Annotated in this window: 42 protein-coding genes (2 of these 42 only partly in view); 27 read left to right on the top strand and 15 right to left on the bottom strand. The window is 65.2% G+C overall.

Going from position 1 to position 57671, the window contains the following annotated elements; genetic code table 11:
• Both QNO00_RS03485 and QNO00_RS03480 read left to right on the top strand, forming a co-directional pair.
• A protein-coding gene (locus QNO00_RS03485) for an NAD(P)H-dependent glycerol-3-phosphate dehydrogenase (RefSeq protein WP_284023641.1) crosses the window boundary here: on the top strand, window positions 1-49 show its 3' end. The gene continues 995 nt to the left of window position 1, outside the view; 49 of the gene's 1044 nt are visible here — the last part of the coding sequence; its start codon lies off the left edge, out of view; its stop codon occupies window positions 47-49.
• Between the two features lie 11 nt (window positions 50-60).
• Window positions 61-1245, top strand: a complete 1185-nt coding sequence (locus QNO00_RS03480; protein ID WP_502863052.1) for a D-alanine--D-alanine ligase family protein — start codon at window positions 61-63, stop codon at window positions 1243-1245.
• Between the two features lie 36 nt (window positions 1246-1281).
• Here QNO00_RS03480 and QNO00_RS03475 read toward each other — a convergent pair whose 3' ends face one another.
• Window positions 1282-1758: a DUF3515 domain-containing protein gene (locus QNO00_RS03475; protein ID WP_284023640.1), complete on the bottom strand. Its 477-nt coding sequence runs from the start codon at window positions 1756-1758 to the stop codon at window positions 1282-1284.
• A 96-nt stretch (window positions 1759-1854) separates the two neighbouring features.
• Here QNO00_RS03475 and QNO00_RS03470 point away from each other — a divergent pair, with 96 nt between their 5' ends.
• Window positions 1855-2859 carry an LCP family protein gene (locus QNO00_RS03470; RefSeq protein WP_229965308.1) on the top strand — a complete coding sequence of 335 codons (1005 nt, stop codon included), beginning with the start codon at window positions 1855-1857 and terminating at the stop codon, window positions 2857-2859.
• A 432-nt stretch (window positions 2860-3291) separates the two neighbouring features.
• Here the strand turns inward: QNO00_RS03470 and QNO00_RS03465 are convergent, their stop codons facing one another.
• Window positions 3292-3543 (bottom strand): hypothetical protein, encoded by a 252-nt coding sequence (locus QNO00_RS03465; protein WP_284023639.1) that lies wholly within the window; start codon window positions 3541-3543, stop codon window positions 3292-3294.
• A 150-nt stretch (window positions 3544-3693) separates the two neighbouring features.
• Between QNO00_RS03465 and QNO00_RS03460 the strand changes: the two genes are divergently transcribed.
• The 11 genes from QNO00_RS03460 (at window position 3694) to QNO00_RS03410 (ending at window position 25250) form a co-directional block, all read left to right on the top strand.
• On the top strand, window positions 3694-4896 hold the full coding sequence (locus QNO00_RS03460; protein WP_284023638.1) for a glycosyltransferase family 4 protein: 1203 nt from the start codon (window positions 3694-3696) through the stop codon (window positions 4894-4896).
• Window positions 4893-6662, top strand: coding sequence for a glycosyltransferase family 4 protein (locus tag QNO00_RS03455; protein WP_284023637.1), 1770 nt, complete (start codon window positions 4893-4895; stop codon window positions 6660-6662). Before QNO00_RS03460 ends, QNO00_RS03455 begins: the two co-directional genes overlap by 4 nt.
• Complete coding sequence (locus QNO00_RS03450) at window positions 6662-7549, top strand: ABC transporter permease (protein ID WP_284023636.1); 888 nt, start codon at window positions 6662-6664, stop codon at window positions 7547-7549. Before QNO00_RS03455 ends, QNO00_RS03450 begins: the two co-directional genes overlap by 1 nt.
• On the top strand, window positions 7536-8435 hold the full coding sequence (locus QNO00_RS03445) for an ABC transporter ATP-binding protein (protein WP_284023635.1): 900 nt from the start codon (window positions 7536-7538) through the stop codon (window positions 8433-8435). The genes QNO00_RS03450 and QNO00_RS03445 overlap by 14 nt, the downstream gene beginning before the upstream one ends.
• Complete coding sequence (locus QNO00_RS03440; RefSeq protein WP_284023634.1) at window positions 8436-10343, top strand: glycosyltransferase family protein; 1908 nt, start codon at window positions 8436-8438, stop codon at window positions 10341-10343.
• A complete protein-coding gene (gene wecC, locus QNO00_RS03435) occupies window positions 10324-11616 on the top strand; it encodes a UDP-N-acetyl-D-mannosamine dehydrogenase (RefSeq protein WP_284023633.1) in 1293 nt (430 codons plus the stop codon). The genes QNO00_RS03440 and wecC overlap by 20 nt, the downstream gene beginning before the upstream one ends.
• The gene (locus QNO00_RS03430) at window positions 11613-14738 is read left to right on the top strand and encodes a bifunctional glycosyltransferase/CDP-glycerol:glycerophosphate glycerophosphotransferase (RefSeq protein WP_284023632.1); all 3126 of its coding nucleotides are present in this window, start codon (window positions 11613-11615) and stop codon (window positions 14736-14738) included. The genes wecC and QNO00_RS03430 overlap by 4 nt, the downstream gene beginning before the upstream one ends.
• A complete protein-coding gene (locus tag QNO00_RS03425; RefSeq protein WP_284023631.1) occupies window positions 14731-17484 on the top strand; it encodes a bifunctional glycosyltransferase/CDP-glycerol:glycerophosphate glycerophosphotransferase in 2754 nt (917 codons plus the stop codon). The genes QNO00_RS03430 and QNO00_RS03425 overlap by 8 nt, the downstream gene beginning before the upstream one ends.
• Window positions 17481-20468 carry a CDP-glycerol glycerophosphotransferase family protein gene (locus QNO00_RS03420; RefSeq protein WP_284023630.1) on the top strand — a complete coding sequence of 996 codons (2988 nt, stop codon included), beginning with the start codon at window positions 17481-17483 and terminating at the stop codon, window positions 20466-20468. The genes QNO00_RS03425 and QNO00_RS03420 overlap by 4 nt, the downstream gene beginning before the upstream one ends.
• Before the next feature lie 255 nt (window positions 20469-20723).
• Window positions 20724-21440: a phosphocholine cytidylyltransferase family protein gene (locus QNO00_RS03415; RefSeq protein ID WP_229965319.1), complete on the top strand. Its 717-nt coding sequence runs from the start codon at window positions 20724-20726 to the stop codon at window positions 21438-21440.
• 138 nt (window positions 21441-21578) lie between these two features.
• The gene (locus QNO00_RS03410; RefSeq protein ID WP_284023629.1) at window positions 21579-25250 is read left to right on the top strand and encodes a CDP-glycerol glycerophosphotransferase family protein; all 3672 of its coding nucleotides are present in this window, start codon (window positions 21579-21581) and stop codon (window positions 25248-25250) included.
• Between the two features lie 370 nt (window positions 25251-25620).
• Here QNO00_RS03410 and QNO00_RS03405 read toward each other — a convergent pair whose 3' ends face one another.
• Window positions 25621-27147, bottom strand: coding sequence for a glycosyltransferase (locus QNO00_RS03405; protein WP_284023628.1), 1527 nt, complete (start codon window positions 27145-27147; stop codon window positions 25621-25623).
• Between the two features lie 76 nt (window positions 27148-27223).
• On the opposite strand from QNO00_RS03405, the gene QNO00_RS03400 reads away from it, so the two are divergent.
• Together QNO00_RS03400 and QNO00_RS03395 are read left to right on the top strand one after the other, a co-directional pair.
• Window positions 27224-28021: an acyltransferase gene (locus QNO00_RS03400; protein ID WP_284023627.1), complete on the top strand. Its 798-nt coding sequence runs from the start codon at window positions 27224-27226 to the stop codon at window positions 28019-28021.
• Window positions 28022-28192: 171 nt separating this feature from the next.
• The gene (locus QNO00_RS03395) at window positions 28193-29707 is read left to right on the top strand and encodes a glycosyltransferase (RefSeq protein ID WP_284023626.1); all 1515 of its coding nucleotides are present in this window, start codon (window positions 28193-28195) and stop codon (window positions 29705-29707) included.
• A gap of 54 nt (window positions 29708-29761) precedes the next feature.
• Here QNO00_RS03395 and wecB read toward each other — a convergent pair whose 3' ends face one another.
• Window positions 29762-30874 (bottom strand): non-hydrolyzing UDP-N-acetylglucosamine 2-epimerase, encoded by a 1113-nt coding sequence (wecB, locus tag QNO00_RS03390; protein ID WP_269439150.1) that lies wholly within the window; start codon window positions 30872-30874, stop codon window positions 29762-29764.
• Between the two features lie 605 nt (window positions 30875-31479).
• Between wecB and QNO00_RS03385 the strand changes: the two genes are divergently transcribed.
• Window positions 31480-32457: a DAK2 domain-containing protein gene (locus QNO00_RS03385; protein ID WP_229965365.1), complete on the top strand. Its 978-nt coding sequence runs from the start codon at window positions 31480-31482 to the stop codon at window positions 32455-32457.
• A complete protein-coding gene (gene recG / locus QNO00_RS03380) occupies window positions 32447-34660 on the top strand; it encodes an ATP-dependent DNA helicase RecG (RefSeq protein WP_229965325.1) in 2214 nt (737 codons plus the stop codon). Before QNO00_RS03385 ends, recG begins: the two co-directional genes overlap by 11 nt.
• Before the next feature lie 76 nt (window positions 34661-34736).
• Here recG and QNO00_RS03375 read toward each other — a convergent pair whose 3' ends face one another.
• Window positions 34737-35510 carry a CatB-related O-acetyltransferase gene (locus QNO00_RS03375; RefSeq protein ID WP_284023625.1) on the bottom strand — a complete coding sequence of 258 codons (774 nt, stop codon included), beginning with the start codon at window positions 35508-35510 and terminating at the stop codon, window positions 34737-34739.
• A 276-nt stretch (window positions 35511-35786) separates the two neighbouring features.
• On the opposite strand from QNO00_RS03375, the gene rsmD reads away from it, so the two are divergent.
• Window positions 35787-36386 carry a 16S rRNA (guanine(966)-N(2))-methyltransferase RsmD gene (rsmD, locus tag QNO00_RS03370; RefSeq protein ID WP_229965326.1) on the top strand — a complete coding sequence of 200 codons (600 nt, stop codon included), beginning with the start codon at window positions 35787-35789 and terminating at the stop codon, window positions 36384-36386.
• Window positions 36387-36422: 36 nt separating this feature from the next.
• On the opposite strand, the gene QNO00_RS03365 is transcribed toward rsmD, so the two are convergent.
• On the bottom strand, window positions 36423-37253 hold the full coding sequence (locus tag QNO00_RS03365) for a spermidine synthase (RefSeq protein ID WP_284023624.1): 831 nt from the start codon (window positions 37251-37253) through the stop codon (window positions 36423-36425).
• A complete protein-coding gene (locus tag QNO00_RS03360; protein ID WP_284023623.1) occupies window positions 37253-38497 on the bottom strand; it encodes an aminotransferase class I/II-fold pyridoxal phosphate-dependent enzyme in 1245 nt (414 codons plus the stop codon). The genes QNO00_RS03365 and QNO00_RS03360 overlap by 1 nt, the downstream gene beginning before the upstream one ends.
• A 41-nt stretch (window positions 38498-38538) precedes the next feature.
• Between QNO00_RS03360 and coaD the strand changes: the two genes are divergently transcribed.
• Window positions 38539-39018: a pantetheine-phosphate adenylyltransferase gene (gene coaD / locus QNO00_RS03355; protein ID WP_229965329.1), complete on the top strand. Its 480-nt coding sequence runs from the start codon at window positions 38539-38541 to the stop codon at window positions 39016-39018.
• 3 nt (window positions 39019-39021) lie between these two features.
• Window positions 39022-40233: a polysaccharide pyruvyl transferase family protein gene (locus tag QNO00_RS03350; RefSeq protein WP_284023622.1), complete on the top strand. Its 1212-nt coding sequence runs from the start codon at window positions 39022-39024 to the stop codon at window positions 40231-40233.
• Window positions 40234-40251: 18 nt separating this feature from the next.
• Here the strand turns inward: QNO00_RS03350 and QNO00_RS03345 are convergent, their stop codons facing one another.
• Window positions 40252-40887: a YdcF family protein gene (locus tag QNO00_RS03345; RefSeq protein ID WP_284023621.1), complete on the bottom strand. Its 636-nt coding sequence runs from the start codon at window positions 40885-40887 to the stop codon at window positions 40252-40254.
• Window positions 40888-41103: 216 nt separating this feature from the next.
• Here QNO00_RS03345 and QNO00_RS03340 point away from each other — a divergent pair, with 216 nt between their 5' ends.
• The 4 genes from QNO00_RS03340 (at window position 41104) to mutM (ending at window position 43679) form a co-directional block, all read left to right on the top strand.
• Window positions 41104-41670, top strand: a complete 567-nt coding sequence (locus QNO00_RS03340) for a YceD family protein (protein ID WP_229965332.1) — start codon at window positions 41104-41106, stop codon at window positions 41668-41670.
• Between the two features lie 2 nt (window positions 41671-41672).
• Window positions 41673-41876, top strand: a complete 204-nt coding sequence (rpmF, locus tag QNO00_RS03335; RefSeq protein ID WP_055240805.1) for a 50S ribosomal protein L32 — start codon at window positions 41673-41675, stop codon at window positions 41874-41876.
• A 71-nt stretch (window positions 41877-41947) separates the two neighbouring features.
• Window positions 41948-42652, top strand: a complete 705-nt coding sequence (gene rnc / locus QNO00_RS03330; protein WP_229965333.1) for a ribonuclease III — start codon at window positions 41948-41950, stop codon at window positions 42650-42652.
• Between the two features lie 4 nt (window positions 42653-42656).
• Window positions 42657-43679 carry a bifunctional DNA-formamidopyrimidine glycosylase/DNA-(apurinic or apyrimidinic site) lyase gene (gene mutM / locus QNO00_RS03325; protein WP_284023620.1) on the top strand — a complete coding sequence of 341 codons (1023 nt, stop codon included), beginning with the start codon at window positions 42657-42659 and terminating at the stop codon, window positions 43677-43679.
• A gap of 267 nt (window positions 43680-43946) precedes the next feature.
• Here the strand turns inward: mutM and QNO00_RS03320 are convergent, their stop codons facing one another.
• The 4 genes from QNO00_RS03320 to QNO00_RS03305 all read right to left on the bottom strand — a co-directional run bounded on the left by QNO00_RS03320 (window position 43947) and on the right by QNO00_RS03305 (window position 49558).
• On the bottom strand, window positions 43947-44765 hold the full coding sequence (locus QNO00_RS03320) for a serine hydrolase domain-containing protein (RefSeq protein ID WP_284023619.1): 819 nt from the start codon (window positions 44763-44765) through the stop codon (window positions 43947-43949).
• A gap of 85 nt (window positions 44766-44850) precedes the next feature.
• Window positions 44851-45891, bottom strand: a complete 1041-nt coding sequence (locus QNO00_RS03315; protein ID WP_284023618.1) for an NAD-dependent epimerase/dehydratase family protein — start codon at window positions 45889-45891, stop codon at window positions 44851-44853.
• Window positions 45888-48539: an alpha/beta fold hydrolase gene (locus QNO00_RS03310; RefSeq protein WP_284023651.1), complete on the bottom strand. Its 2652-nt coding sequence runs from the start codon at window positions 48537-48539 to the stop codon at window positions 45888-45890. Before QNO00_RS03310 ends, QNO00_RS03315 begins: the two co-directional genes overlap by 4 nt.
• Window positions 48533-49558, bottom strand: a complete 1026-nt coding sequence (locus tag QNO00_RS03305) for a 3-oxoacyl-ACP synthase III (RefSeq protein WP_229965337.1) — start codon at window positions 49556-49558, stop codon at window positions 48533-48535. Before QNO00_RS03305 ends, QNO00_RS03310 begins: the two co-directional genes overlap by 7 nt.
• A 216-nt stretch (window positions 49559-49774) precedes the next feature.
• Here QNO00_RS03305 and smc point away from each other — a divergent pair, with 216 nt between their 5' ends.
• Window positions 49775-53392 (top strand): chromosome segregation protein SMC, encoded by a 3618-nt coding sequence (gene smc, locus QNO00_RS03300; protein ID WP_284023617.1) that lies wholly within the window; start codon window positions 49775-49777, stop codon window positions 53390-53392.
• A 26-nt stretch (window positions 53393-53418) separates the two neighbouring features.
• On the opposite strand, the gene QNO00_RS03295 is transcribed toward smc, so the two are convergent.
• Together QNO00_RS03295 and QNO00_RS03290 are read right to left on the bottom strand one after the other, a co-directional pair.
• On the bottom strand, window positions 53419-54150 hold the full coding sequence (locus QNO00_RS03295; protein ID WP_284023616.1) for a glutamine amidotransferase: 732 nt from the start codon (window positions 54148-54150) through the stop codon (window positions 53419-53421).
• Complete coding sequence (locus QNO00_RS03290) at window positions 54147-55448, bottom strand: MFS transporter (RefSeq protein WP_284023615.1); 1302 nt, start codon at window positions 55446-55448, stop codon at window positions 54147-54149. Before QNO00_RS03290 ends, QNO00_RS03295 begins: the two co-directional genes overlap by 4 nt.
• Before the next feature lie 119 nt (window positions 55449-55567).
• On the opposite strand from QNO00_RS03290, the gene ftsY reads away from it, so the two are divergent.
• Entirely contained in the window at window positions 55568-56785 is a 1218-nt protein-coding gene (ftsY, locus tag QNO00_RS03285) for a signal recognition particle-docking protein FtsY (protein ID WP_284023614.1), read from the top strand.
• 89 nt (window positions 56786-56874) lie between these two features.
• Here the strand turns inward: ftsY and QNO00_RS03280 are convergent, their stop codons facing one another.
• On the bottom strand, window positions 56875-57671 hold the final stretch of the coding sequence (locus tag QNO00_RS03280) for a hypothetical protein (protein ID WP_229965342.1). Its footprint extends 910 nt past the window's final position; 797 of the gene's 1707 nt are visible here — the last part of the coding sequence; its start codon lies beyond the right edge, outside the window — the gene reads right to left on this strand; it ends in the stop codon at window positions 56875-56877.

The following is a 57671-nucleotide window of genomic DNA, read 5'->3' as shown; positions in this document are numbered from 1 at the left end:
GCGCCTGCTCTCCCGCGAACTGAAATCCGAAGGTGTGCACACCCCGTGACAAACGACCCACTGAGCCCCGACACGGTTACCGCCAGCGGCGGCGCCGCTGCAACCGCCGGCGAACACGGCGGCACCGACGCGGGCCGGACCCGGCCCCGCGTGGCCGTGCTGTTCGGCGGCCGGTCCAGCGAACACGCAGTGAGCTGCGTGACCGCCGCGGGCGTGCTGGAAGCCATTGACCGCAGCAAGTACGACGTCGTGCCGGTGGGGATCGCGCGGAACGGGCAGTGGACCCTGGTCTCGGCCGATCCGGCCGCCTGGTCGCTGCGCTCCGAGTCCCTGCCGGAGGTCACCCCCGGCACTGAAAGCATCGTCCTGTCCGCCGAAGGCGCCGGGTCGGACCTGGTGGCGCACGCCGAGGGAGCGCTGCCGCGCAGCCTCGGCCGGATCGACGTCGTCTTCCCCGTCCTGCACGGCCCGTTCGGCGAGGACGGCACCCTGCAGGGAATGCTGGAGATGGCTGACATCCGGTACGTGGGCGCCGGCGTTCTTGCCTCCGCCGTCGGCATGGACAAGCACTACATGAAGGTGGTGTTTGAGGCAGCGGGCCTGCAGGTGGGCCCGTACGAGGTCATCACCGACCGGCAGTGGGAAAGGGATCCCGCGGCGTGCCTGGAGCGTGCCTCGAAGCTGCAGTTCCCGCTGTTCGTCAAACCGGCGCGGGCAGGCTCCTCCATGGGCATCACCCGGGTGACGGAACCGGCCGGGCTGGCCGCCGCCATTGAAGCCGCCCGTCTGCACGATCCGAAGGTAGTGGTGGAAGCCGGCATCACCGGCCGGGAAATCGAAGTGGCCGTCCTGCAGGGCCGCGGCACCGAGGATCCCCGCACCAGCCACCCCGGCGAAATCGCAGTGCAGAACGGCGACCACGACTGGTACGACTTCGACGCCAAGTACGTGGACGGAGCGGCAGCCGAGCTGAGCTGCCCCGCCGACCTGCCTGCCGGAACCGCCGAGCGGGTCCGCTCGCTGGCTGCCGTCGCCTTCGAGGCCGTCGGCGCCGAGGGCCTGTCCCGGGTGGACTTCTTCTACACCCCGGACGGGAACCTGATCATCAACGAGATCAACACCATGCCCGGCTTCACCCCGGTGAGCATGTATCCGCAGATGTGGGCCAAGTCAGGCCTGCAGTACACGGAACTGATCGATGAACTGATCGCGCTGGCGCTGGAGCGGAAGACCGGACTGCGCTAAGCGGCACTTCCGCCGCGCGAGGCCTGCTGCCCGGCGCTACTGCGCGGGGAGCACCAAGTCATTGCTGCTCACGCAGGCCCGGGTCGGCTCGATCCGGGACACGGCGTTCTCCAGCTGCACCAGCAGCGTCGATGACGAGACTTCCTCGGGGTCGAAGATCACTTCCACGGCCGGCTCCCGGCCGTACGTCGTCGCCGTCCACGTGGTCTCGTCCTCCTGCAGGATCCAGTCGATGCTGTTGACCGTGGCGCACTGCTCGGTGGTCGGTCCGGGAACCGGCACGCCGCAGCGCAGGATGATCTTTGACGGATCCCCCCAGGCGGCGGAGGACTGGCTGTCGGTTTCGCGCTGCTGCTGATCGGCCAGCTCGGACGGCAGGGCCACCATGATTTCGGCGCAGGCCGGGTTGGCGGCGTCCGGAGCCGGTTCGACGTCGGCCACGGGAGTGCAGGCGGTCAGTGCCGCTGCAAGGGTAAGGACCGCTGCCGGCAGGGCAGCGCGGGATAGCAACATGCCTTCAAGGTTATCGGTCCGCGGCGGCCGGATTTGAATCGAAGGACGACACCGGGGAGCGCTAGGCTTTTACCCGGGGGAGAACAGGGGAGTATCTTGACGCAGTACATGGACGAATATGAGCAGCCGGCCAGGCGCCGGCGGCATCCCATCCGCAACCTCTTGATCACCGTCCTGGTGCTGATCCTCGTGGCGGCGCTGGTGGCCGGCGGCTACCTGTGGTCCCTGGCCCGCAGCTTCGACAACGGCACCACGACCATCGAGAACGCGCTGCCGGCGGACAGCCCGGCGAAGGATCCCGGGGCCGGGAACTCGCAGAACATCCTGCTGATCGGCACCGACGAGCAGGACCCCGGATCCGAAGCGTCCCGCTCCGACACCATGATGCTGGTGCATCTGCCGGGGGACCGAAGCACCGCCTACGTGATGTCGATCATGCGCGACACCTGGACCGAGATTCCCGGCTACGGCGAGGGCAAGATCAACTCGGCAATGGCCCTGGGCGGCGTGCCGCTGACGGTCAGCGCAGTGCAGGCCATGGTCGACGCCCCGATCGACCACGTGGCGATTGTCGACTTTGAAGGCTTCAGCGGGCTGACGGATGCGCTCGGCGGCGTGGAGGTCAACAACCCGACGGCGTTTTCCTCCAGCATCGACGACGACCATTTTCCGGCCGGGGTCATTTCGCTGGACGGCGACTCCGCCCTGAACTTCGTCCGTGAGCGGCAATCCTTCGCCGAGGGCGACTACCAGCGGGTGCGCAACCAGCAGCTGTTCATCAGCGGGCTGATCTCCTCGGTGTTCTCCAAGGAGACGCTGCTGAACCCGGGGAAGGTCAGCGCTGCCGTCTCGGAAATTTCCCCGTATCTCAGCGTGGATGAGGAACTGGACGCCGTCGCTGCCGGCCGGCTGGCGTTCTCCCTGCGCAATGTGCGCGGCGGCAATTTGTCAATGTTTACGCTGCCGACACTGGGGGCGGGAACCTCAAGTGACGGACAGTCTATTGTGGTCAAGGATGAAACGGCCATCGCGGCTATCGCGGAGGCGATGGACAACGATGCCATGGCTGAGTATCTGGCCGCGAATAATGGGGGAATATAACGTGGATTTAGGGCTTTGGCGGCGCCGGGCGGGAACCGCAGCAGCGGTTGCCGTACTTCTCTCATCGGTGGCGGCCGGGCCGGCTCTTGCGGTGGAGACCCCGCCGCCCGGCACCGAGAGCCCCGCCCCGTCAGACCCGCCACCCGCGGAGCCGGCTCCAGTGCCCGCACCGCCGGCACCCGCACCTCCCGCCCCGGAGCCGGCACCAGTGCCAGCGCCAGCGCCAGCGCCAGCGCCGGCCCCGGCCCCAGCGCCGGCCCCGGAACCGGAACCAGCACCTACCCCGGCACCCGCGCCTGCTCCCGTCATTGATCCCGCCACCGGGTTCGTCGTTGACGGCGGCACCGGCTATCTGGTTCATCCGGGCACCGGCTGGCTGATCGAGGGCGGCAGCGGCTTTCTCATCGATCGCGGCAGCATGCTCTACACGGATTACCGCTGGGACCCGGCCACGGGACTGGTAACCCTGATAACGGAGGACGAGGAGTCCGACAGCCCCTCGGCGTCGCCCACCCCGGAGCCCTCGGCCACGCCAACAGCCACACCCTCGGCCACGCCGTCGCCCTCTCCGACCGCCACACAGACGGCGTCAGCAACGCCCTCGCCAAGCGCGCTTGCGGCAGCGCCCAGCAGCGATTCGGGCGAGTCCTCCGGCACCGGATGGCCGGTTCGCCTCCTGGTCATAGTGGGCCTCATAGCGGCGGGCGCCCTCTACTACGTCAAATTGCGCGGAACTTCGACAAGACCGCTTTGAACAGATAACGGAACCGAGCGGTAGACTGGCTCGGTCCTAATAAGATGTGCGGCTTGCCGCGCCATGCCGGGGGGAAGTTCTTGCGAGTTCTGTTGCTCATCCATTCCTACTCGCCTGAGCACAGCCCGCCGCAGCGGCGGTGGACGCAGATCATCCGTTCCTTCCGGCAGCAGGGCTGGAACGTCGACGTCGTCGCTCCCGTAGCCCACGCGCCGCACGGACGGCGCACCTTGCCAAAGTCCGACGCCGGCCGGGCCTTCCGCCGCGATACCGGCGTTTACGGAGAACAGATTCGGCGGGTGCCCTACCTGTGGCACCGCACCACCCGGCTGGGACGCCTCGCCGATCATCTGGTATCGGCAGCCTGCAGCATCCCGGCAGCGCTTCTGGGCCCGAAGCCGGACGCAGTGATTGTCACCGTCCCCAGCCTCCCCATTCTCGGCGCCGGATACGCGGCAGCCCGCCTGCTGCGGCGGCCCCTGGTGGTGGACATGCGGGATGCCTGGCCGGACATCGCACGGGATGCCCGCCTGGTTCCCGGCAGCGCCAAGGGCATTGCCGAGCGCATTATCATCGCCATCCAGGACCGCGCGGACCTGGTCGTCACCGTCACCTACGGCTTTGCGCAGACGCTGAGGGACCGGGGCCTGGGCAACGTGGCGACCGTCAGCAACGGAGTTGACGTTTCAGTCCGGGAGCTGCTCCAGCCGCCGCCGGAACACTCGGAGTTCCTCAACGTGCTCTACCTGGGCAACCACGGCGAGAGCCAGCGCCTGGACGTCGTGATCCGTGCCGCCGCACTGGCCAAAGACTGCGTCCGGCTGCACATGGTGGGACACGGCGTCCAGCGCCGGGACCTCATGGCCCTCGCGAAGGAACTGGAGGCGCCGGTGGTTTTCCACGATCCGGCGGTGGGCGCCGAGGTGATGGAGCACTACCGGCAGGCGGACACCTGCGTGGTGTCGCTGCGGGATGACTGGAAATCCTTTGAAACCACCATTCCATCCAAAACCTATGAAGTCCTCGCCGTGGGCCGGCACGTCACCGGGATTGTGCTCGGTGAAGCCCGCAAGATTATTGAAGAAGCAGGTGCCGGCGACGTCGTGTCGGCGCATCCCGAGAAGGTCGCCGAGCTGTGGCGGCAACTGGCGGCAGACCGGACGAAGCTCCTGACCGGAACCGCGGGACGGGACTGGGTGCATGACAATGCCAATGTGGACGCCCTGGCCAAGGCCTACGCCGAACTGCTGACCACGCTGGTGGACGGGGTCCCCACCCCGTGAAGCGCCCGCTGAACCACACTCGGAAGCACCCCGGTACGCTCCTGCGGAACCTTCGCCTTGCCGGCGGAACCGCCGTCGAGCACTTCGGCGACGATCCGGTGGTGCTGGCCCTGCAAATCTCCCGCCGCCTGCCGCCCCGCCTGCTCCGGCCGCTGCTGGACGCCGCCGCGCAGCTCCCGGGCCACGGGACCGTGGCTTCGCTCGAAGCGCTGCTCCGCGGCGACAAGGACCGGCTGGCAGCCAACCTGCGCACCTGCGCCTCGGGCAACGGCTCGACCGGCAGCCGGCTGCGGATGGCGGACCTGGCAACGGCCGCCGGCCTGCCGGAGCTGGCCGCCGAGCTGCTGGCAGGGATTCCGCCCGCAACCGGCGGACGCCGGGGAACGGCCGCCCGGCTGAACTGGTACAACGGCGACATGGACGGTGCCATCCGCGTCCTGGACGGCGGCTCGTCCCGGGAACGCGCGCAGCAGCGCAGGCTTGCCGCGGAAGCGCGGGTCTTCGCCGGCTGGCAGCCCCAGCTGGCACCGGTGCCCGGATACCGGGCCGAACCCCGCACCGTGCTCCACGTCCTGACAAATTCACTGCCGCACACCCAGAGCGGTTACGCGCAGCGCACGCACTCCATCCTGAAGGCCCAGCGGGATCTCGGCTGGAACGTACATGCGGTGACCCGGCTGGGCTACCCGGTGCAGGTGGGAAAGCTGGCGGCAGCGGACACCGACGTCATCGACGGCGTGGAATACCACCGGCTGCTTCCGGCCCGCATGCCGTTCGGCCTGGACCGCCGGCTGCAGCGCCAAGCCGAGGACATGCTGGACCTGGCCCTCACCGTGCGGCCCGCAGTGCTGCACACCACCACCCACTTCACCAACGGGCTGGTCACGGCCGCGGTGGCGGAAGCACTCGGAATTCCCTGGGTCTACGAGGTCCGCGGACAGCTGGCCGACACCTGGGCTTCCACCCGGTCCGACGACGCCCGCGGCAGCCAGCGCTACCTCAACTTCAAGGCCTCCGAAGCCCGCGTCATGAACCGCGCGTCGCTGGTGCCGACCCTGGGCACGGTCATGGCCGAGGAAATCACGGCTTCCGGGGTGGACCCCGCCAAGCTTGTCCTGCTGCCCAATGCGGTGGGGGAGTACTACCTCAACGAACCCCTGTCCCCGCGCGACGCGCGGCTGAAGCTGGGACTGCCCGGGGACGGGCAGATTATCGGAACCGTGAGCAGTCTGGTTAACTATGAAGGCTTGGATGACCTGCTGCGGGCCTTTGCGCTGCTCGCGCCGAAGCATCCGCAGCTGACCTGCCTCATCGCCGGCGACGGCTCGTCCGCACCCGGACTGAAGGCCCTCGCGGCCGAGCTGGGCATAAACGGCAGGGTCTTGTTCCCGGGCCGGGTATCCCGCGAGAGCGCACATTTGTATCATCAGGCACTCGATCTGTTCGTGGTGCCCCGGAAGGATCTGAACGTGACACGAGCGGTTACCCCGCTGAAACCCGTCGAGGCCATGGCCTGCTGCACCCCCGTGGTGGCCAGCAGCCTGCCGGCGCTTCGGGAATTGGTGAACGACGGCGTCAACGGCACCCTGGTGCCGGCGGAAAATCCGGAGGCCCTCGCGGACTCACTGGACCGGCTGCTGGCGGACCCGGACCTGCGGGCCCGGCTGGGCGCCAACGGGCGCGCGCATGTACTGGCCACCCGGACCTGGCAGGCCAATGCGGCGCTCTGCCTGGAAAAGTACGCCTCGCTGACGGTTGCCGCCTGATGGCCCCGGCGAAAGCGGCCGCCCGGGCCGACGTCCAGGTGAAACCCGTGTCCGTGGATGTCCGGGGACTGCAGCGCGTGGGTGCCCGCCCCGGCTTCGTGGACTACGCCATCTCGGTGTGGAACTACCGCGAGTTCGTGTTTTATGACGCCAAGGCCCGGGTGCAGAGCGGAAACCGCAGGGACCGGCTGGGCAGCATGTGGCTGATCCTCAACCCGGTGCTGAACGGGCTCACCTACTTCCTGATCTTCGGGCTGCTGCTCGGCACCGGCGGCGGGATTGAGAATTTCATCGGCTACCTGGTCATCGGGATCTTCCTGTTCCAGTACAGCTCCCGCGCCATCACCAACGGCGGCCGCTCCATCCAGCAGAACAGGGCCGTGATCCAGGCCTTCAGCTTTCCGAGGGCAACGCTGCCCATTGCGGTGAACCTGCGCGAGCTGCTGGCCAACATCCCGGTGTTCATCGTGATGGTGCTGATTGTCCTGGTGATCCCGCCCACCGAGGAAATCTCCTGGCTGGGGCTGCTGATCATTCCGGCCCTGGTGCTGCAGAGCATCTTCAACCTGGGCGTGGGCCTGATCCTGGCCCGCGTCATTTCCAAGGTCAACGACGTCGTCCATCTGCTGAGCTTCGCGCTGCGGGCCTGGATGTACGCCTCCGCCGTGTTCTATTCCTACGAAAGATTCATCGATCAGCCGGTCCTGCTGGAGATCGTCAAGCTGAATCCTCTGTTCAACGTGCTGGACATTGTCCGCGACGTCCTGCTCTACAACACGGTGCCGGACTGGCAGTCCTGGGCCATCCTCGGCTGCTGGTCCCTCGGCGCGCTGGCCGTCGGCGCCGTCTACTTCTGGCGGGCGGAGGAATCCTATGGACGCGGTTAAGGATATGGAATACCTCCAGGAGGATCCCTGCATCGTCATCGACGAAGTGAGCATGCGCTACCGTGTCCCGTCGAGCGAGGCACCGGCTGCCGACGACGGAACCAGCGGATCCGGGAGGCTCCTGCGCCGGGTGCTCGCCAAACCCAACCTGGTGACCGTGAACGCGCTGAACCCCATGTCGCTGGTGGCGGTCCGGGGCGAGTCGATCGGCATCGTGGGCCGCAACGGCTCCGGCAAGAGCACGCTCATGAAGCTCATCAGCGGACAGGTCAAGCCCACCAGGGGCGCCGTTTATGCCGTGAGCACTCCGGTCATGCTGGGCGTCAACGCCGCACTGGTTCCCGAACTCTCCGGCGACCACAACGTGGTGCTGGGCTGCCTGGCGATGGGCCTGACCCGCGCCCAGATCGCCGAAAAGTTCGATGAAATTGTTGAGCTCTCCGGTTTGGAAAAGGCCATCCACCTGCCGATGCGCTCCTACTCCTCGGGAATGGCCTCCCGGCTCCGGTTCGCCATCGCCGCCAGCATCGATCCGGAAATCCTTCTGATTGACGAGGCGCTCAACACCGGTGACGCCCAGTTCGCTGACCGCAGCAAGAAACGCATGGATGAACTGCGGGAAAAGGCAGGCTGCGTGTTCCTCGTGAGCCACAGCCTGGACACCATCCTGGAGATGTGCACCCGCGTGGTCTGGATGGACAAGGGGGACCTGCTCATGGACGGCGAGCCCAAGGCCGTCGTCAAGGCCTACAAGGACTTCACCCGGGAGCTCTCCAAGGGCAACAACATCACGGCAGCAAAGATGCGGGCCACCGCCATGGAAGCCCTCACCGTGACCCGGGTCATGGAACGGTCCAGCGGGCGCCGCAGCTCGAAGGCACAGTAAATGCGCGTGCTCAACGACCTCCGCACCGGCCTCTGGCACCTCCGGGCCGGCGGCCCCGCCCAGGTCCGGGACTGGAAGATCCGCAGCCGCGCCGAACGCGGATTCGCTGATCCCGCCAATGCCCGCGGCGTCGAGGCGGGATGGATCGGCCGGGGAGCCAACCGGCGGCTGTCCATTCCCGCGGCAACGCTGCCGCCGCCGTCCCCCCGCCGGAGCGACCTCACGGTCGGCGTGATTTTGGACGAGTTCTCCGCCATGGCCTTTGCCTATGAGTGGAACACCGTCGCCCTGGACCCCGCCGCCTGGCAGCGGCAACTGACGGACTCGGGGGCGGAGCTCGTCTTCATTGAATCCGCGTGGGCCGGCAACAACCGGCTTTGGCGCGGAAAGCTCGCCGGCCCCGCAGGTCCGGCCCCCGAACTGGTGCAGCTGCTGCAGTGGTGCCGCGAACAGGGCATTCCCACGGTCTTTTGGAACAAGGAAGACCCGCCCCATTACCAGGACTTCCTGCCCGCGGCGGCGCTCTTCGACCACGTCTTCACTTCCGACGTGCGCCGCGTGCCGTTCTACCGGCAGGACCTGGGCCACGAGAACGTCGCGGTCCTTCCCTTCGCGGCGCAGCCCGCCATCCACAATCCCGTTCGGCCGCGGCACGGCCGCCATTCCCGGGACATTGCCTTTGCCGGCATGTACTTTGCGCACAAGTATCCGGAGCGCCGGGAGCAGATGGACCTGCTGCTGGGCGGAGCCATGGACGCCTCGGCGAAACTCCCCACCGGGTTGGAAATCTTCTCCCGGAAGCTGGGCGGCGACTCGAACTACCAGTTCCCCGCACCGCTGGACTCCCGCGTGGTCGGCTCGCTGAGCTATCCGCAGATGCTCTCCGCGTACAAAGCGTACAAAGTGTTCCTGAACGTCAATTCGGTGGTGGACTCCCCGAGCATGTGCGCCCGGCGGATCTTTGAAATCAGTGCCGCCGGCACTCCCGTGGTCAGCACGCCCAGCGACGCCGTGGCACAGTTCTTCGCTCCGACGGAAGTTCCGGTGGCACGCACCCGGGAGGAAGCGGCGGCGCTGAGCCGCGGCCTGGCGAGCAACCCGGAGTACAACGACCGCACCGTCCACCGGGCCCAGCGCCGCATCTGGGAGCAGCACACCTACGCGCACCGGGCCGAAACGGTCCTCGCGGCCGCGCTTCCGGCCCGCACCCGGCCGCTGCAACGGCCCACCGTCTCGGCCCTGGTGCCGACCATCCGCCCGCACCAGCTGGAGAGCGTGTTCCGCACGCTCGCCCGCCAGGAGGGCGTCGACGTCGAGCTGGTGCTCCTCACCCACGGTTTCGACCTGGAACCGGGTCAGCTGGAGCGGCTCCAGGCCGCGCACGGACTGGCCAAGGTGCAGCTGCTGGCCGCCGGCCGCGACGTGTCCCTGGGGGAGTGCCTGAACCGGTGCGCCGCCGCCGCGACCGGAGACGTAGTGGCCAAAATGGACGACGACGACCACTACGGTCCTCACTACCTCAGCGACCAGCTCCACGCCCTCGCGTATTCGGGAGCCGACATTGTGGGCAAGCAGGCGCACTACATGCACCTGCGCAGCTCCAACGCGACGGTGCTGCGCTTCGGCCACCGGGAGCACCGGTACACGGACTTCGTCATGGGGCCCACCATTGTTGCCCGCCGGAGCCTGGTCCTGGAGCTGCCCTTCCCCGCACTGGGACTGGGCGAGGACACAGGCTTCCTGCGCCAGGCCGCCGCGGCGGGCAAGCGCATCTACTCCACAGACCGCTTCAACTATTTTCAGGTCCGGGAAGCAACCGGGCATACTTGGCAGATCGACGACGCCACCCTGGTGGCGTCCGGCGACCTGAGATTTTATGGGGGACCACGTGAACACACAGACCTATAGCGCCGGCGAAGCAGCAACGGACATCGCCACCGTCGCGGTCGTCGGACTCGGCTACATCGGCCTGCCCACCGCCGCCATCCTGGCCGGCAAGGGCCTGAAGGTGGTGGGTGTTGACGTCAATAACTACACGGTCGAAGCGGTCAACGAGGGCCGGGTGCCCTTCGTCGAACCCGATCTGGGGGTCCACGTGGCCGGCGCCGTGAGCCAGGGCTACCTGAGGGCGCAGACCGCCATGCCGGAAGCCGACGCCTACATTGTTGCGGTGCCGACGCCCTTCAGGGACGACAAGACAGCAGACCTGATGTACGTCGAGCAGGCGGCCCGGAGCATTGCCGCCCGGATCCGTCCCGGCAACCTGGTCATCCTGGAGTCCACCTCACCCCCCGGCACCACGCGGCGGATGGCCGACGTCATTCTGGAGCTGCGCCCTGACCTGGCTGCGAACGCCAACGGCGGCAGCGACGCCGTCCTGTTCGCCCACTGCCCGGAGCGGGTCTTGCCCGGCCGGATCATGATCGAACTGGTCACCAACGACCGCATCATCGGCGGACTGACGCCGCAGGCGGCGACTGCGGCCGCGGGCCTGTACAGCACCTTCTGCCAGGGCAGCATCCACCTCACCGACGCAGCCACCGCTGAGATGGCGAAACTGGTGGAGAACGCGTACCGCGACGTGAACATTGCGTTCGCCAATGAGCTGTCGGTCATCAGCGACAACCTCGGCATCGACGTGTGGAACCTGATCGAGCTGGCCAACCACCATCCGCGCGTGAACATCCTGCAGCCCGGCCCCGGCGTGGGCGGCCACTGCATCGCCGTCGACCCGTGGTTCATTGTGTCCGCCGACCCGGAGAATTCCCGCCTGATCCGCACGGCCCGGGAGGTCAACGACGCCAAGCCCGGCCACGTGATCGCCGAGGTGGAGGCCGCCGTGGCAGGCATCGAGTCGCCGGTCATCGCGACCCTCGGACTGGCCTTCAAGGCGAACATTGACGACACCCGGGAATCTCCCGCGGTGGAAATCGTCCGCCGGCTGGCCGTCGCAAACCCGAATGCCCGGATTCTGGTGGGACGCTCGTTCCTCGGATCCACGCTGCCCAAGGAACTCGACCCGCTGCCCAACGTCACCTCGGTGGTGACCGACGACGCCGTAGCTGCCGCCGACGCCGTCGTCCTCCTCGTGGACCACGACTCCTTCCGGGAAATCCGCCCCGAGCAGCTGGCCGGGAAGGCAGTCATCGACACGAGGGGATTCTGGCGCGCCTCGGCATGAACAGGATTGCCAAACGGATTGCCAGCGCCGGAGCGGACCTGCATCCGGCGCTGAAGGCACGAATCCGCCGCACAGTAGGCCGCACCCGCCAGCCCGGCGGCGAACTGCTGAGCGTCGTGGTGCCCATGTACAACGTGGCGCCGTACCTGGAGCGCTGCCTCACCAGTCTGGTGAACCAAAGCTACACGAACCTCGAAATCCTTATTGTTGACGACGGCTCCACCGACGGGTCAGTGGCAATGGCCGCCAAATACGCCCGGTACGATTCGCGGATCCGCCTCATCAAGCTGCCGCACGGCGGCAACGGGCTGGCCCGGAACACCGGCATCGCCGCAGCCCGCGGCGAGTTCCTCACCTTCGCCGACGCCGACGACGTCGTACCCGGCAACGCCTACGCGCTGATGATGGCGACGCTGGCCGAGACCGGATCCGATTTCTGCGTGGGATCGTACGGCAGGATCCGGGGCGGCAAAAAGACTCCGGTCCGCCAGGCGGAGCGCATCCACGCGAAGCCGCGCACCGGGATCACCGTATCCGATCATCGGACCGTCATCGACGACGTGTTCCTGTGGAACAAGGTCTTCCACCGGACGTTCTGGGACCGGCACGTGGGCGCCATGCCGGAGGGCATCCGCTACGAGGACCAGGAAACCACCGCCCGGGCCTACCTGCGCGCCGGAGCCTTCGACGTGCTGCCGGCAGTGGTCTATTGGTGGCGGATCCGCGAAGACGGCTCCTCGATCACCCAGGCGAAATACCTGCTCGAGGACCTGCAGGACCGGCTGTCCGTGGCCCGCGATGTCACGGCACTCTTTGAAACCGAAGCGCCGCCGGCGGTCCGGGAGCACTGGTACCGGCGGCTGCTGGGATCGGATCTGATCCCCTACATCGAGCAGGTGCCGGACGCCGCCGAAGACTTCTGGCAGCTGCTTCGCGACGGTGTCCGGAAGCTCTACGCCGCCGGACAGCAGCACCTTGGATCCATTGATCCGCAGGCGCGCGTCCTGCTGCAGCTGACCGCCGACGGCCGGCGGGAGGACATCCGGCGTGCCGTGGTGGACCGGATCAACAACGGCACGGCCAGCCCGCTCGTCTTCGACGGCGGCCGCATTTTCGCCGAACCGCCCCTTCTCCGCGTCCTCGGCGGCCCCGTGGACCGCGCGCTCCTGGAGGTTTCCCCGGAGGACCTGGACTTGGTGGCCGCGCTGGATCCGCCGGTGACGGTGAACGACGGCGGCGCCATCGTTCACGGATATGCCTACCTGCGCAACGTCGACCTGCGCCGCACCGCGGTGAGCCTCACCGCCGGCGTTCCCGGGCCGTCCGGCTTCCAGCCGCTGGACCTTCAGCGCCGGACCGATCCGGAACTCGATGTCATCTCCGGTGACCGGAACTGCAGCTACGCCCACTCCGGGTTCAGCCTCCGCCTCGAAACGTCGCTGCCGCCCGAGCTGATCCTGCGCGCGGAGGTGGACGGTCACCGCGTGGAACGGACGGTTCCTGTGCCCGCACCCGAACCTGCCCGCAGCGGCCCGGCACCCCGCGTCTCGTCCGCCGGACCGGCCGTCACGGCGTTCGCGGCCGTGCCGGGGGCCGATGTCCTGGAGCTGGAACTGGCTGCTGCCCCGGCGGCAGCGGGCTACGCCCTGGTCACCGCACGCTTCCGCATCCCTGCCAGCGACATCACCCCGCTGCCCGACGGCTGGCTCCGGCTGCGGTTCCCGCTGGCCGCCTCGCGGTGGGGGAGGGAACGGCCGGCGCCTCCGTCGGGCTCCTACACGTTGCGCTGGCGCGCCGGCGGAGGAGAAGCCGGGCCGCAGGACCCTGCCGTTTCCGTGGCCGAAGGTACGGCCGGGCACTTCACCGGCACCCTGCTGCCCTCGGCGCGCGTGCGTGCACTGCGGACGGCCGCCGGTGCCATGGCCGTCAGCATCGCGGCCCCGCTGGCCGACACCGAGACCGGCACCTTCCACCAGTACCGGCTGCGACGCGAGGTGTTCGGCGCCGATGCAGCGCCTCCGGCGCTCACCCCCGGCATCTTCTTTGAGAGTTTTGGCGGGAAGAGCTGCACCGACAGTCCCCGGGCCATCTCCGACTACCTTGCCGCCACCGGTTTCGACGAACCGCTGTACTGGTCGGTGGCGGATCTCTCCGTCGCCGTGCCGGACTATGCGGTGCCGCTGCTGCAGGGGTCTGCGCTCTGGTACGAGAAACTCGCGTCCACCCGGCTGCTGGTGAACAACAACAATTTCCCCTGGTACTTCCGCAAGTCCCCGGGCCAGTTCTACCTGCAGACCTGGCACGGAACGCCGCTGAAGAAGATCGGCCTGGACGTACCGCAGCGGGCACTGTCCCTGTCCTACCGGGACCTGATGGCACGGGAGGCGCAATGGTGGGACCTGCTCCTGGCGCAGAATGACTTCTCCGCCGCCACGTTGCCGGCAGCCCTGGGCTACACCGGAGAGGTGCTCACCGCGGGGTATCCGCGCAACGATGCCCTGCACCGGCCCGGCACCCGCGACCGGGTGCGCGGCCTGCTCGGCATTCCGGCGGACCAGAAGGTGCTGCTGTACGCGCCCACCTGGCGCGACGCGGTGCGGGATGACGCCGGCCGCTCGGACTGGGTCGGGTTCCTGGATGTTGCCGAAGCTGCCCGGCTGCTGGGGCCGGGCTGGACCTTCCTGATCCGCGGCCATCACAATGTCGCCGGCCAGCGGCGGGTCGAGGAGCATCCCGCCGCTATTGACGTGACGGACTATCCGGAGGTCAACGACCTCTACCTGGCCTCGGATGCCCTGGTGACTGACTATTCCTCGGCGATGTTCGACTACGCGGTGCTGAAGCAGCCAATCCTTCTGCTGGCGCCCGACATGGATGAGTACAAACGGTCGCGGGGGCTGTATCTGGACCTGGCCGAGGTTCTGCCCGGTGCGCCGAGGGCCTCGAACACCGCTGAGCTTACTGACGCGCTGAGTCGCCGGTTGACGGGACCCGACCCCGGGGCTGCCGACTTTGCGCACCGTTTTGCCTCCGCCGATCTGGGCACTTCGTCGGGGGCAGCGGCCGCTGCACTGCTGACCGCCGCTCCTCAACTAAACGCAACTGGAGACCACCGTGGCTAAGGGCCAATTTTCCCTTGTAGTGGCGCTGTACAACGTGGCTGACTACGTGCCGACGTTCCTGAAGTCCCTCGAGATCCAAAGCTACCCGGTGAACGACTTGGACATCGTTGTCATCGATGACGGGTCCACCGACGAGTCGGCAGGGCTGGTTGCGCAATGGGCAGAACGGCGACCCAACGTCCGGCTGGTCCGCAAAACCAACGGAGGCCCCGGCTCCGCCCGCAACGCCGCGCTGGATCTGGTCCGAAACTCTTGGGTAACGTTCTGCGACCCCGACGACGCTTTCCATCCGCACTATTTCGAGCGGATTGCGGACTTCTTAGCCCGCGACACCCAGCAGTCGGCGCAGATGCTCACGGGACGGCTCGTCCAGTTCAACGACTCGTCGCTGCAGACATCGCAGGGCCACCTGCTGAACCGGAAGTTCCGAAGCGGTGACCTGCTGGTGGACCTTGACCTGAACCCGGAATACATCCACATGCACGGGCCCACAACCTTCCTCCGCAGGGAAGTCCTGGAAGCCCATCATCTGCGCTTCGACGAACGCATCCGCCCCAAGTTCGAGGACGCGAACCTCATCGGCCGCTATCTGGCAGTGGTGGACCGTCCGGTTGTCGGGCTCGTGGCATCGGCCAGCTACTATTACCGCCGGCAGCGCCAGGGCGGCACATCGCTGGTGCAGGGGGCGTGGAGCGATCCCCGAGCCTACAGCGACCTACCCGAACACGGCTGGCTGGGAATGCTGCAGGCTGTGCGCGAAAGCGCAGGCCGGGTTCCGCATTGGGCCCAATACCTGGTCCTCTACGACCTGGTTTGGTTCTACATCGACGACAAGCGGATGCACAGCGACACCGGCTCCGCCACACCGGAACAGCAGGCCACCATGCACCGCCTGCTGGAGCACATCATCGCGCTGATCGACCAGGAGGTCATCGACACCTTCAGCGTGGTCAGCCAGGGCTGGCTCTTCCACAACATTCTTCGCTCCCACTACAAGGGCCTCCGCGATGCTGACCCGATGGTCGTGGAAGGGACCACCGATCCGACGCAGCAGGTCACCACTTACCACTACCTTTACCAGGATGGCCTGCCGCAGGAAGAGTTCGTGGTGAACGGTGCCCCTCAGGCTCCGGTGTCAGCGAAGGTGATGGAGCACCGGGTGCTGGGCCGGGTTCTGATCCGCGAACGGATCCTTGTGCTCCCGTCCGGAGAGGAAACCCGGATCCTGATCAATGGCGCGGCAGCGACCATCACGACCGGCCGCGGAGCTCCGCTGCAGGCCGGACGCAAGCCCCTGCCCGCTTCCTACCTGCAGCTGGCATCCGGACAGGCAACACATCGCAGCACCTCCACGTCAGCGGCCGGCAGGGCTACCCGCCAGCTGGCCCGGGCCCGGGCGAGCTTCACCGTCCGGCGGGTGTTGACCGGGAGCTCGCCTTCCCGCACGGCAGCCACGGCAGCCCAACGGATCCTCCACCGGCAGCTCACAGCCGCCAAAGCGAAACAGCGTTCAGCGGCAGACCGGGCCCTGATCCGGCAGGCGCACACGGAGCAGGTCCGCGCGCGGTACAAAGACGCTTGGCTGCTCATGGACCGGATCGACCGTGCCGACGACAACGCCGAGCACCTTTACCGGTACCTCCTGAAGCACCGGCCGGACATCAACGCTTTTTTTGTGATCGAGGAGGACTGCCCGGACTGGCACCGGCTGCAGGCGGAAGGGTTCCGGCTGGTTCCCTACGGCTCGGACGAGTCGGTGCTCCTGGTCCTGAACGCTTCCTACAAGCTGTCGTCGCATGCCAACTGGAACGTCGAGTTCCCGGTGAGCCGCGAACGATTCGGCGACGGCGAGGCCAAGTTTGTCTACCTCCAGCACGGTGTCATCAAGGACGACATGTCCCGCTGGATCAACGGCAAGAACATCGCGGTGATGGTCACTACCACCCAGGGCGAACACGAATCCATCGCCGGAGACAACAGCGTGTACCGGCTTTCGGGCCACGAGGCCAAGCTCGTCGGGCTGCCCCGCTACGATGCCCTGCGCGCTGCCGCGCTCGCCGCTCCGGCGGAAGAACGCCGCAATATCCTGATCGCACCGACCTGGCGTCAATACGTAAAAAAGGTCATCGAAGTCTGCGAAACACCCGCAGAGGCGGCGGTGGCTTTCGAAGCGACCGACTTCGGCGCTAACTGGATGGCGTTGCTGCGCTCAGCGGAATTGAAGGAGCTGAGCGTCAACTCCGGGCTGAGCGTGGTCTTCATGCCCCACCCGGAGTTTGAGTTCGTGGTGCCGTACCTGGATCTGCCGGAATATGTGCAGCCCGCCAGGTACCGCGATGTCAGCGTGCAGGAAGAACTGACCAAGGCTCACACGATGATCACCGATCATTCCTCCATCGCCTTCGACGCCGCCTACTCTGGCAGCAACGTCATTTACATGCAGTTTGACGGCGACGAGATCTTCCGAGGCAAGCATGTGTACCGCAAGGGATACTTCGACTACGAGCTGCACGGTTTCGGCCCCGTGACGCCGGATGGGGACGGCGCGTTGCAGGAACTGAAAAGGATTGTGGCCGGTGGCTCGGTCCGTGAGCAGCTGTACGAGGAGCGGGTGCGGGGGACGTTCCCGTTCTGGGATTCGCGGTCCTGTGAGCGGATTACTGTGGCCGTGGAGAATCTGGGGCGCCCGTGGAACCAGCAGTATTCCCTCGAAGCGCTGCCGGACGAAACTGGTCACACCAAGTGAAGAGCGCAGGATGGCTCAAGCGGGGCGTCAAGGGACTGCAGCAGTTGACGGGGCCGGTGCCCCGGAAGTCAGCGACACCCGGGAAGCCTGCACCGGCAGTGTGGGTGGCGCCCGAAGTGGAGCCCGTGCCGCTTCCGGATCCGGATCCCGGGGTGCTGCGCCGCTGGCTGGAGGGGGTGGCGGCTGCCGCTGCCGCCGTGCAGGCTGAAGCTCCGGAAGCTGATGCCCGGCAGTGGTACGGGCAGCGTCTCGCAGACCTGGGATCCCAGGTGGAATACGTCCAGCACAGCGGCCAGGACCAGTTTGATGATCTGCAGAAGTTTGTTTCAGGAGTGCTGCAAGGCGCCACCGGGCAGGAGATCCTTCGGACACTCGGCGTCCATCAGCGGGTCCTGCTTTCGCTGATTGCGGAAGGTCGGCGCAGCGACGTTCTCCTGGTGCTCGCGGATCTGCAGGACAACGGGCGAAGCTATCCCACCGAAGGAGCACCGCGGTCAGCTGGCCGCCGAGTTGCCGTGCCGCCGTATCTGGCGCGGCTAAGCGAACCAGTTGACCCTGGAGTGCTCAGTTTGTCCGCGGTTGATTGGCCGCTGTCCGCGCGGGTGACACGCTTCGTCTGGACCGATGACGGCCTCCTCAAAATTGAAGGCTGGGCCTATCTCTCCGGGATGGATCCCGCGGACTGCGTCCTGGAGGTAGGGCTGCGGCACTCCGGTTCAGATGCCGCAGCAGCGCTCGCCGTCCGCAGGGGCCAGGACCCCCGCATCGATATCGCTGCGGCGGACCGTTGGCGGTCCTACGCCGGGGCGGCGTTCACCGCAGCGGTTGATCCGCGTGCCTTGCCTGGTCTGCAACCCGCTTCCGGCGGGGCCACTGAATGGGCGGTGCAGGTGACCCTTCAATCCGGGGATATCTCCGTATCCGATGTGATCCGGGTCCGGGACTCGGATACGCTTCCGCGGCGGTTACCGGTCGGGCCGCTCTTCGGTGAGCGCAGGCGCATCATCGGGCTGATGGACGGCACCGAAGGCCTGCGGCTTAAGGCCGTCCGCTACTCGTGCGTGGCAGCCTCCGTCGAGGTAGCGGGAAGCATGGTGACGGTCGGCTTCGAGGGGTCGGGAGGGGCGGTGCCGGCTGCGCTCTTCCTGGACGTCCCGGGCGAGCCGCAGGTGGAGTTCCGCCCCACTGATGCCGCCGGGGCCTTGTTTGCCGTGGATCTGGCGTCCGTCTGCAGCACTGTGAGAGGTGCTGCGGAGAAACGCTGGACCATCAAGGCATTTCTGCCCAACGGCAGGACGGAGCCGGTGGGTTGGGCCGGGGCGGGAGCCGATCTTGTCGCGGTGTCAGAAGCGGCTGCCGCGCTGCGCGCCGAATGCACCGGCTACGGGTACCTGCAGTTGTCGCTGCGCCCGGAGCGTGTGACGTTGAGCCGGGCCGAGATGCACCGCGACGGCACCACGCTAAGCCTGGAAGGACATCTGGCCCGCATCCCTGGATGCCCGGATCCGGTGCTTCCGGAATTCTTGCTGACGACTGCGCGCAACGAAGTCCGCCCGACCTCCACCCGCTGGCTGGATGAGACGGGCCTTTTCCGCATCGAGTTCCCCCTGATTCAGGACAAATGGGGGCACGGCGAGTCTGCGCTGGAGTCGGGGCACTACCGGGTGCTTCGCGTTTTGACCGGGGAAAGCGGAGGTTTTCAGACGGCCCGGGTGCCCGCCCTCGGACAGCTGCTCGGGGAACTGCCCGCTCAGATGCCGCACGAACTAATGAGCGTGGAACTGGCGGGGGAGGGGAACGAACAGGATCTGGTCCTGCGGGTGTCCGCACCCCGGGCGGCAGCAGAACGGACCGCGCGCAACTGCCACCTGCTGATTTCCGAGTATTCCCGGACCAGGGAGGAGTCCGTGGACTTGGGGAGCGTGCTCTTTGAGACCTTCGACGGCAAATCCTGTTCGGACAGCGGCCGGGCGATCAGCGACGTTCTCGGCGACCGGATACCCGGCCTGCAGCGCTACTGGACCGTCGCGGACTTCTCAGTTCCGGTTCCGGCAAACTGCGCGCCGGTGCTGCGGGAAAGTCCGGAGTGGTTCCGGCTGCTCGCCACCGCCGGTTACCTGGTGAACAACAACAACTTTCCGCACTATTTCCGGAAGCGCCCGGGGCAGTTCTACATCCAGACGTGGCACGGAACTCCGCTCAAGCGCATCGGCTCTGACACTCCGGTGACCGGCACGACCGCTTCCTACCGAGCGCTCATCAAACGTGAAGCGGCTGCCTGGGACATGCTGCTCTCGCCGAGCGGATTCGCCGCGGATACCTTGGAGTCAGCCTTCGGGTACCGGGGGGAGCCGGCTATTTTTGGATATCCCCGCAATGACGCCCTGGCAGCGGACACAGCAGCCGGACGCCGGGAGGAAAGCCGCAGGCTGCTGGGCATTGCCGAGGACTGCAAGGTTCTTCTCTACATGCCAACCTGGCGTGACAACGGATCCGCAGCGGATCCTTACCTCGACTTCGACGCGGCCGCAGAGCAGCTGGGCCCGGGATACGTGCTGCTCTACCGCGGACACCATAAGATCGCAGGCCGGAGGAAGACCACCGGGCAGAACCGCTACATCGACGTGACCACTCATCCCGAGGTCAACGATCTCTATCTGGCGGCTGACCTCCTAGTGACCGACTATTCGTCGGCCATGTTCGATTTCGGTGTAACCGCAAAACCGATGTACTTCCTGACCCCGGACCTGGCCCGCTACCGCGATTCCGAACGCGGCTTCTATTTTGATTTTGAGGCGCAGGCTCCGGGCCCCATGGCAGCGTGTACGGACGAGTTGGTGGCGGCAGTTCTGGCGGAGGAAGCGAACGCGGAACCCTATGCCAGCCGCTACAGGGATTTCGTACGCCGGTACGCACCTCTGGACGACGGTGCTGCCGCAATTCGCGTGGTCGAAGCCGTCTGGAGCGGGCAACCAACCTGGTAGCAAGCGGTTTTGCCTGGAAGGACAGGCAATCAGGCATTCTTGACCCGCACTGAAACGAAGCACGCAGTACGCTAATAAATTAGCCCTAGATGTACAAAACGTGAATTTCTCTATAACGATCATGGTTGATACGCTGGCTGGGGGGTAAGCATGGTATATCGATGTTGATGATTTGGCCTTGGCGCACCAAGATGGCATCTAATGCCCATCTTCCAGCTTGTTCCCGCTCCTTACTACCTGGACGACAGGAACAAAATGACTTTACAGACCGTGATTCTCGCAGCAGGCATGGGTACTAGGTTGGCGCGACCGCACCCAAAGCCACTCACACCCCTGGATGATGGACGAACCATCATGACTCAGCAAGTGGATAACCTCAAGGCCGCCTTCGGGGAAGAGTTGCGGTTGACTATTGTGGTCGGCTATAAGCTCGAGCAAATCATGGAGCATATGCCGGATGCTTCGTTTGTTTACAATGAAGCTTTTGATCAGACAAATACTTCGAAGAGTTTGCTGAAAGCGTTGAAAAACTCTCACGACGGCGGCGTGCTGTGGATGAACGGCGATGTTGTTTTTGACCCCGAGATGCTGGAATACCTCCGTGACTCGATCAAAGCGGATAAGTCCTTCATCGCTGTGGATACTTCCTCCGTGTCCGATGAGGAAGTTAAATATACTGTTGGCGAAGACGGATTCATAAACAACCTGTCTAAGAAAACCCAGAATGCCCTGGGGGAAGCAATTGGGATTAACTACGTGTCGTCTGCCGATAAGGACGTTCTTATCGCACGTCTAACTGAAGTCGATGACCAGGAGTACTTCGAGGGTGGCATAGAGGCAGCTATCTCCCTCAACGGGTCGCGTTACGCACCTGTTGACATCAGTGCTTATTACGCTGTGGAAGTGGATTTCGCGGAGGATTTGGTGCGTGCCAATGAGCAAATACTGGTCGCTGCACCTCCTTCAAAGTAATCCAGTAGGGCATAACTGGCTATGCCCTAAGTCATTCGGTTCGTAATTTTCGATAGGGGAATAATGCTGGGATGGCAGGCGGCTTACGCGCATGCTCGGAAGCTCGAAAGCAAGGACGAGTGGGCCGCAGCAGTAGCTGTGTACGAACGTCTTATGCGCAGGGGCGAAGAGTCGAATGCCAAAGTAGTCTTTCGACTTGGGCATGGTTATTTTCGCCTAGATCGTCTGAATGAGGCGCTGCCCGTTCTCAGGCGGGCGGTAGAGCTTCAACCGAACAACGCAGCATGGAATTATCGTCTTGGCTTCGTACTGGAGCGTCAAAAGTCCTTCGGCGATGCTTTGCACTACTACCGAAAAGCGCTTGATCTGAGCCCGGAGCAAACAGCGTGGGTGCGGCGAGTGGAGGCATGCGAGGCAGCCATTGCACAATTACGTCTTGACGTAGTGGTCAAGAACAAGGCGGCAACCTGGCAGATGATGAGCACTCTGGAGGATGGGCTAGCAACTCACTCGGGAGACTGTCGCTGGCTGGAAAGGCTCGCTGACGCCTACTTTAAAATGGGAAAGTTTGAATCGGCAGCAGTCACTTACGCCAAGGCTTCCGCTCTTAGCCCGAAGAGCGGGGTCCTCCCCTTCAAGGCGGGCTGGGCATGGCATCTAGCGGGACGTCCTGACAAGGCTGACGAAGCGTATGTGCTCGCCGTCGCTAAAGACACAGAGCTCGGCGCTGCGACAGTTGGCATCGGTGCTTATTTCCAGGCCCGTGGTCAGTGGAAGTTGGCGGCTGACAGCTACGCAAAAACTTTGATCTCCAACCCTGAATCCGTGGAGATCCGCTACCGCCTCGGCTTAGCCCTCCAGAAAATATACGACTGGGACACGGCAGCACGTGTATTCCAGGAGGGACTCGAGCTCGACCCCTTCCAAGAACGAATGTCCTGGCGACTTGGCCTTTCATACGAGCGTCTGGGAGATCTCAAGAACGCCGAGCGCGCCTACTCCCGGATACTGGAGAGCTCCGCCAGTGCCAGTCTTTACTGGAAATATCGGCTGGGATACGTATTGCAGCTTCAAGGCCGGTACGAGGAAGCCTGCCTGGCCTTCTACCTCTCACGGGAAGACAGAGTCTCGCCCACGCCCTCTACCAGCGGCAACCCTTACCTCGAAGACGTTTTGGAAGCCGACTTGCAGGTGGGGCTCCTTTCTCAGTCGGCGGACCTTTGTTACAAGCTCGGGGTGCGTGCAGAGCAGCTGGGTTATTTTGCCATTGCTGCGACCGCATACGGCGAAGCGGTCAAGCGCACAACGGCGTATGAGCCTGAGCGGTTCTTCAGACTGGGCCGGTCCTTGATGCTGGAAGGGAAATACCGGGAGGCTTCTGCCGCGTTCATGGAGATCCGGCAGTTCAAGCGACCTCATGCCGTTGACACGACTCAGTACATGAAAAAACGGCACTTAAAACAGGCGATGGTGTACACGGAGTACATGGAAACCCTGACCATCCAGGGCTCCACGGTCTTATATGAAAGCGGCCACGGATCTGCAATAGCGGGTAGCCCGCTGCAGCTATGCAAATCCATCATTACCGACCAGCGTTTTACAGGTTTTACGCACGTCTGGGTAGTCAACGACCCGAAGAACATCCCCGCGGAGTTCCGCCGACGTGCTGATTTCGTTTTTGTGGTGAGGGACAGCGATCTTTATCTGCGATACCTCGCAACGGCAAGATACCTGATAAATGACAACACCTATCCTCCTTACTTCATCCGTCGTGATGAGCAGCAATACCTCAATACTTGGCACGGAACCCCGCTCAAAACACTTGGCCGCGATATCAAGGGCGGCGTTTTGGAGCACAAAAACGCTGCCAGGAATTTCCTTCACGCAACGCATCTTATAGCTCCCAACCAGTTTACGGCGGACTGTCTGATTGAGAAATACGACGTAGCTGGAATTTTCAGCGGGAAGCTTGCACTTACCGGTTATCCCAGAGTAGACGCGACACTAACGCCTTCAGACGCTCAAAGGACTGCCCTGCGGGAGAAACTTGGAATACCCGCTGGGAAGAAAGTCGTTCTATATGCACCGACCTGGCGCGGAACCCTGGGGGACAGAAGCCTTGATAACGAGAGACTGATTGCTGACGTCGAGGCAATGGGGGGATCAGAGGAATGGCATTTGCTCTACCGTGGCCATGCAATGACCAGTTCCCAGGCAAAGGGGAAACTGTTAGACAGGCATGCCGTCCCTGCCGCAATCGACACGAACGACCTTCTTGCTATCGTTGATGTGCTAATTACCGATTACTCCAGTATCTTCTTCGATTTCATCCCTACCGGCCGGCCAATCATCTATTACGCCTACGATTTGGACCGTTATAAGGAGGAACGAGGCCTCTACTTCGATCTGGAGTCTATGCCGGGGAGCGTCTGCCACGACATAGATACTGTTGTCGAACAACTAAACAGCCTGGTTCCCTCAGGTACTCCTGCCCACCACCGGCAGGAGTACGCAGCAGCCCAGAGGGAGTTCTGCCCACACGATGACGGTCACGCGGCAGCGCGGGTTGTTGAGTTCTTCTTTTTCGGTGACGCTGCCTGCGAAGTCCACAACGGAATGGACGAGAAGCGGAACATCTTGCTGTTCCAGGGGTCCTTTTTGCCCAATGGCATCACCACGTCCTACCTGAACCTTGTGTCCCACATCGACAGCGGGGAGAACAATGTTTACGTCGTCGTGGATCCGGAAGCGCTGGCCTCAGAACCTGCCCGGCTGGAAAAGTTTGACCAGAATCCAGACCACGTTCGGGTGCTCGCGCGTGTCGGAAGCCATGTTCTCACCCCAGAGGAACGGTGGGTCGTCGACAAGTTCAACAGCCAGTACTCCGTTGATTCTGAAGAAATGTGGGCCATAATCGACCGTGCATTCGCGCGCGAATTTCGGCGCATGTTTGGAGCATCTGCGTTTGATTCTGTTATCTGCTTCGAAGGTTATGCTCGGTTCTGGACAGCTTTGTTGGGCAACGCTCCGCTCAAAGATGCGAAAAAATCTGTCTATTTGCATAATGACATGAACAAAGAGTGGCAGAATCGGTTCCCTTACCTGGAAGGAAATTTCCGGCTGTACAAACGTTTTGATTCCCTTATCTCCGTAACGGAGAGTGTTGCTGAAGAGAACGTGAGTCAGTTGGCGGAGCGGTTTGACCTGAACCCTAATTCTTTCACCTTCTGTAATAACCTCGTAAATCCGCAGGGGACGCTCCGGCTGGCAGAGGATCCCCTGGATGCAGATATTGCGGAGTGGCTAAATAATGGTGACACGTTATTTGTGACCCTTGGGCGCCTTTCCCCCGAAAAGGGGCATGCGAAACTTATAGCAGCTTTCTCCGCTTTGGCAGCTGAGCAGCCACAAGCGAAGCTGGTCATCTTGGGTGACGGTCCGCTACTTGGCTCACTTCAGGAACTCATTACGAGGCTGGGACTTGATGGACGCGTCCTGCTTGCGGGCCGGCGCCTGAATCCCTTCGCAATCCTCAAGAGCGCCGATTGCTTTGTGTTCTCGTCTGACTATGAAGGCCAAGGCCTCGTAGTCCTAGAGGCACTAATTCTCGACCGTCCAGTGATCTCCACGGACGTGGTCGGTCCCAGGAGCGTATTGGAAGACGGTTATGGCCTTCTCGTGGAAAACAGTGAGGAAGGTCTTGCCGATGGATTCCGGAAGTTTTTCACTGGCCAGATTCCTCACCGAAAACTTGACTATGAGTTGTACCAAAAAGAAGCTTTGGATAAGTTCGCCGCGGTTGCTCTCTAACCGGGCCCGAGTTCGTCTTCGAGGCTGGGTGTCATGCTCGGTAAGCGGCATCCCCTTATGATCGGGACCGTATACGGCAGAGTTATGCCGTCAAAGGGTCGCTGTGGTTGCTAGTGGCCCGGCATTGGTGTTGGTGCCGACAAGCGGGGCCAGACCCTCGCATTCGAGTGCCACCCCAAAATAGGGTCTTGTAGTTCCAGATACCCTCCTTGAAGCCGCGTCTTGCGCTAGAATCCCTGGCTTCCGTAAGCGGAGAAGGCTCTTAGGATATAAACAGTCTCAGCCTAAGAGCCTTCTTCTTTAGTGCTGCACGGAGATAATATTGTCCTCACCCGCGGGGCAAACATCCGATGTTGAGTGCTTCAAGCGTTTAGCCCAGCGCTAATACACCGGAGCCCATGATGTTGAACAAGCTTCTCCAATCATCGATGAGACGTTGCTCGGTGAATCGCTCTGTAACTTGCCGTGCGGTGGTGCTCATATTATTTCGCAATCCGTGATCACTGAGTAGTAGAATCGCTGAATCGGCTAGTTCCGATATATTCCCTGGCGCTACAATAAATCCATCTTTCCCGTTCTGCATGATATCTGCAGGGCCATATTTGAAGCCATAACTGATAGGTACGCAGCCTTGTGCCATACTCTCGATCAGCGAAAGACAGAATCCTTCGTGGTTCGAAGTCACAAAGGACACAGCAGCACCAGCAAAAATTTTGGCCGAATCATCAGTAAATCCCATGATACGGACGGAGTCCCGTAGGCCAAGGTGCTCGATAGAGTCTACGATCTGTTGCTCATCGGGGCCGCGTCCGTAGATCTCGAAGTAAGCGGATGGGCACTTTTCCCGGATTCGCGAAAACGCATTTAGTGCGTCTATGTGTCCCTTGTTCTTATCGAACCGGCCGACCATGACAATTTTGTTTGGATCCCGCACAACAGAACGTTCAACTTTGGGGACATGGTGGGGTATTACATGCAGATTGTTGATCAGCCCGTGCTCTTTAAGCAGATCGAGACGTTGTTCCTCCGTTAACACTACCAATGCAGGAAGATCTTCGATCGAGCTTAAGAAATGTCTCTGATCCGGCCGAGTCGGACTGCCATAAGTATACGGAGAGCCATAGTGTGAAGAGTGGAAGGTAAAAATCAGCACTCCATCCAAGGCGGAGGTAACGGCAGCTAGCGCGTTTCGCCGGCGCCCATACTCGGAAATTATCGTCGGCTTACCGATATCGAGCATTACAAAATTACGCAGCCAATACTCATACATTCCATCGTAGGACGAGAAGTGAACCACTCTCCCGTCATGAAGTGTAAGGTGTCGCTGCGATGTCTCTTGGGGCTCTGACAGATAGACAGATCCGTCGGGGCGACAGTAATCTATGACCTCGGGCCTGTTAGTTGTGTGGTTCATTAGCTCGACTTTGCACGCTTGACCGGCCTCGTCAAACCATGTGCGGCGTAGACGTCGTTTACCATTGTCGGTGAGGTAGTCGATGAAGCTCACGGTTTTCGACGTCCGCATCCAAACAAATTCTCGGTAGTCGCCCTCGTATCGCCCTCTGGAAACTTCCCAGCGCTTCGTATCTGGTGTGTATACCCAGCCAGATTCTCCGATATGGGTTGGCGCAACATATTCCGTGCTGGAAGGCATGGGTTTGCGGCCAGCAAAATCTAGGTGCATCGACCGAACGTCAATCATACCTTCTGCCAACTGCCCAGCATCTTGGAGCCCGGCTATATGCCGGTCGATATCGGGGACAAACTGGTCCACGAGAATCGTGGTCTTCGTACCTTCAGCCGCAAAGGCTTGGGCACGTCGCAGAACGGACATAGCCAGGCCGGTGGGGCGGTCCGGCAGCGGGCCGAACATTGCTATAAATACTTGCTGAGTCATACAAGTAGTTTCTCATGTCGCCGTAACGAAAGCACATGTGCTTCTCTTGCGGTCGTGTGGCCGGTATTCTGTGCTGGTGGAATCAGTTATGCGACTTGCAATTTACAAAGACGACCGCGGCAACGAGATTACTTATACCGGCTTAGTCGACGAGAATATCAATATAGTTTTCAGGGGTTCGAACAACAAGCTAATTGTGTCAGCAAGCGCCAGAATAGTACTGCTTCATGTTCAGTTTGATTGCGACAACGGTCACTTTGCGATTGGAAGCAGTAAAGGTGGAGGGGTAATAAAGATACATTCTCGCGTGGGCCAGGATGCAGCGATCACTGTTGGAAATAATGTATCCATGACCGGAAATGTATACATTTCATCTGTAGAGGGTTCGTCAGTAGTCATAGGCGACGACGTCATGTTCGCTAGCGGAATACAAGTGCGTGCCGACGACGCCCATCCGATCTTTGATGTGTCGAGTGGGGAGCGTATTAACGTCACGGAAGATATTGTGATTGGTTCGCACGTATGGGTAGGTAATAATTCCTCCATTCTCGGTGGTGCGGATATCCGGGACGGATCCGTTATCGGGCTTGGCTCCGTTGTTAAAGGCAAAGTTCCAAATAACTGCATAGCCGTTGGTGCTCCAGCACGCGTTGTACGCCGGGACATTGCGTGGGAACGTCCTCATCTCTCCCTGGTTAAGCCGTTTTACAAACCGGACTCAAGCACAGTTAAAAAGTCCGCATTTTGGAATTATACCGAAGAAACCGAGAGCTTTTATGAACAAAGCACCCAGCTTCCCACGCCCTTGACTTCATCTAGCAAAAGTCTTTTTGGCAAATTGTTATCGAGGTTTGGTTACCAAAAAATCAGTTAGCATTAATTGTTGTTCAGTGGGGTGTGGCCTGAGTCAGCGAGGCATGCTGCAACTCTTTCGAACAGTCTGCTTCGCCGAGAACGGGGCAAATAGTAATCTGCGCTGGGTTCTGGGTCGGTTTGGTTCGTGTAGCGTGAGGGTATCCGCAAATAAAGTCGGCAGAGGATCAGTATGCATATCTACAATGTCATGTTTGGTGGAGTCCCGGCACGTCCAACCGGGCTGGCCACGAGCGTTCTTCGGCGAGCACGTGCTTTGGCAAATTCTGGGCATAGCTTCGAGATTTTGGTCAGTGAACATTCCCCTAATTTTGAAGACAGTGTCCAAACGTTGGAGGAAGAGGGCGCCTTAGCTGACGGCAGGATAAAGCTGCGAAGCATGCATTACGATCTCGCTGGGATCGAAGGTGCGAGAGAAGAGCATCCCTATTCCAGTCCTTTGGGTAGGGCTCAGAACGGATGGAGTTATGTCCAGGATCCAAAGCGGTCGGATATTTGGCGTGGCTCTCAGGATGGGGACTACAAGCACTTCGTTTGGATGCGGGACGATAAGGTTGCGGGAATAGACACCCTCCGCAGTGGTAAGCGAACAAAGCGTACCTGGTATGACTCCGGTGGGAGGGCCTGCAAGGTCGAGAGAATGACTCCTGAGAATAAGCCACACCTTATCGAGTACCTTGACCATTCTGGAAACATTTATTTGCAAGAAAGTAAGTCTCCAGAAACTGGCGCTATCACGAATATCGCGATGCATACGTCGAAGGGCATTAGAAACTTTTCAGCGCTTTCTTCGCTAATAGACTACTGGTTTCATGAGATTGTTTTCAAGGGTGTCGTGGGACCGACAGTGATTTCGGAGTATGGATTCCACCGGGCGTCTCTTCAGGAGTTGGAAAAGCGCAACGCTGCAGCGGTTATCTATACGTTTCACAACAACCACCACACTGCGCCTTACGGCGCTTCAGCTCCGCTTCGACCGGAGCAAAGGGACTTTTTCAAGCACCTTAAGGAGTATAAGGCGCTCGTGTTGCTGACGGAGGAGCAACGGAAAGATATAGTGGATGAGTTTGGGTGCTCCGATATTCTTCACGTCATTCCGCACCATATGCCGAGAATCGCGATCGATCGTCAGCTTGAACGAGACCCAAACCGGATTGTCATGGTTGGACGTTTCGACGCGATTAAGGGGCATGCCCATGTGTTTAAAGCCTTTGCGCATGTTGTGAAGTGTCATCCCCAAGCAACGCTGAGTCTTTTCGGGAGGGGACCGGAAGAGAGTCGGCTTCGTGATTTGGCCAAATCCTTGGGGCTTTCGGACTCGATCCATTTTCGCGGTTTCACGGCGGATGCCTTTAGCGAGTTCAGTCGCGCTGCTATCTCCGTTGTCGCCTCATCCTATGAAGGTTTCTGTCTGTCTCTTGCCGAGAGCATGACTGCCGGCTGTGTACCGGTTTCATGGAACTTCAGATATGGCCCGAATGATCTGATCACGCACGAACGTGACGGCCTTCTTGTAGAGGCGGGTGATATATCAGGGTTGGCAGAGTCGCTTATTAGCCTTTTGCAAGACCCACAAAGACGTCAGCGAATGTCTGCCGCCGCGCGGGAAATTTCGGATCGTTTATCTGAAGATCAACTCATAGAAAGCTGGAACGAGCTAATGTCAGCAGCCCATTCTCGAAGTTAGTCTTGTTAGGGATTTTTCTTATCACAGTATGAGCGATTTGCACATATCCCACTGTCAGTGGACTTTTTTGTCCAGTAGGTTCTCGAGGGCAACCATGCTCCGCGCAGCAGCGGTCCCATCCCCATAGGGATTCATTGCCTCGGCCATGGAGTTGAAGTACACCCGGTCGTGCAGCAGGCGGTCCACTTCGGAAACAATGCGGTCCTCATCAGTGCCGATAAGCTTCACCACGCCAGCCTCCACGGCTTCCGGGCGCTCTGTGTTCTCCCGAAGGACAAGGACGGGCACGCCCAGGCTGGGGGCTTCTTCCTGAACTCCGCCGGAATCGGTCAGGATGATGTGCGCCAGGGAAAGCAGCCGGGTGAACTCGCCGTACTCCAGCGGTTCGGTGACCAGCACGTTGTCCAGACCGTCCAGGTGGGGCAGGACCGCTTCACGGACCACCGGATTGGCATGGATCGGCAGCACGATGGTCAGGTTCGGTTCGGCGCGGGCAATGCGGCCCAGCGCGCGGCCGATTCCCTGCATGCCTTCGCCCTGGTTCTCCCTGCGGTGGGTCGTGACCAGCAGGACCTTCCGGCCGGACGACGCGAGGTTTTCCAACTCCGGATCCACAAACGGAACATTCTTTTCCACCGTCGCGAGCAGCGCGTCAATGACCGTGTTGCCGGTGACCACGATGTTCGCCGGATTGATGTTTTCCGCCAGCAGATTCTGCCGGCTGCCTTCGGTAGGGGCCAAATGCAGTGACGCGATCTGCGAGGTGATTTTGCGGTTGCCTTCCTCCGGGAAGGGCGAGAAGGGATTGCCGCTGCGCAGGCCGGCTTCGACGTGGACCACCGGGATCCCGTGATAAAAGGCGGCCATGGCTGCTGCGGTGGAGGTGGTGGTGTCGCCCTGGACGATGACGGCGTCGGGCCGGTTTACGTTGAAGAGCTTGTCCAAGCCGTCGATGGTCCGGGCGAGGATGCCGTTGAGGGTCTGTCCGGGCTCAAAGATGTTGAGGTCGTAGTCCGGTTCAATGCCAAAGAGGTTGTTGACCTGGTCCAGCATGGAGCGGTGCTGGCCGGTGACAGTGACGAAGCAGTCGAGCACTTCAGATTTCCGAAGCGCGGCCACAATGGGCGCCATTTTGATGGCCTCGGGACGTGTCCCGTATATGGGCATGACTACCGGCAAAATACAACCCCCAACAGGCAAACAGTGAAGTGTAATCCCTTAGCGTAGCGGATTAGCTGTTTCTAGCAGTTTTCGAGCCAGATTCGGGCCGAATAAATTATGCGGTCTCCGGGGCCGTTATCCGAATAAGAAGAGCAGGACGGCGAGGGTGGGAACGGCAACGATGACGAGCGCCATTACGGCTATCGCCGCGGCCCGCTGCCTCCGGTAACGCGTGGACCTGACAGGCCGGGGGGCCGCTGCGGGAGCAGCCGAAGGGGTGCTGGGCTCGGGGCTCACGGGGGAGGTCACAGCGGGAGTACCAGGGGATGTCACCGGGGACGTTTCCGGGGAACGTGCTTCGTCCGTCATGCGAACGGTGCCCATGTGCCGTGCCGCTGCAATGTCGGGGTACCGTCTCTTGGCCATCCTTCAACTTTCCCACATTTGTGCAAATCGTTATCGGCACCGCCAAGGCGGCTGCGGTAGGCTTCCTACTGTCCAAACCGGCCCGGAACACTCGGGGGACTGAATGTGTCCGGGGGCCGGAATATCAGCGACAGCACGGAAACGGGTTCACTTTGCAGACCAAAATCACCGCGAACGCACAGGCGCTGAAGCGATGGTTGAGCAAAGCCGAAGTGTCTCTGGGTAACCACAGTGACCGGCTTAATGCGATCAATATCTTTCCGGTGGCCGACGGCGACACCGGCACCAATCTCTACCTCACCCTCCGCTCCGCCTCGCGCGCCATCGCCGACGCCGAGACCACTGACATCGGCGAACTGCTGGGTATTGCCGGCCGGGCCGCCATGGAGGACGCCAAGGGCAATTCCGGCACTCTGCTCTCCGTCTTCCTGACCGCCATGGCCGAGCCCCTGCAGGGCACCACCCGCCTCTCGGCGCCGCTGCTGGCCTCCGCACTGCACCGCGCGCAGCTGCGGTCCTGGTCCGTGCTCAGCGATCCCGTTCCCGGCACCATGCTCTCGGTGCTGGAGGAGGCCGCCAACGCTGCCCGGGACACCGAAGCCGCCCAGACCGGCGACGACAGCAACGCCGGGCTGGCCGCCACCCTGCGCGCGGTCACGAATGCCGCCCTGGCCGCCGTCGTGCACACCGAACTGCAGCTGGACGCCCTGACCCAGGCCAAAGTGGTCGACGCCGGCGGCGTCGGGTTCCTGCTTGTCCTGGACGCCCTGCGCGCTGCCGCGCTGGGCGAGGAACTGCAGGAGGAACTGCTTGACGGCCTGCACGGGTACGACGTGCAGGCTCCCCACATTCACGGCGACATGCCGCGGATGGAGGGCGTGGAAGTGATGTGCACCATCAACCTCAGCCCGCTGGACGCCGCGACCCTGCGTCTGCAGCTGGATGAGCTGGGGGACTCGGTGATCATGAGCGCCGTGAACGCCGTGGGGGAGGGCTACCGCTGGCGCGTGCACGTCCACACGCCCGACGCCGGAATCGCCATCGATCTGCTCCGTACCGTGGGCGAGCCCATGAACCTGACCATCACCGAGCTTTCCGCCGATGGCCACGAAACCAATGAAATTCCCGAGGGCAGCGGAATCCACGAGGCCCATGAGGTCTAACGTTCCCCCGGAACTGGACTTCCCGCTCGAGCGGCGCATCGGCAAGCCCTCCGCCACCAAGCTGGAGAAGCATCTGGGCCTGACGACCGTCGGCGACCTGCTCCACCACTTTCCGCGCCGCTACATGGAGCGCGGGGAGCTGACCCCGATCGCGGAAATCCCCTTCGACGAGGACGTCACGCTGATCGCCCGGGTGCAGAGCGCCAACGCCCGGCGCATGCAGACCCGCAAGGGCACGCTCCTGGAGGTGACTGTCACCGATGACGCCAGCGGTGCCCTCGGCCTGCTGCACCTGACCTTCTTCAACGGCTGGACCGCGCAGAAGGATCTCACGGTCGGCACCCGCGCCATGTTCTCCGGCAAGGTGGGCGTCTACAAAAAGCAGCTGACGCTGACCAACCCCAACTATGTGGTGCTCAACGAGGAAGCCGACGACGAGGAAGAGGCCAAGCGGCCCATCCCTCTCTATCCGGCCGCCACCAAGCTCAACAGCTGGGACATCAAGAAGGCAGTCGACGCCCTGCTGCTCACCCTGCAGACCGAAGAGCTGCACGACCCCATCCCGGAGTCCATCCGGCAGCGCGAGCACCTGCTGGGCCTGGTTGAGGCCTACGAGAAAATCCACCGGCCGGCGGAAGTCGGTGAGGCGTACAAGGCCCGGCACCGGTTCCGCTACCAGGAGGCCCTGGTGCTGCAAACCGCCCTGGCGCGGCGGCGGAGCATCGCCGCGCAGGAGGACGCCACCGCCCGTCCGCCGCGGACCGGGGGTCTGCTGGACCGCTTTGATGCCGCCCTGCCGTTCACGCTCACCAACGGCCAGGCCGAGGTCGGCCGGGAGCTGGCAGCGGACCTCGCCCGCCCGCACCCCATGAACCGGCTGCTGCAGGGCGAGGTGGGCTCCGGCAAAACCCTGGTCGCGCTGCGCGCCATGCTCCAGGTGATCGACGCCGGGGGACAGGCGGCGCTGCTGGCCCCCACCGAGGTCCTCGCCGCCCAGCACTACGAGTCCATCACGAGGACCCTGGGTCCGCTGGGCCAGGGCGGACGGCTGGGCAGCGACGAGGACGCCACCCAGGTCACGCTGCTGACCGGCTCCATGAACACCGCGCAGCGCCGTGCCGCCCTGCTGGATGCCGCCAGCGGTGCCGCCGGCATCGTGGTGGGCACACACGCCCTGCTCTCCGAACACGTGCAGTTCGCCGATCTGGGCCTTGTCGTCGTCGACGAGCAGCACCGCTTCGGCGTCGAACAGCGCGACATCCTGCGCACCAAGGGGCGCAGCACTCCGCACCTGCTGGTCATGACCGCCACTCCCATTCCGCGCACCGTGGCCATGACCGTGTTCGGTGACCTCAACGTCTCCACCCTCTCCGAACTGCCGGCCGGCCGGGCGCCGATCTCTACCTTCATGGCGCCGCTGGCGGAAAACCCGGCCTGGGCCCGCCGCATCTGGGAACGTGCCCGCGAGGAGATTGACGCCGGACGGCAGGTGTATGTGGTCTGCCCCAAGATCGGCGACAAGGAGGGGGAGCCGGGCTCCGATCTTTTCTACGACGAGACCGCTCCCGGCAGCAAGGCCGACAAGCTGAGCCTCTCCTCCGTCGCCGAAATGTTCCAGCAGCTCTCCGAGGTGCCGGCGCTCGCCGGCGTGCGGATCGGCATCCTGCACGGGCGGCTGGAACCGGCGGAGAAAACCGAAACCATGGCCGCCTTCAACCGCGGCGACATCGACCTCCTGATCTCCACCACCGTCATCGAAGTGGGCGTGGACGTGCACAACGCGTCAATGATGGTGATTATGGACGCCGACCGGTTCGGGATCTCCCAGCTGCACCAGCTGCGCGGCCGCGTCGGCCGCGGCGGGCTGCCGGGCACCTGCCTGCTGGTCACCCGGCTGGAACCCGGACATCCCAGCCGGGAACGGCTGGAGGCAGTGGCTGCCACCACCGACGGCTTTGAGCTGTCCCGCAAGGACCTGGAGCTGCGCCGCGAGGGGGACATCCTGGGCGCCTCGCAGTCCGGCGGCCAGTCCACGCTGAAGCTGCTGCGGGCCATCCAGGATGAACCCCTGATCGAAAAGGCCCGCGCCGATGCCACGGCCCTGGTCGAGGAGGATCCGGACCTGACGGAGAATCCGGCGCTGAACGAGGCCATCGAGGACTACCTGAATCCGGAGAAGGAAGCCTTCCTGGAGCGCGGCTGACCCGGCACGTATCTCTGCGTCTCTGCGGGTGTGACCCTGCGGATTGTGCGTCAAAAGTGACGGCCAAGCTTGCCCTTCAGCTTCTTGCAGCCTCTTCTAGTTCTCTCCCGTCTAGGAACGACGGTGAGTATTCCTCGATGTCACTAGTCTTGGCCAATTCAATGACGTTGGCAGCGAATTCATGCGGATGACGGACATCCACATCCCTAAGACTGCTCGGTGAGTATCTCCACCATTGTGCTTCGAGTAAGAGGCGCACTGTTTCGTCATCAAAACGGGAACGTATAACTTTGGCCGGAACGCCGCCAACGACAGTGTATGGGGCGACATCCTTTGTCACTACGGCATTACTTGCGATAACTGCTCCATCCCCTACTGAAACACCGTGTCCTAGGGTGACATTCTCGCCAATCCAGACATCGTTACCGATTGTTATATTTCCAGCTTGATATTCAAACTTCTGATATCTGGGCTGCTCCGCCAGATCGCCTTCGTATGTTCTCATCATCAACTGTCGGTTATAGAAGACCGGGCTAGTGGAGGCCCACTCAAGTGGGTGCTTGGCACCCATTACTCGCAGGCCCAATGCGATGGATGAGTATCTTCCTACGCTTACGGAAGACGGCAGTGTCGAAAGCGTGTAAGAAAAAGAGCCCATCGACACAAGACTGCGTCCACTGCCTGCCCAGTATGTTGTGTAGGGCTCAATTTGAAGATCAGGGGAGAATTGAACCTGCATGCCATCCGCGTAGCTAATACCGCTTTTTGCTATTGAGTTGACGCCAGGACCCAAGAAGAATATGCGGTTATGAACGAGTAAGGGCCTCAGTTTTGGCATGGGTATCTGCATGGTTCAAATTCTAGCTGTGGCAGGAATTTATACGAAAACTCCCTTTTTCTTGCTAAGATTTGTCGCTGACTCTTCCATCGTGGAGCCTGCCACATTACCTTGCATTCTCTGCCAAGGCGGCAAGCCGCTGGAAGTGACAGCAGCGATTATGATCTGAGTCGCAGTGGCAGGCAGGCAGGAGGAACTGGACCTGATGAGTGCCGCCCCGGAGCGTGCTGCCCTGGTCAACTGACTTTCAGGCCGGAGGACCGGCCAAAGCCCGATAAAGTAAAACCCATGAGCCGCATCATTGCCGGAACCGCCGGCGGAACCTCCCTGACCAGCGTTCCCGGAACAGGAACCCGCCCCACCACGGACCGGGTGAAGGAGGCGTTGTTTTCCCGGCTCGAGTCCTACGACATCCTGGCCGGCGCCCGCGTGCTGGACCTGTTTGCCGGATCCGGCGCCCTCGGCGTGGAAAGCGCCAGCCGCGGCGCGGTCTCCGTGGACCTGGTGGAGCTGGCCGACAAGGCCGCCGGCACCTGCAAGCAGAACGCCAAACTGATCAACGACGCCGCCGGCCGCAGCGTCGTCAACGTGCACCGCGCCAAGGCCGACACTTACCTGCTGCGCGTCCCCGCCGACGTCACCTGGGACCTGGTGTTCCTGGATCCGCCCTACGACCAGGACGAGGAAGACCTCGCCGCGGTGCTCCGGGCACTGCCGCGGCACCTGGCCGAGGGCGCCGTCGTCGTGCTGGAACGCTCCACCCGTTCACCGGAGCCGGTGTGGCCGGCTGGAATGGAACGCTTCAGCGAACGCAAGTACGGCGAGACCACGCTCTGGTTCGCCGAGCCGGCGCAGGCCGACGACGACGAAGCCGCCGCAGGCTCCTAGCGCCCGCTGGCGCCGGCCCGCGGCGTCGAAGTCCGGCTATCGGCCCGAAGCGAAGACATCCAGCCGCTCACCGGTCAGGACGTCCGCCGGATGCGGTCCAGCCGCCAGCAGCTGGGCGGTCCACTCCTCGGGCCACGGGAAGGCTGTCGCGGCGAGCACAATGTTGCCCGGATAGCGGCCGGTGAACATGGACTTCGGCCCCAGCGCCGCGAAACCCGCGCCGGGAATTCCGGCCAGCCCTTCCCGCACGACGCGGACCTGCCGGCGGCAGAACGCCAGTCCGGGATCGTCGCCCACATTCACCAGTAGCACTCCGGCGGGGGAGAGCAGGGCCGCGGCCTCGGCGTAGAACTCCGGCGTGGTCAGGTGATCCGGAGCATCGGCGCCGGCGAAGACATCGAGCACGATGGCGTCGAAGGAGCCGGGCTCATAGCGCGAGAGCGCCTCGCGGGCATCACCAATGACCGTCTCCAGCACGGTGCCCTCGGGCAGCGGCAGGTGCGCCAGGACGAAGTCCAGCAGTTCCCGCTCCAGCTCCACGGCGTGCTGCTCGGAGCCGGGCCGGGTGGCCTGCAGATACCGGGTGAGGGTCAGCGCGCCGGCGCCCAGATGCAGGGCCCGCAGCGGCTGCCCCGCGGGCGCGGCCAGGTCCAGCACGTTGCCGATCCGGCGCAGATACTCGTAGAAGATCTCCTCCGGATGCGCCAGGTTCACGTGCGACTGCTCGGCCCCGCCGATGCTCAGCACCCAGGCGCCGGGGCTGAAGCCGTCCTCGGTGATGGTGGCATGGGCGCCGATGCCGCGCAGCAGCCTCGAGGGTGTGCGGTCGCTGTTGTTCGATCGATTGCTCGTCGTCTTCCCGGCCATCAGAGCACCTGTCCCAGCTTGGAAATGCGTTCGGCCGCTTCCTGCAGCACTTCGGTTTTCTTGCAGAAGGCAAAGCGGAGCAGGGTCCGGGTCCGGCGGGCGCCGTCCTCGTGGCAGAACATCGCCACGGGGATGGCGCCCACTCCCACCAGTTCGGGCAGCCGGCGCGCCAGCGCGGTGGCGTCGGTGATGCCCAGGGGCGCGACGTCGGCGTTCACGAAGTAGGTGCCCTGCGGCTCAAAGACGGTCAGGCCGGCGGCGCGCAGCCCGGCGCTGAGGACGTCGCGCTTGGCCTGCAGGGTTGCGGCGATGCCGGTGAAGAACGCATCCTCCAGCCCCAGCCCGAGGGCAATGGCGCCCTGGAACGGGGTGCCGGAGCTGTAGCTGAGGAAGGACTTCACCGCCCGCACCGCGGCGACCAGCTCCGCAGGCCCGGAGAGCCAGCCGATTTTCCAGCCGGTGAAGGAGAATGTCTTGCCCGCCGAGGAAATCGTCAGGGTGCGCTCCGCGGCTCCGGGGAGGGTAGCCACGGGAACGTGCAGCGGGCCGAAGGTGAGGTGTTCGTAGACCTCGTCGGTCACGATCACCGCGTTGTACTTGGCGGCCAGCTCCACGATCCGCTGCAGCGTTGCGGCCGGGAACACGGCGCCGGTGGGATTGTGCGGGTTGTTGACCAGCACCACCCGGGTGCGCTCGGAAAAGGACTCCTCCAGCGTGGCGAGATCCGGCTGGAAGTCCGGGGCCAGCAGCGCGGCGGTGGTGTGGGTGGCTCCGCTGAGCCCGATCACCGCGCCGTAGGAGTCGTAGAACGGCTCGAAGGTCAGCACCTCGTCGCCGGGACCGGTGAGTGCCAGCAGCGTGGCCGCAATGGCTTCGGTGGCGCCGGTGGTGACGATGATCTGGGTGTCCGGGTCCAGGTGCAGCCCGTAGAAGCGCTCCTGATGGGCGGCGACGGCGTTGCGCAGCACCGGCAGTCCCTGTCCCGGCGCGTACTGGTTTCTGCCGTCGAGAATGGCGGCGCGGGCGGCCTCCAGAACCTCGGCCGGGCCGTCCTCGTCGGGGAATCCCTGGCCCAGGTTGATGGCGGAGTGCCGGCCGGACAGGACGGTGATTTCCTCGAAGATGGTCACCCCCAGTGCTCCGTCTGTGCCCAGCAGATTGGCGCCCGCGGCGGTGCGCTGCCAGGGCGGAGTTCCACCGGCGGAGTCGGAACGTAACAGCGGTGTGGGGGAGGGAGAGCTCATGTCTTCCAGTATTACCCGCTTTGACCGGGTAGATTCGACCTATGCGACGCGCTGTATGCCCCGGATCCTATGACCCCATCCACAACGGACACGTAGAGGTGATCGCGCGTGCGGCCAGTCTCTTTGATGAAGTGATCGTGGCGGTGTCCACCAACTACGCCAAGAAGTACCAGTTTTCCGGCCCGGAACGCCTGGCCATGGCCCGGGAAACCCTGGGTGCCCTGCGCGGAGTCTCAGTGCTGCCGATGGGCGACGGACTCTTGGCCGATTTCTGCCGCGAGCACGGCGTGGACGCCATCGTGAAGGGTCTGCGCTCGGTCCAGGACTACCAGTACGAACTGCCGATGGCCGTCATGAACCGTCACCTCACCGGCGTCGAAACCGTGTTCCTGCCGGCCGAAAGCCGCTACACGCACCTGTCCTCCACCCTGATCAAGGAAGTTTCGGCGCTCGGCGGCGACGTCAACGAACTGGTGCCCCGCGCCGCTTACCGGCGGCTGCAGCAGGCCCAAGGGGCCTAACCCGTGCCGAGGGACCTGTCCGGGGAAATCGTCGAGACGGGCGGTTACCGCTTTGCCGTTGAACTGGTGCGGGACGGCAGCGGCTCCGGAAGTGCGGTGTCGGTGCGGGCCGCTGATGCCGCGGACGGATGCGACCCGGAGTCGGCGCCGGAAGCGGTCCTGCTGCGCAGCGCCCTGATCGGGCACGCGGACCTGGTTCGCCTGGACACGACGGCGGGCGCACCGGGGGAGGGGACTCCCGGACCGGGCACCGAACGGCACCTGCTGCGCCGCCTGCCGGCCGGCGCGCCGGCGGAGCAGCAACGGGCTGCGGTCGAGGATGTGCGACGACGGCTGCCCGGGCTGCTAGCGCCGGTTGCGGCGGTCGCCGCCGGCGGCAGGGAGGTTCCGGAGAGCTGCGTGAACCTGCTCTGGTGGGATGAACGCGCCAACTTCGGCGACGCCGTCGGGCCCTGGCTGGTGCGCAGGCTGACCGGGAGGACCCCGGTCAACGGCTGGAGGCGAAACCTAGCCGAACCTCCGCTGGTCGCCGTCGGCTCGACCGCCGGCTGGCTGGAGCAGGACGGCACCCGGGTGTGGGGCGCGGGCCTGATGGCGCCGCTGGCCCCGGCCGCTGCGGAGCGCCTGGCGGGACTGCGCGGTATCCGGATCCACGCGGTGCGCGGAGAGCTTACCGGCGCAGAGCTGCGCTCGCAGCTGGGCTGGAGCGTGCCGGAAATCTACGGCGACCCTGCTCTGCTGCTGCCGCGCTTCCTGCCGGTCCCGGACGGCCAGCCGTCCCAGGGCAAAGTGGCGATGCTGCCGCACCTCGATCACCGCGGGCTCCTCGGGGATTCCGACAAGCGTGGCCGGCCGGGGGAGGACCGGGTCCATGTCGTGGATGCCCGCCAGGGGATGGAACAGGTGGTGCGGGAAGTGGCCGGCGCCCGGGCCTGCATTTCCAGCTCGCTGCACGGAATCATCGTGGCCCAGGCCTACGGGGTGCCGTGGGTCTGGGTGCGGATCGAGGATGCCGTCATTGCCGGGGACACGTTCAAGTTCCGGGACTTCTTCACCACCCTGGAGGCAGCGGCGGTGTCGGCCGTCAGCATCACCGCGGCACAGGCGCGCACGCTGGACCCGGTGCAGTTGGCCCGCACCGCAACACTTCCGCGGCTGCGGATCGCGCTGGACGCGTTGCTGGAGGCGTTTCCGCTGCCGGTGCTTCAGCGCTGAGTCGCCGCTGAGCCGGTGCTAAATCCTGCTCGCGCAGGTGGGCCGCAGCACCGCGGCGGCGAGCCCGCCGGTCTCCTCGGTAAACCTGCCCAGCCACTGCCCGGGGGAAAGCTCGGGATCGGAGGGCACCATGGTGAGGTTCGCCGTCGTGCACTGGCTGATGTTGGTTTCCGAGCGCAGCAGGTGATAGCGGGAGGTGACCACAATCAGGTTGTCCCAGCCGTTGTCGGCGGCCAGCCGCGCAATGGTGCGGGCCTCGCCGCGGGTGGTCATCGGTTCCGGAAAGAAGCAGGTTACCGCCGCACTGGCGGGATCCTCGCTGACGGTATCGCCGGCGGTGTAGTCGCAGTACAGATCGGTGATCAGGTTGCCGCGGGTGTCGGTGCTGGAGAGCACCAGCTCGGGGGCATACCCCTCAGCCGCCAGCTCCCGGCCCACCGGCAGGCGCTCCGCAGCGGCCCCGGCGAGCACCACTATGGCGTCGGCCTGCGCCGGCTCGTGCACCTGCGGGTAATAAAAGAGGTTGACCGCAGCGAAGAGCCAGATCAGCAGCGCGGAGAAAAAGACGGTGACGGCCACGTCCACGCGGTGCGGCACTCCGCGCTGGAGCCGGACCACCAGGCGGTGCGGCAGGGCGCGGAGGGAGGGAAGCATCCTGACAGTTTATGCGCGCTGAAGGGGCCGTTCGGTAAACCTCCGGCGCTGCGGCCTGTAAACTGGAATGAGCAGCCCGTGCCCTGCCTCGATCTGAGGGAAGGTGCGGCGCAGTTTGAGAGAATCGGCCGTATCAGGCTAAGATGATATGTCGGTCTATGTTCTACAGGAGTTCTCATTAGCGTTCAGTCGCGGATTTATCCGGGTTCGTCGCCCTTGGCCATCAGCGTCAAGGATCTCGGGCGCAGCCCGGGTGTTATGCGGACAATGCAGGAACATGTTCCGGCACCGAAGGACTTCGGTGTTGCGCTTATCGGCGTGCCGGAAGGAACAGATCTTGATCTGGACCTGAGGTTCGAAGCCGTGCACGAGGGGATTTTGGTATCCGGAACCGTCATCGCTCCTGTTCAGGGAGAATGCGGACGGTGCCTGAAGCCCATCGCGTACGACGAAGAAGTCGATGTGCAGGAACTCTTCTACTACGAGGACGCTGAGTCTTTCGGAACAGAAGAGGAAGAAGAGCAACACCGGATCGAGCGAGATGTCATCGATCTTGAGCCGGTTTTGCGGGACGCAGTGGTCACCACCCTGCCGTTCCAGCCGGTGTGCCGGGAGGACTGCGAAGGCCTTTGCTCCGAATGCGGAGCGCGCCTTGAGGAGGATCCGGGTCACCACCACCAAACAGTGGATCCTCGCTGGGCAGCCCTCTCCGGGCTGGCTGGCAGCGTCGCAGACAATTCTGCGGCAACAAGTACAGAGTCAGACGAGAGAGAAGAGAGTTAGTCGTGGCTGTTCCCAAGCGGAAAATGTCCCGCTCGAATACGCGTGCACGCCGGTCCCAGTGGAAGGCAACTGCCCCCAACCTGGTGAAAACCGTTGAAAACGGCCGCGTTACCTACAGCCTGCCTCACCAGGCCAAGGTCGTGACCGACTCAGCTGGTACCGCGCTGTTCCTTGAATACAAGGGCCGCAAGGTAGCGGACGTCTAAATCAGTGTTCCTTTCCTGCACGGCGTGCCGGACAGGAAAATGAATGCTGCTTTTCGGGTCAAAACCAAAAAGTGAAGAATACTGAAGAGCTTCTGAAGCGTCTCGGTGTCGATATCGACGCCGGGACGCTTCGTCTTGCCCTAACGCACCGCTCCTACGCTTACGAGCAGGGCGGCATCCCCACGAACGAACGCCTTGAGTTCCTGGGTGACTCCATCCTGGGCTTTTCCGTCACGGATGCGCTGTACCGGGACAACCCGGAGCTGTCCGAGGGTGAACTGGCCAAGCGCCGGTCCGCCGTCGTCAGCACCCGCGCGTTGGCCGGCGTGGCCCGCGAACTGGAACTGGGCCAGTACATTCTGCTCGGCCAGGGTGAGAAACTCACCAAGGGCCGGGACAAGTCCTCGATCCTCGCGGACACCACCGAAGCCCTGATTGGCGCCGTCTACCTCTGCCACGGGATTGAAACCGCCCGGGCCATGGTGATGCGCCTGATCGGGCCGCTGCTGCGCAACGCCGACGCCCTGGGCGCCGGCACCGACTGGAAAACCAGCATCCAGGAGATCGCGGCCAGCCGAAAGCTCGGCGACATCGAATACAAGGTCACCGGCTCCGGCCCCGATCATTCCCGCAGCTTCGTCGCCGTGCTGCACATCGGTGACAAGCCCTACGGCACCGGCACCGGACACTCCAAGAAGGAAGCGGAGCAGGAAGCTGCCGCCGCGACCTGGAAGATGGTGCGCCCCACCGGCAGCTCCGCGGCCGCCGGAGCCTAGCTCCGTGCCCGAACTGCCCGAAGTGGAAGTGGTCCGCCGCGGACTGGCCTCATGGGTCCGCGGCCGGACCATCACCGGCGTCGAAATCCTCGATCCCCGCTCCGTGCGGCGCCACGCTGCCGGACCCGAGGACCTGCGCGGCAACCTCGAAGGCGCCGTGGTCACCGACGTGGCGCGCCGCGGCAAGTTCCTCTGGCTGCCGCTGGTGGAGTCTTCCTTCGTTCCGTCCACTTCCTCCTCCGCTTCGCCGGCGGCCGGTGCGCACTCCATCTCCTCAGCCGACGACGTCGTTCCCCGGCTCGCGCTGATGGCCCACCTGGGCATGAGCGGGCAGCTGCTGATGGAAGATCCGCACCTGCCCGACGAGAAACACCTCAAGGTCCGCCTCACGCTCAGCCCCGCCGTTTCCGCAGACGGAACGCCGATGCCCGCGGAGCTGCGGTTTGTGGACCAGCGCATTTTCGGCGGCGTTTTCCTCACCGATCTGCGCCCGACGCCCGACGGCGCCCCCGGCGGACTCTCGGAAACCGGGCTGCCGCTGGTCCCGGAGGAAGCCGCGCACATTGCCCGCGATCCGCTGGACCCGGCGTTCTCCTTCGATGACTTTTATGTCAGGCTGCGCAAACGCCGCACCGGCATCAAGCGTGCCCTGCTGGACCAGGGGCTGATCTCCGGCGTCGGGAACATCTACGCCGACGAGGCGCTCTGGGCTGCCAAGCTGCACTTCGCCCGCCCCACCGAAACCATGCGCCGGTCCGACGCCCTGCGCCTGGTTGAGTCCGCCCGCGACGTCATGACCCGTGCCCTGGCCGCGGGCGGCACCAGCTTCGACTCCCTGTACGTCAACGTCAACGGCGCCTCGGGATACTTTTCCCGGTCGCTGAATGCCTACGGCCGGGAGGGCGAACCGTGTCCGCGCTGCGCCGCCGTCGGGCTCTCCACACTGATCCGGCGCGATTCCTTCATGAACCGCTCCTCGTACAGCTGTCCGGTGTGCCAGCCGCGGCCGCGCAACGGCCGGTGGTAGGGGATTCGTCTCGGTCTCTTGCTTGCGCCGAGTGCGTGTTGGCGTACGGGGTTGCTGTGCGCTTCGCCGGCTGGCCGCTGGTTGCCCGAGTGTGCAGCTCCGGTGGCTTAGGTGGGCATGGGCTGCACCGAGAGTGCAGCTTTGGCGGCTATTTCCGGCTGGATCCCGCCATATGTGCACTCTCGGCTGGGGTGTCGCCCTGGAACCCGTCATACGTGCGCTCTCGGCGTTGTGGCGGGACCGAGTGTGCCGCTCCGGCGGCATAGGTTAGGCGCGGTCGAGCTCCGCGAGTACGCCGTCGGTGAACGGCGGCCAGACCTCGGCAGCCCAGGGCCCAAAGTCGCGGTCGGTCAGGGCCACGGCCGCAGCACCCGCGTCCGGATCGACCCACAGGAACGTTCCGGACTGGCCGAAGTGCCCGAAGGTGCGCGGCGAGCTGTTGGCTCCGGTCCAGTGCGGAGACTTGGAGTTGCGGATTTCGAAGCCCAGCCCCCAGTCGTTCTCCTTCTGCCGGCCGAAGCCGGGAAGCACGCCGGCCAGGCCGGGGAACACCACCGTTGTTGCTTCGGCCAGCCGGCCCGGTGCGGTGAGCACCGGCTGCTGCAGCTCCGCGGCGAAACGGCCGAGGTCAGCCACCGTCGACACCGCGCCGGCGGCCGGCGAACCCTCCAGTGCGGTGGAGTTCATCCCGAGGGGAGCGAGGACGCCGTCGTGCAGGTAGTCAGCCATGGAAATGCCGGTGGCCTCCTCCAGGGTTTCGCCGAGCACCTCGAACCCGGCATTGGAGTACAGCCGCCGGGTGCCCGGGGCGTAGCGGACGGTGCGTTCGGCAAAGTCGTAGCCGGCGCTGTGCGCCAGCAGGTGCCGCACCGTCGATCCCTCCGGCCCGGCCGGCTGATCCAGTTCCAGCGCCCCCTCATCCAGGGCAACCAGCATGCTGTAAGCGGTCAGGAGCTTGGTCACCGAGGCCAGCGGATAGCGCCGCTCAACGTCGCCGTGCGTTCCGGCCACGCTGCCGTCCGCCAGCACGACGGCGGCGGAGGCATGCTCCACCGACCAGTTCTCGATAACCTTGACGCTGTCCATGGAGTTCCTCTGCTGTGAATCGACGGTAACGAAATCGACGGTGACCAACTCGGCGGTAACAAAACCGACGGTGACGACGTGGCTGCTAGGCCGCGGTTCCGCCGTAGTGGGCGGCGAGCCGGCGCATGCCGTCCTCCACCGTAACCTCCGGCGTCCAGTCCAGCACTTCGCGGGTGCGGCGCTGGTCGAACCAGTGGGAGGTGGACAGCTGCTCGGCCAGGAACCGGGTCATGGGCGGTTCGTCGTGCACCAGGCCGCGGCTTCCGGCGGACAGCCAGGCCCGTTCGATCACGGAGCCGGCGCCGCGCGCCAACCATCCGGGCACACCCCAGGCCGGAGCGGAGACGCCGGCGGCGGTGCAGATGCCGCTGATCAGCTCACCGACCGGACGGGGCTGGCCGTTGGTGACCACCAGCGCCTGCCCGTGGGCGGAATCCATCCGCTCCAGTCCGCGGACGATGGCCGCCGCGGCGTTGACGATGTAGGTGGTGTCGATCAGGGCGGTGCCGCCGTCGAGCAGCGGCAGCCGGCCGGCCCGGGCACGGTCGATCACCCGCTCAACGAGCTGCGTGTCGCCGGGTCCCCAGACAATGTGCGGACGGATCGCACCGACCCGGAACCCGGGGGAGTCCTCCGCCAGGGCGAGCAGTTCCGCAGCCGCCTTGGACCGGGCATAGAATCCGCGGGCCCGGTCCGGATCCGCGGTGCCGGCATCGGCGCCGGCGATCGGCTCGCCGAAGTGCGCCACCGAGGGCGAGGAGACAAAGACGAAGTCCCGGACGCCGGCTGCCCGAGCCGCATTGATCAGGGTGCGGGTGCCGGTGATGTTGGTGTCCGCGAAGTCCTGCCACTCGCCGGTGAAGGACACCTTCGCGGCCAGGTGCACGACGGCGTCCATCCCCTCGACGGCGCGGGCTGCGGCGTCGGGGTCAGAGACGGAGCCGGCGATCGACTCGGGCGCCGAACCCGCTGAGGAGGGACCGGACGGGGACAGCGGAGTGCGCTGCAGCGTGCGGACGGTGTGGCCCTTTTCGGCCAGCAGCCGCGCGACGGCGCCGCCGAGCAGCCCGCTGGCACCGGTCACCAGGACGCGCCGCGCAGCTTCCGACGACCCCGCGGGCTTCACTTGCGTCCGCCCATCCCGGGCACGCGCGCCTTGCCGCCGGCCAGGATCTGCTCGGCCCACGCCGCCAGCGCGGTGCGGTCAATCTTCGAGTTGTGCCGGATGTCAGTGGGCATCGCCGGCAGAACCAGCACGGCGGCCAGATCCAGCCCGGCACCGGCCGCGGCATCCGCGGACACCGCGGCCCGCACGGCGGCGGTCAGCTCCGGGGCTGCGGTGCCGGCGCGTCGCACCGGTTCCTCCAGCTCCAGCACGGCCGCCGGAACCTGGCTTCCGGCCGGACCGACGCCGACAACGGCGGCGCGCCCGACGCCGGCCACGGACTCCGCGGCCTGTTCGGCGGCCACCGGGGTGACCACGCCGTCCGGCGTGGTGAGGATGTGCCCGAGCCGGCCTTCGACCCAGAGCCGGCCCTGCTCGTCGAGGTGTCCGACATCGCCGGTGCGGTGCCAGCCGGGCAGCGACGCGCTCTTGGACTCGGTGATCCACAGCCGGTCGTAGCGGTCCTTGACATGCGGGGCGGAGACCAGGATTTCACCGGTGATGCCCGGGGTGTCCAGCGGGGTATCGCCGACGCTGCCGTCCGGTGCCAGTGCGGCGATGGCCACCAAGGCGCCGGAGACCGGGGTGCCGACGCAGACGCCGTTGCCGGCACCCGCGGCCCGAATGCCGTCCAGGCTGATATCGGTGATCGGCAGGGCCTCGGTCATGCCGTAGGGGGTGTGCAGTTCCGCATTGGGTGCCAGGGCGGAGACCCCGGCCAGCAGCGGCTCCGGAATCGGCGCGCCGGCTGAGAGCAGCAGCTCCACCCGGGCCAGGGCCTTGCGCTGGTCCGGATCCAGCTCGCCGGAAGTCGCCAGCACGTTGACCAGGGCAGCCGGAGACGCGAACACTGTGGTCGCGCCGACGGCGGCAGCGGCGTCCGCCAGTGCCGAAGCGGTCAGCGTGCGGGGCGAGGTGACGTCCATGTCTGGGGTGACCGAGGTGGCGCCCAGCGCCGGCCCGAGCAGCGCGAACGGTGCAAACCCGGCCACCAGCGACGTGCCGGCCTGCAGGTTGTAGGTGTTCTTGAGCGCATCGCGCATGGCGGTGAGCTGCCGGTGCGTGTAGACAACGCCTTTGGCCGGTCCGGTGGAGCCGGAGGTGAAGAGCACCGCGGCGTCGGCGTCGGGATCCTCCCGCCGCCACGGCACGTCGGCGTTCTCGCCGGCGGCGATGAGCTCGGGGACAGAGTGCGTCACTCCCAGCAGGCGGGCCTTGGCGGGGGAGAGCGTCTGCACGCTGATCCGGGTGCCCGGCCAGCCGAAGATGCGGGCGCCCGTCAGGGCACGTTCGATGCCGATGATGAACTTCGGCCCGGCGCCCTTGATGGCGCGGCCCAGGCCCTTGGTTCCCAGCCCGGCGTCGGCGACGACGATCACGGCGCCCAGCCGCAGGCAGGCGTAGATCAGCGAGGTGAGTTCAATGCCCGGCGGCACCAGCAGGTTGACGCGGTCTCCGGGGCGCACGCCGGCGGCGGAGAGCCCGGCGGCCAGCCGGTTGACGCGGCTGGCCAGCTCGGTCCAGGACAGGGTGGCCGGGGCGCTGCCCTCGGGTGCGCCCAGCGGCGCCATGTCGACGACGGCGGCCGAGCTGTCGCCGTCGCGCTCGTCCAGTTCAGCCAGCATGGGCCGGAAGACCGACAGGCCGGCCGCAGCGCGGCTGCGCAGCTCGGAGTTCCCGGTGCCCGGACCCCGGCGGAGCCAGTCGAAGATCGGCGCGGTGATGTCCACGTCTTCGGGCAGCAGGTGGCTGGCGCCTTCGAAGCGGTGCACGTCGGCCTGCGGCAGGCGGTCCATCAGATCCCGCAGATAGCGGTCGGAGAACACCGGGTCCTTCGGCCCCCACAGCATCAGCGCCGGCACGTCCAGGCGCCGGATGCCCTCGGCCACCCGGTTCAGGGTGCGCCAGCTCGGATGGCTGGACTCGGCCGGAATGTCGGCCACGAAGTTCGCGACGCCCTGCCGCCGGTCGGCGCCGCGGTACGGAGCCGCGAAAGTGCTCCGGACGTCCTTCGCCAGCGCGGGCTGGGCCAGGGCATGGGTGACGCGGATAAAGGCATCGGTGGTCTGCGTGCCCCAGCCGTGAACGGCCGGATGCAGGGCCAGGCGCAGCGCCGGGGGAATGTTGAACCCGGCGGGGTGCACGGCGGTGTTGGTGAGGACGACGCCGGCGAGCTGACTGCGGTGCCGCAGCGCCCAGCCCAGCGAAATGAGGCCGCCCCAGTCATGGCCCACAGTGACAACCTTGCCGGTCAGTTCCAGCGCGGCGGTGAGGTCGCCGAGGTCGGTGATGCGGTCCTCGAGCCGGCGGAACGCGCCGGTGCGGGCGGAGAAGCCCATGTCCAGCTGGTCGACGGCGACGACGCGCCACGGCCGGTCCGCGGCGGAGCCGGCGGCGAGCAGGGTGCGCCAGAGATAGGACCAGGTGGGGTTGCCGTGCACGCAGAGCAGGGTGCCGGCCGGCTCGACGCCGCGTGCCGCGAGGTCCGGGCCGTTGTCGAGCAGATGCCACTTGTGGATGGTTCCGGGACGGTCAACCGCCGCCGTCGAGGGAACCTGGACGAGGGAAGACCAGGACTCCGGGACGCCGGGCCACAGCTCGGTCACCAGGCAATCTCCATCATCATGGTGTTCAGTCCCGACCCCACGCCCATGCACAGGACGCGGTCTCCGGGGTTCAGGGTGCGCGATTCCTGGGCCAGCGTCATCGGCAGCGATGCCGGGCCCACGTTGCCCCAGCGCGGGAACGTGATCGGCACCCGGTCGCGGACCAGGTCCACGGCCTTGATGATGGCGTTGGTGTAGGAGTTGGACACTTGGTGGGTGACGTAGCGGTCCATGGAGCGCCAGTTCCAGCCCTTCTCATGCGCCTCGTCCCAGGCGTTGACGACCAGTTCCAAGCCGCCGTCGAGCAGGCCCTTGGTGTCGGTGTACATGCCGTCGACGCCGCCCACGCACAGTTCATGGTGCTCGGTGCCGGCACGGGACACGCCGCCGATGATGCGGTGCGATCCCGGATTTTCGTCGGCGCGGCCGATGACGGCTGCGGCGGCACCTGAGCCCAGGGTCAGGGTGGCGAACTCGCGCAGGTAATCCTCACGCGTGGAATCGGGGCTGTTCAGGCGGCGGAAGGTGGCTTCCTGCGTGCTCTGGGCGTCTTCGCCGGCAACAATCAGGGCGTACTTGATCTGGCCCGACTCGATCATGTTCGCGGCCAGGGTCATGCCGTTGACGAAACCGAGGCAGGCGTTGGCCAGGTCGAAGTTCAGGGCCGAGGACGGCAGGCCCAGGGCGTTGTGGATTTTCACCGCCACCGAGGGCTCAAGGTTCCGCCGGGTCACCGAGGTGTTGATCAGCAGCCCGATTTCCGAGGGCTCGACCCCCGCTTCGGCGATGGCCTTTGCGCCCGCCTCGATCGCGGCGTCGTCGAACTCGGTGCCCGGGGACCACCAGCGCCTCTCGCTCACTCCGGCCACCCGTTCCAGGAGTCGCTTGGAGAGTCGAAGCCGTTTCAGCGACGGCGCGAGCCGTTCGTCGAACTGGGCTGACGTCATAACTACCGGTGCTTCAACGCTGGTGACGCTGAGAAGGGCCGTGTTTTCGTGCTGGAAGTTGAAGTTCCCGGTCAAAATGCCTGCCTTGTCTCCTGCTGAAGTGATCGCGCTGGCGGGCTGGGGGGAGCCTGCATCCACGTCTTTGATTCACTTGTTCCTTAGAGAATCCTACGGTCCCCGTGGGACGCAAGGGACTCGGAAGCCGGGATTACGCTCTGCGAGTACTGCAGTTAAGTCTCAGGCACCAAGTAGATTTAAGGAATCACCCGACTGCAGGAAAGATTGGCCCCCGTGCATTTGAAGACGCTGACCATGCGTGGATTTAAATCCTTCGCATCAGCAACCACGTTTGAGTTTGAACCCGGTGTCACCGCGGTGGTGGGTCCGAACGGCTCCGGAAAATCGAATGTGGTGGACGCCCTGGCCTGGGTGATGGGGGAGCAGGGCGCCAAGACGCTGCGCGGCGGGAAGATGGAAGACGTCATTTTCGCCGGCACCAGCGGGCGTCCGGCGCTGGGCCGCGCCCAGGTGTCCCTGACCATCGACAACGCCGACGGCGCCCTGCCGATCGAATACTCCGAAGTGACCATTTCGCGAACCCTGTTTCGGTCCGGCGGCTCCGAATACGCCATCAACGGCGCCCCCGTCAGGCTCCTCGATATTCAGGAATTGCTCTCCGATTCGGGGCTCGGGCGTGAGATGCATGTCATAGTCGGCCAGGGCCAGCTGGACCGGATCCTGCACGCCGGCGCCGATGAGCGCCGCGGCTTCATCGAAGAGGCCGCGGGGATCCTCAAGCACCGGCGCCGGCGGGAGAAAACCGTGCGCAAGCTGGACGCCATGCAGGCCAACCTGGCCCGGCTGACCGACCTCACCTCGGAACTGCGCCGCCAGCTCGGGCCGCTGGGCAAGCAGGCCGCCGTCGCGCGCCGCGCCCGCACCGTGCAGCAGGACGCCCGCGATGCCCGGGCCCGGCTGCTCGCCGATGACCTGGTGACCCTGACCGGCACCCTGGCCCGCGACGCCGCCGAGGAGGCGGCGCTGCTGGCCCGCCGGGACGCCGCAGCCGCGGTGCTGGCCACGGCCCGCGCCCGCCAGGCCGAGCTGGAGGGCCTCGCGGCCTCCGCCACACCCCGGGTCAATGCCGCCCGGGACACCTGGTATGCGCTGTCCTCGCTTCGGGAACGCTACCTGTCGCTGGCTGCCCTGGCCGAGGAACGACGGCGCCTGCTGGGCAGCTCCGAACACCGCGAGGTTACCGGCTCCGACCCGGAACGGCTGCAGGCGCAGGCGGAGCGGGTCCGGACCGAGGCCGCGCTCCTGCAGGAAACCATCGAAGAGCGCCGCGGCGCCCTGGCGGATGCCGAGGAGGTCCGGGCCGCCGCCGAGGCCGACGCCGCCGCCGAAGAGCAGCGGCTGGCCGCGGTGCTGCGGGCCGCCGCCGACCGGCGCGAGGGCCTGGCCCGGATCTCCGGCGCCGTGGGCGCTGCCCGGTCCCGGGTGGATGCGGCCGAGGCGGAACTGGGCCGGCTGCGCGCCTCCATCACCGAAGGCGAGGAGCGGCGCCGGAAGGCCCAGCAGGAGTTCACGGCCCTGGAGAGTTCAGCCGCGGGCGCCGAGGAGGGCGAGGAGGGGCTGGACGCGGAATACGAAGACGCACTGGCCCAGCTCGACGCCGCCTCGGCTGCGCTCGAGGAGCTGCGCCGGACGAAGCAGGAAGCCGAGCGCGAACGCGAAACCCTCACCGCGCGCCGGGATGCGCTGCGGGTCGGGTTGGACCGCCGGGACGGCTCCGTGCTGCTGCTCGAATCCGGGCTCGACGGCGTCCTGGCGCCGCTGGCCGCCCTGCTCACCGTCCGGTCCGGCTGCGAACGTGCCGTCACGGCGGCGCTGGGCGCGGCGGCTGCCGCCGTCGCGGTGGCCGACACCGGCGCCGCGGTGCGCGCCCTGACCCATCTGCGCGAGGCTGGCGGCGGGCAGGTGGACCTGGTCCTGGCAGCCGGCGTTGCCGGCCCGACGACGACGGCCGCGGACACCCGTCCGGCCCTGGCCGACGGCGTGCTCTGGGCCGCTGACGTGGTGGAAGCGCCGGACGCGCTGCGGCACACTCTCGCTGAGCTGCTGGACGGAGTGGTCATCGTGGACTCCCTGGCGTCCGCCGCAGAGCTGCTCTCCGCGCACCCGGGGCTCAAAGCCGTCACCCTCGATGGCGAGGTCCTTTCCGCCTTCGAAGGCCGCGGCGGATCGGCCTCCGCGCCGGGGCTGCTGGAGCTGCAGGCCGCGGTGGACGAGACCGACGAGCGGATCCGCGCCGCCGCCGCCCGGTCCGAACAGGCGGGCTTCGCTCTCGCCGGAACCGTGTCCCGCCGCGACGCGGCCCAGGCGCGGACCGATGCCGCGCTGTCGGACCTGCACGAGTCGGACGCCCGGCTGGCTGCGGTGGCCGAACGGCTGGGCACGCTCGGCTCGGCGCTGCGCTCCGCCGTCGGCGAATCCGAACGCCTGCAGCGGCTGGTGCACGTGGCCGAGGGCAATCTTGCCGCTGAGCAGGAAGCGCTGGCCGCCGCCGCCGCCCGGTTGGCCGCTGCCGCCGAGGCCCCGGTGGAGGATGAACCGTCAACGGAACAGCGCGAGGCGCTGGCGCTCGCTGCCGCCTCCGCCCGCCGGGCGGAAACTGACGCCCGGCTCGCCCTGCGCACCGCCGAGGAACAGCACAAGGCGGTGGCCGGCCGGGCCGCCGGACTGGAACGGGCGGCGGAAAGCGAACGGCGGGCCCGCGCCGCCGCTGAGGTGCGCGCCCGACGTCGTGCCCTGCAGGCCGCGAAGGCCACGGCTGTTGCCTCCGCCGCCCGCGAGGCGCTGCGGTTCCTGGAGGTGTCGCTCGAGGCGGCTGCTGCCGAGCGCGACCATGCCGAGGCGGTGCGCACCGCCTGGGATGCGGAGCTGGCCGCTGTCCGCACCACTGCGGCCGATGCCGGCGCCGAGGTGGCCCGGCTCACCGATTCGGTGCACCGCGATGAACTGGTGCGGGCCCAGCAGCAGCTGCGCATCGAGGCGCTGGAGACCCGGGCCGTTGAGGAACTGGGACTGACCCCGGATCATCTGGTGGCGGAGTTCGGCCCCGACCAGCCGGTCCCGGTGCCCGTTCCGGCCGAGGGGGCAGCCCCCGGCGACAAATGGGCCGCGCTGCATGTTCCGGTGGACGACGCCGGGAATCCGCTCCTGGGCGGAGCGCCCTACGACCGCGCGGCGCAGGAAAAGCGGCTGAAGCAGGCGGAGCGGGACCTGGCCGCGCTGGGCCGGGTCAACCCGCTGGCCCTGGAGGAGTTCGCGGCGCTGGAGGAACGGCACACCTTCCTCAGCACCCAGCTGGAGGATCTGAAGGCGACCCGCCGCGATCTGCTGGACATCATCAAGGATGTGGACCGGCAGGTGGAGCAGGTCTTCAGCGCGGCGTACCGGGACACGGCCGTGCAGTTCGAACGCGTCTTCGCCACGCTGTTCCCGGGCGGAGAGGGCCGGCTGGTGCTCACCGATCCGGACAACATGCTCACCACCGGCATCGAAATCCAGGCCCGGCCGGCGGGCAAGAAAATCAAGCGCCTGTCGCTGCTCTCCGGCGGGGAACGGTCGCTGACGGCGGTGGCCCTGCTGGTGGCCATCTTCAAGGCCCGGCCCTCGCCGTTCTACGTGATGGACGAGGTGGAAGCCGCCCTGGACGACACCAACCTCGGGCGGCTGATCACCATTTTCGAGGAGCTGAAGGAATCCAGCCAGCTGATCGTGATCACGCACCAGAAGCGGACCATGGAGGTGGCCGACGCGCTGTACGGGGTCACGATGCAGGGCGACGGCGTCTCCACCGTGATCAGCCAGCGGCTGGACAAGGCCTCCGGGCCTGCCGCTTAGGGCGGGACTTGCCGCTCAGCGCCGGTTCAGCGGGCGTAGCGGAGCACGAAGTTGCGCAGGATCAGCGGCGGAACGCTGACCTGAACCCCGCGCACCGAGGCCCTGACGGTGTCCGCTTCCTCGGGAGGGAAGTACCCGGCGTCCTTGTAGACGGTGATCCGGGTCAGCAGCCCCGGAACATCCAGCTCGGGATGGAACTGCGTGGCGTAGAGGTTCTCCCGGATCCGGAACATCTGCACCGGGCAGGACGATGAGCCGGCCAGGTTCACCGCCTTAGGCGGCAGCGCCGAAACGGCCTCGCGGTGGCCGACAAACGCCGTGAAGGAATCCGGAACTCCCTCGAGCAGCGGATCCAGGCGCCCTTCGGCGGTCAGCTTGATGTCCACGGCACTGACCGGTTCGCCGAACTGCCGGTCCACCGTTGCGCCCTGGTGCCGGCCCAGCGTCCCCACTCCGTAGCAGGCGCCCAGGAACGGAAAATCCCGCTCCACGACGTCGTCGAGCAGCGCGCCCAGCTCGCTCTCCACGCGCAGCTGCAGCGCCGACTTCGTGCTCTCCGGATCGCTGGCGTTGAACGGGCTGCCGCTGACAAAAATCCCGCTGTACTCCTCCAGATCGATCCGGGGCAGGGGACCGGCCTCGAGCCGGACGCGGTGCAGCTGCTCCGGCGCCAGGTTCCCGAAGCGCAGGAAGGCTTCGTACTCTTCGTCGGCGGCGTCGTCTTCGGCCCGGGAGGCCAGCAGCAGGAAAGGCTTCATTCCTCGATCGTAGTGCGGGTGGGAGCCGCCGGCGCACCGGGCGCAGGTGGTGCAGCGGCCGGTGCATCCGGGGACGTTTCCGGCGGGACCGTGGCCGTGGGTGCGCTGGCCGGCCGTTCGAGCGTTTCGCGCGCACCGATCCAGGCGAAGCACGCCATGATGACGATGGCTCCGGTGACGCCGAACGCCCAGTTGTAGCCCAGATGGTCCGCCAGCAGTCCGGCCAGGATGGGCCCGACAATCGCACCGCTGTCGCTGGCCATCTGGAACGTCGCCAGGACCTTTCCGCCGCTGCGGTCGTTGCCCACGACGTCGGCGACGGCGGCCTGCTGGGCCGGGTTCAGGAGCCCGGTGCCCATGCCCGCGATGGCGGAAACCACCAGGAACATCGGGATGTTGGTGCTGAACCCGATCGCCGCGGTCGCCAGCGCGTTGACGGCCAGCCCGGTGAGCACCAGCGGCCGCCGACCCCAGCTGTCCGCCAGCCGCCCGGAGAAGGTCAGCACCACGGCGGTGCCGGCGGCGAACGCGGTCAGCGAGATTCCGGCGATTTCGGGTCCGGCGGTGAGGGCGGCCGCGGCGAACAGGGGCAGCAGCGAGTTGCGCACGCCGAAGGAGGACCAGCCGTTGGCGAAGCTCGAGGCCAGCGCGGCCCGGTAGGCGGAGTCCCCCAGCGCTTCGCGGACGGTCAGGACCGGACGGGGGACGGGCTTCGTTCCGCCGTTCTCCAGCCGCGCGTCCTTGAGGTGGATGGCGACGACGGCGGCCGCCACCACCAGTGCACCCGCATAAACCAGGAACGGCACGCGCAGGCCGAACCCGGCCAGCAGCCCGCCGGCCAGCGGTCCGGCGATGTTGCCCAGCAGGAAGGAGGAGGCATAGGCGCTGGACACCCGGCCGCGGACGGCGGGCTTGGCCAGGCGGATGATCAGGGCCATGGCCGAAATGGTGAACATGGTGGATCCGATGCCGCCGAGGCCGCGGAAGATCAGCAGCTGCCAGTAACTGCCGGCAAACGCGCACGCGGCAGTGGAGACGGCAACAATCAGCAGTCCGGCTATGTAGACCGGGCGCTCGCCGAACTTCTCCAGCAGCGCACCGCCCGCCGGCGCGAAGACCAGCCGGGTGAAGGCGAAGGCGCTGACGATGACTGAGGAAGCGGCAACGCCAACGTTGAAGCTTTGGGCGAACTGCGGCAGCACCGGCGCCACGAGGCCGAAGCCCAGGGCGATCACGAAAGCGGCGGCAATGAGGACTTTGATTTCCCGCGGTATCGCGAGACGGGGAGCACGGACCATGATGCCTAGATTGTCTCAGATCGACGCAGTTTCCGGGGAGCCGGACCCCGCCTGTCCGCGACCGGCAGCACGGCCGGCATGGGTGCCCCGGAACACACCGGTGTGACATGCTGGAGAGCGTGAATGAGACTCTTTCGATTGTGATCTATGTGGTCATAGCCCTTGCCGTCGTCGGTTCCGTGGCAGCCTTGCTGGTGCGGACCCGCCGAACTCCCAAGGGCATGTATCCCACCACCCGTGACGCCAATGACCCGGTGACCGGAGCGGGCTCGCATGCCGCCGGCACCGCAACCCTGGACACGCCGCCGGGGCAGGCCGCGCCGCCCGCTGACACCGACGTCGTCGTCCCCGATGACCTGCGCGACCTGGAGGAAGCGGCCCCCGCTCCCGAGGCTCCCGCGCTGGAAACCCCGGAACCGGTGCAGGGCCGGCTGGCCCGCCTGCGCGCGCGGCTCGCCAAGTCCAACAACGCGCTGGGCAAGGCGCTGCTGGCGCTGCTGTCCAGCGACAAGATTGATGAAGACGTCTGGGACGAGATCGAGGAGACGCTGCTGCTGGCGGACCTCGGCACCGAACCGACCATGGAGCTGGTGGACGCCCTGCGCGAGCGGGTCAAGATCTCCGGCAGCCGCGATCCGCAGGAAGTGCACCAGATGCTCCGCGAGGAGCTCATCAAACTGGTGGATCCGACCATGGACCGGTCCCTGGCCGTCACCCGGCACGCCGACAAGCCCGCCGTTGTCATGGTGGTTGGCGTCAACGGCGTCGGCAAGACGACGACGGTCGGCAAGCTGGCCCGCGTCCTGGTGGCCGAGGACAAGGACGTGCTCCTGGGCGCGGCTGACACCTTCCGCGCCGCCGCGGCCGAGCAGCTGGCCACCTGGGGACAGCGCGTGGGCGTGCCCACGGTGAAGTCCGACGTCGACGGCGCCGACCCCGCCTCCGTGGCCTTTGAGGCCGTGAAGGCAGGCATCGACGGCGAGGTGGACGTGGTCCTGATCGACACCGCCGGGCGCCTGCAGAACAAGGTCGGCCTGATGGACGAACTCGGCAAGGTCAAGCGCGTCATTGAAAAGCAGGCCGAGGTTGACGAGGTCCTGCTGGTCCTGGACGCCACCACCGGCCAGAACGGCCTGACCCAGGCGAAGGTCTTCGCCGAGGTCGTGAACATCACCGGCATCGTGCTGACCAAGCTGGACGGCACCGCCAAGGGCGGCATCGTCGTCGCAATCCAGCGCACCCTGGGTGTGCCGGTGAAGCTGATCGGCCTGGGCGAGGGCGCCGATGACCTGGCGGTGTTCGACGCCGAGGGCTTCGTGGACGCACTGCTGAGCTAGCAGCCGAAGCACCGCAAAGGGCTCCGCACTTCCGAGGGGAAGTGCGGAGCCCTTTGTCGTGGGTCCTGCGGGTGTTGCTGCCGTGCGGCTTAGAACGTGAAGTTCAGGACCGTGACGGTTCCGGCGGTCAGCGGGAACGTCTGGGTGCTGGAGCCGTATTCGAAGCCGGGCACCGTCAGCCGCTCGGCGGCCGGGGTGCCTTCGGCAGCGGCGCCGTCGATCAGTGTGCCGTCCTCTGCGGCGTAGGAGGGGCCGGTCATCTGCGTCATCGTCCCGGTCAGCGCCTTGCCGGGCAGCTCGAGGCTGACCGTGGTCTGGGCGTCGGTCTCGGGGTTGTTGTTGTTGACCACCACAACGCTGATGCTGCCGTCCGCATGGCGCACCGCGTACGGATAGGCCATGCCGGTTCCGGAGGTGTCCAGCTTCAGGAACTCGCCGGGCTCCATTTCGCCAACCATGGACAGGCCGTAGTAGTTGGCCCGCTCGTCCACGACGCCGTTGGGCTGGAGGTAGGCCCCGCCCGCGCAGATGGCGGACATGGGCGGGCCGCCTGTGCAGGTAAGCAGCGAGCTGTGGAAGCTGACCCGGGAGATGCCCAGCTGTGCCGCGCTCAGCGCGTAGTCGGCGCTCCACAGCGCGGACGCATGCGTCTTGGTGGTTTCGTTGGAGCCGGGGCAGGCGGAGACGCCGGTTTCCGGGATCCAGGTCTCGATGCCGGCCGTAAGGGCCGGTTCCAGCGCCGCGCCGCGGAAGTTGTTGGCGTGGTCATGGATGTGCCGGGTGACGAGGGCGCTCATGACGGGTTCGCCGGCCGGATCGGCGCCTTCACAGGAGGAGAGCGGGTAGTGGTGGAAGGACAGGATTTTGCGCTGCGGCAGCTGCACCT

The sequence above is a fragment of the Arthrobacter sp. zg-Y1219 genome, from assembly GCF_030125545.1.
Lineage (GTDB): Bacteria > Actinomycetota > Actinomycetes > Actinomycetales > Micrococcaceae > Arthrobacter_B.
This window is presented reverse-complemented; position numbering and strand designations above follow the sequence as displayed.

What these genes read in the sequence shown, in the direction of transcription:
- QNO00_RS03475 (WP_284023640.1), bottom strand. Translation starts at nt 1,758, where the DNA reads ATGTTGCTATCCCGCGCTGCCCTGCCGGCAGCGGTCCTTACCCTTGCA.
- QNO00_RS03465 (WP_284023639.1), bottom strand. Translation starts at nt 3,543, where the DNA reads ATGACCAGGAGGCGAACCGGCCATCCGGTGCCGGAGGACTCGCCCGAA.
- QNO00_RS03450 (WP_284023636.1), top strand. Translation starts at nt 6,662, where the DNA reads ATGGCCCCGGCGAAAGCGGCCGCCCGGGCCGACGTCCAGGTGAAACCC.
- QNO00_RS03445 (WP_284023635.1), top strand. Translation starts at nt 7,536, where the DNA reads ATGGACGCGGTTAAGGATATGGAATACCTCCAGGAGGATCCCTGCATC.
- QNO00_RS03440 (WP_284023634.1), top strand. Translation starts at nt 8,436, where the DNA reads ATGCGCGTGCTCAACGACCTCCGCACCGGCCTCTGGCACCTCCGGGCC.
- QNO00_RS03430 (WP_284023632.1), top strand. Translation starts at nt 11,613, where the DNA reads ATGAACAGGATTGCCAAACGGATTGCCAGCGCCGGAGCGGACCTGCAT.
- QNO00_RS03415 (WP_229965319.1), top strand. Translation starts at nt 20,724, where the DNA reads ATGACTTTACAGACCGTGATTCTCGCAGCAGGCATGGGTACTAGGTTG.
- QNO00_RS03405 (WP_284023628.1), bottom strand. Translation starts at nt 27,147, where the DNA reads ATGACTCAGCAAGTATTTATAGCAATGTTCGGCCCGCTGCCGGACCGC.
- QNO00_RS03395 (WP_284023626.1), top strand. Translation starts at nt 28,193, where the DNA reads ATGCATATCTACAATGTCATGTTTGGTGGAGTCCCGGCACGTCCAACC.
- wecB (WP_269439150.1), bottom strand. Translation starts at nt 30,874, where the DNA reads ATGCCCATATACGGGACACGTCCCGAGGCCATCAAAATGGCGCCCATT.
- recG (WP_229965325.1), top strand. Translation starts at nt 32,447, where the DNA reads ATGAGGTCTAACGTTCCCCCGGAACTGGACTTCCCGCTCGAGCGGCGC.
- QNO00_RS03375 (WP_284023625.1), bottom strand. Translation starts at nt 35,510, where the DNA reads ATGCAGATACCCATGCCAAAACTGAGGCCCTTACTCGTTCATAACCGC.
- rsmD (WP_229965326.1), top strand. Translation starts at nt 35,787, where the DNA reads ATGAGCCGCATCATTGCCGGAACCGCCGGCGGAACCTCCCTGACCAGC.
- QNO00_RS03365 (WP_284023624.1), bottom strand. Translation starts at nt 37,253, where the DNA reads ATGGCCGGGAAGACGACGAGCAATCGATCGAACAACAGCGACCGCACA.
- QNO00_RS03360 (WP_284023623.1), bottom strand. Translation starts at nt 38,497, where the DNA reads ATGAGCTCTCCCTCCCCCACACCGCTGTTACGTTCCGACTCCGCCGGT.
- coaD (WP_229965329.1), top strand. Translation starts at nt 38,539, where the DNA reads ATGCGACGCGCTGTATGCCCCGGATCCTATGACCCCATCCACAACGGA.
- QNO00_RS03345 (WP_284023621.1), bottom strand. Translation starts at nt 40,887, where the DNA reads ATGCTTCCCTCCCTCCGCGCCCTGCCGCACCGCCTGGTGGTCCGGCTC.
- QNO00_RS03320 (WP_284023619.1), bottom strand. Translation starts at nt 44,765, where the DNA reads ATGGACAGCGTCAAGGTTATCGAGAACTGGTCGGTGGAGCATGCCTCC.
- QNO00_RS03295 (WP_284023616.1), bottom strand. Translation starts at nt 54,150, where the DNA reads ATGAAGCCTTTCCTGCTGCTGGCCTCCCGGGCCGAAGACGACGCCGCC.
- QNO00_RS03290 (WP_284023615.1), bottom strand. Translation starts at nt 55,448, where the DNA reads ATGGTCCGTGCTCCCCGTCTCGCGATACCGCGGGAAATCAAAGTCCTC.